The sequence below is a fragment of the Streptomyces sp. NEAU-W12 genome (assembly GCF_026242095.1).
GTDB lineage: Bacteria > Actinomycetota > Actinomycetes > Streptomycetales > Streptomycetaceae > Streptomyces.
Genome location: NZ_JAPJDM010000009.1, coordinates 91254 through 148924, shown reverse-complemented (window position 1 = coordinate 148924; position 57671 = coordinate 91254). Strand labels below are relative to the sequence as shown.

At 73.3% G+C, this 57671-nt stretch carries 45 protein-coding genes and 1 pseudogene; 22 read left to right on the top strand and 24 right to left on the bottom strand.

Annotation, left to right across the window (positions count from 1 at the left end; translation table 11 throughout):
- Entirely contained in the window at nt 1-843 is an 843-nt protein-coding gene (locus ORI94_RS13470; protein ID WP_266075060.1) for an SDR family oxidoreductase, read from the bottom strand.
- A 148-nt stretch (nt 844-991) separates the two neighbouring features.
- Here ORI94_RS13470 and ORI94_RS13465 point away from each other — a divergent pair, with 148 nt between their 5' ends.
- Complete coding sequence (locus ORI94_RS13465) at nt 992-1927, top strand: AraC family transcriptional regulator (RefSeq protein WP_266074855.1); 936 nt, start codon at nt 992-994, stop codon at nt 1925-1927.
- Nucleotides 1928-1937: 10 nt separating this feature from the next.
- A complete protein-coding gene (locus ORI94_RS13460; protein ID WP_266074853.1) occupies nt 1938-2645 on the top strand; it encodes a helix-turn-helix domain-containing protein in 708 nt (235 codons plus the stop codon).
- 239 nt (nt 2646-2884) lie between these two features.
- Here ORI94_RS13460 and ORI94_RS13455 read toward each other — a convergent pair whose 3' ends face one another.
- The 4 genes from ORI94_RS13455 to ORI94_RS13440 form a co-directional block, all read right to left on the bottom strand.
- Nucleotides 2885-4312, bottom strand: coding sequence for a ricin-type beta-trefoil lectin domain protein (locus tag ORI94_RS13455; RefSeq protein ID WP_266074851.1), 1428 nt, complete (start codon nt 4310-4312; stop codon nt 2885-2887).
- A gap of 331 nt (nt 4313-4643) precedes the next feature.
- Complete coding sequence (locus ORI94_RS13450) at nt 4644-5039, bottom strand: VOC family protein (RefSeq protein WP_266074849.1); 396 nt, start codon at nt 5037-5039, stop codon at nt 4644-4646.
- 64 nt (nt 5040-5103) lie between these two features.
- A complete protein-coding gene (locus ORI94_RS13445) occupies nt 5104-6156 on the bottom strand; it encodes a LacI family DNA-binding transcriptional regulator (protein ID WP_266074846.1) in 1053 nt (350 codons plus the stop codon).
- Nucleotides 6157-6381: 225 nt separating this feature from the next.
- On the bottom strand, nt 6382-6675 hold the full coding sequence (locus ORI94_RS13440; protein ID WP_266074844.1) for a hypothetical protein: 294 nt from the start codon (nt 6673-6675) through the stop codon (nt 6382-6384).
- 187 nt (nt 6676-6862) lie between these two features.
- Here ORI94_RS13440 and ORI94_RS13435 point away from each other — a divergent pair, with 187 nt between their 5' ends.
- On the top strand, nt 6863-7870 hold the full coding sequence (locus ORI94_RS13435) for a homoserine dehydrogenase (protein ID WP_266074842.1): 1008 nt from the start codon (nt 6863-6865) through the stop codon (nt 7868-7870).
- Between the two features lie 328 nt (nt 7871-8198).
- On the opposite strand, the gene ORI94_RS13430 is transcribed toward ORI94_RS13435, so the two are convergent.
- From ORI94_RS13430 to ORI94_RS13410, 6 genes and pseudogenes are all read right to left on the bottom strand, one after another.
- Nucleotides 8199-8912 (bottom strand): S1 family peptidase, encoded by a 714-nt coding sequence (locus ORI94_RS13430; RefSeq protein ID WP_266074840.1) that lies wholly within the window; start codon nt 8910-8912, stop codon nt 8199-8201.
- 76 nt (nt 8913-8988) lie between these two features.
- Nucleotides 8989-9078: pseudogene (locus tag ORI94_RS35325) on the bottom strand (phosphohydrolase); the annotation flags it as partial.
- 21 nt (nt 9079-9099) lie between these two features.
- Nucleotides 9100-11994, bottom strand: coding sequence for an ABC transporter substrate-binding protein (locus ORI94_RS13425; protein WP_266074838.1), 2895 nt, complete (start codon nt 11992-11994; stop codon nt 9100-9102).
- A gap of 258 nt (nt 11995-12252) precedes the next feature.
- Entirely contained in the window at nt 12253-13179 is a 927-nt protein-coding gene (mmuM, locus tag ORI94_RS13420; protein WP_266074836.1) for a homocysteine S-methyltransferase, read from the bottom strand.
- 136 nt (nt 13180-13315) lie between these two features.
- Nucleotides 13316-14461, bottom strand: a complete 1146-nt coding sequence (locus tag ORI94_RS13415) for an RNA polymerase sigma factor (RefSeq protein ID WP_266075058.1) — start codon at nt 14459-14461, stop codon at nt 13316-13318.
- A 31-nt stretch (nt 14462-14492) separates the two neighbouring features.
- Entirely contained in the window at nt 14493-14900 is a 408-nt protein-coding gene (locus tag ORI94_RS13410) for a YciI family protein (protein WP_266074834.1), read from the bottom strand.
- Nucleotides 14901-15173: 273 nt separating this feature from the next.
- On the opposite strand from ORI94_RS13410, the gene ORI94_RS13405 reads away from it, so the two are divergent.
- The 5 genes from ORI94_RS13405 to ORI94_RS13385 all read left to right on the top strand — a co-directional run bounded on the left by ORI94_RS13405 (nt 15174) and on the right by ORI94_RS13385 (nt 21956).
- Complete coding sequence (locus ORI94_RS13405; protein WP_266074832.1) at nt 15174-16328, top strand: glycoside hydrolase family 43 protein; 1155 nt, start codon at nt 15174-15176, stop codon at nt 16326-16328.
- A gap of 1 nt (nt 16329) precedes the next feature.
- A complete protein-coding gene (locus ORI94_RS13400; RefSeq protein ID WP_266074830.1) occupies nt 16330-17730 on the top strand; it encodes an RICIN domain-containing protein in 1401 nt (466 codons plus the stop codon).
- On the top strand, nt 17727-18812 hold the full coding sequence (locus tag ORI94_RS13395) for a rhamnogalacturonan acetylesterase (RefSeq protein WP_266074828.1): 1086 nt from the start codon (nt 17727-17729) through the stop codon (nt 18810-18812). The genes ORI94_RS13400 and ORI94_RS13395 overlap by 4 nt, the downstream gene beginning before the upstream one ends.
- Nucleotides 18813-19722: 910 nt before the next feature.
- The gene (locus ORI94_RS13390; protein ID WP_266074825.1) at nt 19723-21444 is read left to right on the top strand and encodes a PHP domain-containing protein; all 1722 of its coding nucleotides are present in this window, start codon (nt 19723-19725) and stop codon (nt 21442-21444) included.
- Complete coding sequence (locus tag ORI94_RS13385) at nt 21426-21956, top strand: hypothetical protein (RefSeq protein WP_266074823.1); 531 nt, start codon at nt 21426-21428, stop codon at nt 21954-21956. Before ORI94_RS13390 ends, ORI94_RS13385 begins: the two co-directional genes overlap by 19 nt.
- A gap of 306 nt (nt 21957-22262) precedes the next feature.
- On the opposite strand, the gene ORI94_RS13380 is transcribed toward ORI94_RS13385, so the two are convergent.
- From ORI94_RS13380 to ORI94_RS13355, 6 genes are all read right to left on the bottom strand, one after another.
- A complete protein-coding gene (locus tag ORI94_RS13380; RefSeq protein WP_266074821.1) occupies nt 22263-25166 on the bottom strand; it encodes a glycoside hydrolase family 2 TIM barrel-domain containing protein in 2904 nt (967 codons plus the stop codon).
- Between the two features lie 12 nt (nt 25167-25178).
- A complete protein-coding gene (locus ORI94_RS13375; protein WP_266074819.1) occupies nt 25179-26069 on the bottom strand; it encodes a carbohydrate ABC transporter permease in 891 nt (296 codons plus the stop codon).
- Entirely contained in the window at nt 26066-27028 is a 963-nt protein-coding gene (locus ORI94_RS13370) for a carbohydrate ABC transporter permease (RefSeq protein WP_266074818.1), read from the bottom strand. Before ORI94_RS13370 ends, ORI94_RS13375 begins: the two co-directional genes overlap by 4 nt.
- 23 nt (nt 27029-27051) lie before the next feature.
- The gene (locus ORI94_RS13365) at nt 27052-28317 is read right to left on the bottom strand and encodes an ABC transporter substrate-binding protein (protein WP_266074816.1); all 1266 of its coding nucleotides are present in this window, start codon (nt 28315-28317) and stop codon (nt 27052-27054) included.
- 344 nt (nt 28318-28661) lie between these two features.
- Nucleotides 28662-29930: an ROK family transcriptional regulator gene (locus tag ORI94_RS13360; RefSeq protein ID WP_266074814.1), complete on the bottom strand. Its 1269-nt coding sequence runs from the start codon at nt 29928-29930 to the stop codon at nt 28662-28664.
- 154 nt (nt 29931-30084) lie between these two features.
- Complete coding sequence (locus ORI94_RS13355; RefSeq protein WP_266074812.1) at nt 30085-31341, bottom strand: FAD-binding protein; 1257 nt, start codon at nt 31339-31341, stop codon at nt 30085-30087.
- A 297-nt stretch (nt 31342-31638) separates the two neighbouring features.
- Between ORI94_RS13355 and ORI94_RS13350 the strand changes: the two genes are divergently transcribed.
- The 5 genes from ORI94_RS13350 (at nt 31639) to ORI94_RS13330 (ending at nt 38291) form a co-directional block, all read left to right on the top strand.
- Nucleotides 31639-32964: a radical SAM protein gene (locus tag ORI94_RS13350; protein WP_266074809.1), complete on the top strand. Its 1326-nt coding sequence runs from the start codon at nt 31639-31641 to the stop codon at nt 32962-32964.
- Between the two features lie 271 nt (nt 32965-33235).
- Nucleotides 33236-34753: a cellulose-binding domain-containing protein gene (locus tag ORI94_RS13345; RefSeq protein ID WP_266074807.1), complete on the top strand. Its 1518-nt coding sequence runs from the start codon at nt 33236-33238 to the stop codon at nt 34751-34753.
- A 320-nt stretch (nt 34754-35073) separates the two neighbouring features.
- Nucleotides 35074-36189, top strand: coding sequence for a ribosome small subunit-dependent GTPase A (rsgA, locus tag ORI94_RS13340; RefSeq protein ID WP_416237820.1), 1116 nt, complete (start codon nt 35074-35076; stop codon nt 36187-36189).
- Between the two features lie 81 nt (nt 36190-36270).
- Nucleotides 36271-37728: a bifunctional transcriptional activator/DNA repair enzyme AdaA gene (locus tag ORI94_RS13335; protein WP_266074803.1), complete on the top strand. Its 1458-nt coding sequence runs from the start codon at nt 36271-36273 to the stop codon at nt 37726-37728.
- Between the two features lie 20 nt (nt 37729-37748).
- Nucleotides 37749-38291, top strand: a complete 543-nt coding sequence (locus ORI94_RS13330; RefSeq protein ID WP_416237819.1) for a methylated-DNA--[protein]-cysteine S-methyltransferase — start codon at nt 37749-37751, stop codon at nt 38289-38291.
- A gap of 35 nt (nt 38292-38326) precedes the next feature.
- On the opposite strand, the gene ORI94_RS13325 is transcribed toward ORI94_RS13330, so the two are convergent.
- Nucleotides 38327-38815, bottom strand: coding sequence for a DUF456 domain-containing protein (locus ORI94_RS13325; RefSeq protein WP_266074801.1), 489 nt, complete (start codon nt 38813-38815; stop codon nt 38327-38329).
- Nucleotides 38816-39017: 202 nt separating this feature from the next.
- On the opposite strand from ORI94_RS13325, the gene ORI94_RS13320 reads away from it, so the two are divergent.
- A complete protein-coding gene (locus tag ORI94_RS13320) occupies nt 39018-40376 on the top strand; it encodes a protein phosphatase 2C domain-containing protein (RefSeq protein ID WP_266074799.1) in 1359 nt (452 codons plus the stop codon).
- 76 nt (nt 40377-40452) lie between these two features.
- A complete protein-coding gene (locus ORI94_RS13315; RefSeq protein ID WP_266074797.1) occupies nt 40453-42195 on the top strand; it encodes a pyruvate dehydrogenase in 1743 nt (580 codons plus the stop codon).
- 6 nt (nt 42196-42201) lie between these two features.
- Here the strand turns inward: ORI94_RS13315 and ORI94_RS13310 are convergent, their stop codons facing one another.
- Complete coding sequence (locus tag ORI94_RS13310) at nt 42202-43722, bottom strand: helix-turn-helix domain-containing protein (protein WP_416237816.1); 1521 nt, start codon at nt 43720-43722, stop codon at nt 42202-42204.
- A gap of 234 nt (nt 43723-43956) precedes the next feature.
- On the opposite strand from ORI94_RS13310, the gene ORI94_RS13305 reads away from it, so the two are divergent.
- Both ORI94_RS13305 and ORI94_RS13300 read left to right on the top strand, forming a co-directional pair.
- Nucleotides 43957-44610 carry a hypothetical protein gene (locus tag ORI94_RS13305; RefSeq protein ID WP_266074795.1) on the top strand — a complete coding sequence of 218 codons (654 nt, stop codon included), beginning with the start codon at nt 43957-43959 and terminating at the stop codon, nt 44608-44610.
- Between the two features lie 293 nt (nt 44611-44903).
- Entirely contained in the window at nt 44904-45389 is a 486-nt protein-coding gene (locus tag ORI94_RS13300) for an ATP-binding protein (protein ID WP_416237815.1), read from the top strand.
- A gap of 95 nt (nt 45390-45484) precedes the next feature.
- Here ORI94_RS13300 and ORI94_RS13295 read toward each other — a convergent pair whose 3' ends face one another.
- Both ORI94_RS13295 and ORI94_RS13290 read right to left on the bottom strand, forming a co-directional pair.
- Nucleotides 45485-46528 (bottom strand): DUF2637 domain-containing protein, encoded by a 1044-nt coding sequence (locus ORI94_RS13295; protein ID WP_266074791.1) that lies wholly within the window; start codon nt 46526-46528, stop codon nt 45485-45487.
- A 315-nt stretch (nt 46529-46843) separates the two neighbouring features.
- A complete protein-coding gene (locus ORI94_RS13290; RefSeq protein WP_266074789.1) occupies nt 46844-47746 on the bottom strand; it encodes a (2Fe-2S)-binding protein in 903 nt (300 codons plus the stop codon).
- A gap of 179 nt (nt 47747-47925) precedes the next feature.
- On the opposite strand from ORI94_RS13290, the gene ORI94_RS13285 reads away from it, so the two are divergent.
- Entirely contained in the window at nt 47926-48783 is an 858-nt protein-coding gene (locus tag ORI94_RS13285) for a GntR family transcriptional regulator (RefSeq protein ID WP_266074785.1), read from the top strand.
- Between the two features lie 316 nt (nt 48784-49099).
- Here the strand turns inward: ORI94_RS13285 and ORI94_RS13280 are convergent, their stop codons facing one another.
- Together ORI94_RS13280 and ORI94_RS13275 are read right to left on the bottom strand one after the other, a co-directional pair.
- Nucleotides 49100-49867 (bottom strand): hypothetical protein, encoded by a 768-nt coding sequence (locus ORI94_RS13280; RefSeq protein WP_266074783.1) that lies wholly within the window; start codon nt 49865-49867, stop codon nt 49100-49102.
- A gap of 229 nt (nt 49868-50096) precedes the next feature.
- The gene (locus ORI94_RS13275) at nt 50097-51866 is read right to left on the bottom strand and encodes a PucR family transcriptional regulator (RefSeq protein ID WP_266074781.1); all 1770 of its coding nucleotides are present in this window, start codon (nt 51864-51866) and stop codon (nt 50097-50099) included.
- 405 nt (nt 51867-52271) lie between these two features.
- Here ORI94_RS13275 and ORI94_RS13270 point away from each other — a divergent pair, with 405 nt between their 5' ends.
- From ORI94_RS13270 to ORI94_RS13260, 3 genes are read left to right on the top strand one after another with little or no spacing between them, the layout of a single operon-like run.
- Nucleotides 52272-53162 (top strand): FAD binding domain-containing protein, encoded by an 891-nt coding sequence (locus tag ORI94_RS13270; protein WP_266074779.1) that lies wholly within the window; start codon nt 52272-52274, stop codon nt 53160-53162.
- Nucleotides 53162-53692, top strand: coding sequence for a (2Fe-2S)-binding protein (locus tag ORI94_RS13265; protein ID WP_266074777.1), 531 nt, complete (start codon nt 53162-53164; stop codon nt 53690-53692). The genes ORI94_RS13270 and ORI94_RS13265 overlap by 1 nt, the downstream gene beginning before the upstream one ends.
- A 2-nt stretch (nt 53693-53694) precedes the next feature.
- A complete protein-coding gene (locus tag ORI94_RS13260) occupies nt 53695-56079 on the top strand; it encodes a xanthine dehydrogenase family protein molybdopterin-binding subunit (RefSeq protein ID WP_266074775.1) in 2385 nt (794 codons plus the stop codon).
- Nucleotides 56080-56324: 245 nt separating this feature from the next.
- Here the strand turns inward: ORI94_RS13260 and ORI94_RS13255 are convergent, their stop codons facing one another.
- Nucleotides 56325-56765: an SRPBCC family protein gene (locus ORI94_RS13255; RefSeq protein WP_266074773.1), complete on the bottom strand. Its 441-nt coding sequence runs from the start codon at nt 56763-56765 to the stop codon at nt 56325-56327.
- Between the two features lie 466 nt (nt 56766-57231).
- On the opposite strand from ORI94_RS13255, the gene ORI94_RS13250 reads away from it, so the two are divergent.
- Nucleotides 57232-57474 (top strand): hypothetical protein, encoded by a 243-nt coding sequence (locus tag ORI94_RS13250; RefSeq protein WP_266074771.1) that lies wholly within the window; start codon nt 57232-57234, stop codon nt 57472-57474.
- The last annotated feature ends 197 nt before the right edge of the window (nt 57475-57671 follow it).

Here is a 57671-nt window from a genome sequence, read left to right as displayed (position 1 = left end):
TCACACCGCCCGCCAGGTCCCCGCGGCCGCCTCCTCCCGTACGAAGTCCGAGAAGTCCCGCGGCTCCCGGCCGCCCAGCACCTGTCGCACCACCTCGTCCTCCACCTGCGCGTTGCGGCCGTCGAGGAGGGTGCCGAACACCTCGGTGAGGAACCCGGCCTCCTCGGGCGCCACCCCGAACCCGGTGAGCGCCTCGCCGTAGTCCCGCGCGGACACCGCGCGGTACGTCAGTCCCCGTCCCGTCGCCCGCGCGATCTCCGCGACCGCCTCCCCGAACGTCAGCAGCCTCGGCCCCGTCACGGTGAGGCTCCGCCCGGTGTACCGCTCCCCGCCGGTCAGCGCGGCGACCACGACCTCCGCGATGTCCCGCGCGTCCACGAACGGCTCCGGCACCCCACCGGCCGGGAACACCAGTTCCCCGGTCCGGCGCAGCTCCTCCACCAGCGGCCCCTCGCTGAAGTTCTGCGCGAACCAAGCCGCCCGTACGACGGTCCAGTCCGCGCCCGACGCCCGCAGCGCCTCCTCCGTGGGCAGCGCCTGGTCCTCGCCCCGCGCGGACAGCAGCACCAGCCGCCGCACGCCCAGCCCGAGCGCCTGCTCGGCGAGCGCGCCGACCGCCTCGGCGGTCCCCGGTGCGCCCACGTCCGAGGGGTGCACCAGGTAGGCCGCGTCGGCGCCCCGCAGGGTGTCCGCCCAGGTCGTACGGTCCTCCCAGTCGAATCCGGTGGCCCGGGACGCCGCCCGCACCACGAGCCCCGCCGCCTCGGCCGCCCGCGCCACCCGGCTTCCGGTACGCCCCCGTGCCCCGGTGACGACGACGGTCGGGTTCCCCGCGCCCTCCATGTCCCCCGTGCCCCCCGTCTTCGTCGTGCTCGTCGTGCTCTTCGCGTCTGCCGTTCGCTGTGTCATGCGAACGAGTCAACTGCCCCCAGCCCGCCCACACCATCGCCGAACGGCTCGTTCCCATAAGCCCACGTCTACGCTGAAGCCCATGGACGCTCTCACCGGCCTGCTGGAAGGCCCCCGCGCCCGTGGTGCGTTCATGATCCGAGCCTGTTTCGACCCGCCCTGGTCGGTCCGGATCGAGGACCGCGCCCCGCTGACCGTCATGCTCCTCGTCCGCGGGGAGGCCTGGCTGGTGCCGGACCGCGGCGACCGGCGGCTGCTGCGTCCCGGCGACCTCGCCATCGCGCGCGGCCCCGACCCGTACACCTGCGCCGACGACCCCGGCACCCCGCCGCAGGCGCTGATCCTGCCGGGAGGGGAGTGCCACTACCCCGACGGACGACCCCTGAACGGTGTCATGGACCTCGGCGTCCGCACCTGGGGCGACCGGCCCGACGGCGCCGCGGTCATGCTCATCGGCACCTACCGGGTGCAGGGCGAGATCGGCGGCCGCCTGCTCGACGCGCTCCCGCCCCTGGTCTTCCTCACGGCCGACGACTGGGACTGCCCGCTCACCCCGATCCTCGCGGCGGAGATCGTGCGGGACGAACCCGGCCAGGAGGTCGTCCTCGACCGCCTGCTCGACCTGCTGGTCATCGCCGCGCTGCGGACCTGGTTCGCCCGCCCCGAGGCGGCACCGCCCGCCTGGTACGGGGCGCTGGGCGATCCCGTCGTCGGCCCGGTGCTGCGCCTCCTCCAGGACGACCCCGCCCACCCCTGGACGGTCGCCGGGCTCGCCGCGAAGGCCGGCGTCTCGCGCGCCGCGCTGGCCCGCCGCTTCGCGGAACGGGTCGGCGAGCCCCCGATGACGTACCTCACCGGCTGGCGCCTCGCCCTCGCCGCGGACCGCCTCCGCGACACCGACGACACCCTCGGCGCGATCGCCCGCCACGTCGGCTACGGCAGTGCCTTCGCCCTGTCGACGGCCTTCAAACGGGCGTACGGCGTCAGCCCGCAGGAGTGGCGGACGCGGGCCGCGTAGCCTGGGCGACGTGTACAGGGAACGGGCGTCACGGCTGCCGGACGCGGTCGTGTGGACCAACACCCCGGCCGGCGCGGGAGCGGGCCGGGTGCTCCCCGACGGCTGCATGGACCTGCTCTGGCACGACGGCCGCCTGCTGGTCGCGGGCCCCGACACCCACGCCCACCTGATCGAGACCGGCACGTCGGGCCCCTGGGCGGGCGTCCGCTTCCACCCCGGCACCCTCCCCGCCCTGTTGGGAGTGCCCGCGCACGAAGTGCGGGATCAGCGACCCGACCTGGCGGACCTGTGGCCGACAGCGGAGGCACGCCGAGCGACCACCCTGGTGAACGCGGCGGCCGACCCGGCGCGCGGCCTGGAGGACCTGGCCCTGAGGCGGGCGGCCGAGGCCGCCACCCTGCCCGACCCGGTGCTTCGACAGGTCGTGGCCGCCCTGGACGCGGGCCGTCCGGTCGCCGAAACCGCCGACGAACTCGGCCTGAGCGCACGCCAGCTGCACCGCCGCTCCCTGACGGCCTTCGGCTACGGCCCCAAAACACTGGCCCGCATCCTCCGCCTGACCCGAGCCCTCGCCCTGGCCCGCCGGGGCACCCCGTACGCGGAGACGGCCACCCGCACCGGCTACGCCGACCAGGCCCACCTCTGCCGCGACGTACGGGACTTGACGGGCCTGCCGCTGAGCAGACTCCTGGCGGCTCACGACGGGGGAGTGGTGTGAAAGCGGATCCCGGTCGTGGAGGGTCACGCCCTGTGGGGCGTGGTCATCCGACGAAGGGGCAGCGGGCCCGGCGTGAACCGCTCCGGGACCGGCGGAGGCTCTGACGCGTCACGTACGAGGACGGGCCCCGGGCGCCCGCGCGCGAGACGCAGGAGCGCCCGGGACCTGTCATACGCCCATGCCGTGGACGGCCGGGGCGTGGAGGCCCTCCGGGGCCGGAGCCGGGAACGGGGGCGGGGTCAGCCGCGCCGCCAGGTCTGGTTGGCGGTGCCGGTACAGGGCCACAGCTTGACCGGCGTGCCGTTGGCCTCCTTGCCCCACCACACGTCGGCGCACTTGTTTCCGGCCTTGAGCGACACCAGGTCCTCGGTGCCGTTGATCTTGAACTTCTGCCCGTCCGACCCGTCGCACCGCTGCAGCAGTATCGCCGTGCCCTCCTGCACCGACCCGCCGTCCAGCCCCATGCACAGGTCCTCGCCGATGCGCAGGGTGCGGTCGTCGTCGTGGAAGGACCAGACCTGGGTGCCCTGCGAGGCTCCGCAGGGCTGGATGACCAGCTGCGCCCCGGCTCCCCGGGAACTCGCGGTGAGGCACTTGCCGGTGTCGCCGTTGACGATCCGGGCGGTGGCGACGGAGACCGTCCGGTCCGTCTTCGTCTCGGTCCGCCGGGCCGGCTCCGCCGCCGCGTCCTCCGCCTTCCCCTCCCTCTTCTCCTTCGGCGAGGCGGCCTGCGGGCCTGCGCCGTCGGCGGGGTCGGAGTCGTCCGGGGGCGCCATGCCGTCGTCCTTCGCCTGCTTCCCGTCCTCCGCTTCCGTCCTGTGCTCCGCCGCCTTCCCGTGTTTCCCCTCGTCGCCGTCGCCGCCCTTCGACGAGCCGGCCGAAGCCTCGTCCTTCGGGGGCTCCGCGGCATAGACGTGCGGCGGTGGCTGTACCTCCTCCCCGTCGTGCAGCGCCTGGGAACCGGCAGCCACGGTGGCGTGGTCCTCGGGCTCTTCGTCCCAGTCGTTGCCGGCCATGACCAGCAGCGGTACGGCCATCAGGATCACCCCGGCGATTCCGGCGGCGGCCAGCACGGGGGCCTTCGGCCTCCCCGGCGCACCGTCACTGTCGCCCTCACCGTCGCCGCTTCCCCGCCGGGCTCCGCCGGACCGGCGGACGCCGCCGAGTACGGCAGCCAGTCCGGACTGGATGCCTCCGGCGGCGCCCGGTGACGCGGTGGGGACCTGCGTGGCGATGTCCGCCCCTGTCTCCGGCCGCTCCCGGCGCACCTCTCCCGGGTCTGCGGCCGTCTCCCGTTCCTCCGGCCCGTTCGCGGCGGCCTTCCGCTCCTCCGGCTCGGTCGTGGCCGCCTTCTGTTCCTCCGGCTCGTTCGCGGCCGGGACAGCCCCGGACTCGGCCGTGGCCGTGGCCGTGGCCGTGGCAGTGGCAGTGGCAGTGGAGGATGTCTCCGCCTTGCCCCGGCCGGTCTCGTCGGCTCTTCCGGCGTCTTCGGCCGTGACGGCGGTGACTGCGGTGGCGGCCGTGCTGCGGCGCGGAGCGGGCAGCACGGCCCGCTCCGCGTCGGCGCCCACCAAGGGCAGCACCACCGCACGGCGGACCGATGGCCCGCCGTCGGTGCCGGCCGGGCGGGCGGACGCGCCGCCGCCTGACCTGTTCTGGCGTGACATCGTTCGTTCTCCTCGGGTCTCACGGTTGTCTGCCGCGTAGCAGCCGCACGCTCGCGGTGCCCCGCAACCGGTGGGGCGGTGCGCCGCCATACTGCCTGACCGGTATGAACGGAACTCCGGAGAACGGACCTTGACCCGTCCGAGCACGAGCAGCTGACCATGTGCCGAGAGCCAAGGGTGGGTTCACCAGTAAGGATCTCGATGCACCGACCGGGGCGGACCGGGCCACGATGCGGCTGCGCTCACGCCCGGAGGCAACGGAGAAGGGGCTTGCCCGGCCGCCCGGCCCGTGCCACCCGGCAAGCCCGCACGTCTGAACGGAACGGCCGGCTCAGAAGACCAGTGGTGCGAACAGATCCACCCCGTTCCCGTCAGGGTCGAGGACGGTGGCGTACCGCTGTCCCCACACCGCGTCCCAGGGCTTGAGTGCGCTCCGGCAGCCGCTCGCCACCAGCTCCTCGTACAGGGAGTCCACTTCGGCGGGACTGTCGCACCGCAGGGCGAGCGATGCCCGCCCTGCGCCCGAGGGCGGCTCCCACCCGGCGTGGAACGACCGGACGACCTCCTCGGTGTCCATCAGCAACCGCAGCCCGCCCGGCAGTTCCGCCTCGGCGTGCCCCTGCTCCTCGGACCCCTCGGGAAACGCGAACCCGAGCCGCCGATAGAAGGCGACCGACGCGCCCATGTCGGAGACGACCAGCCCGACGGCATCAAATCGTGCACTCATGGGTTCACCGTAGAGGCGCCCCGGCTCCCCGGTCTTGAAGGAATCGGACGGGCCCGCGCGTGGGTCAGCCGCGCGGTGGTGCCGTGCTCGCGCGTTCCACCAGGCGGGTGGAGAGTTCGGTGCGGGTGCTTTCCGGGTGGTGACCGTCCATGATGCGGAGCAGCAGGTGCAGGGCCGTCGCCGCCATCTCGGACAGGGGCTGCCGGACGGTCGTCAGCGCGGGGGCGAGCCAGCGGGCCTCGGGGAGGTCGTCGAAGCCGATCACACTCATGTCGTCCGGCACGCGCAGGCCCCGTTCGGTCAGGGCCTCGTACGCGCCGAGCGCCATCCGGTCCGAGCAGACGAAGACGGCCGTGGGCGGCTCGGGCAGGTCGAGGAGTTCATGGGTACGGCAGCGGGCGGTGGCCTCGTCGAACCCGGCGTGGCGCACGTACTCCGTGCGCTGCCGAATCCCCGCCGCGGCGAGGGCCGAGCGGTAGCCGGCGACGCGGGCGCCGCTGGACAGGGTGTGCCGGTGACCCGCGACGACGGCGACGCGCTCGTGTCCGAGGGACAGTAAATGCTCGGTCGCCGTGACCCCGCCCTGCCAGTTCGCCGCGCCCACCGACACGATGCCGGGCGGGGGTTCGAGCACCGGGTCGATCATGACGAACGGGATGCGCTGCTGCTCCAGCCAGGCGTACTGGGACATGCCCAGCTCGGCCAGGTTGAACAGGACCCCCGACGATCCGCGGGCCACCAGCTTGTCCAGCCAGCCGCGCTCCGGGCGGCCGGAGTGGCCGCGGGCCGTCGCGGCCGACACCACGATCTCCAGCCCCGCGTCGTGCGCCGCCTCCTCCGCGCCGTGCAGGACCGCGCCGGTTCCCGAACTCCCCAGCGAGTCCACCACGAGGTCCACCATGCGCGGTGCCCTCGCCCCGTCGAACCGGGGTCTGCGCACATAGCCGAGCCGGTCCAGCGCCTCCGTGACCCGGCGCCGGGTCTCCGGGGCCACGTCCTCACGCCCGTTGACGACCTTGGACGCGGTCGGTACCGACACCCCCGCCTCGCGGGCCACGACCGCCAGCGTCGGTCCGGCCGCCATGCTCGCCCGTCCCGCACCTCCCGTACGGACCATCGGGACCCCACCTCTCCGGCCCCGCCGAGGGCCACCGCATAGAAAGCGCTTCCTACTGTAGATCCGGTGCAACCCGGCGGGAAGAACCCGCACACGGCCGACAGGCGCGGGTGTGAAGCGCTCTCCTGCGTCCCCGAGTCCGCCTGGCCCTTCGCCGCATCAGAACTTCGTCCACGGTGATCCGGCCCGGTCTCTCCGCAGGGCCGTGGCGGGGGCCGCAATGGCTCAGAATCCGGCCATCGACCTGTCGAGCACTCTTCCCACCGCGCCGTGGAGACTGCGTCGCGCGGTGTGTCCGGCTCTGCGGCGGAGGGCGAATCCCGAGAGGAGGGAGAGGACGAAGAGTCCGGCAGGCACCACGGTCACGGCCGGGTGGTGGAAGAAGTGGACGAAGCCTGCGATGCCCGTCCAGACCAGGAGCGGCAGGAGGGAGCCGAGGAGAACGATCCGGAACGTGAGCGGCGCCGCCCCGGCGGGCAGTACCTTTCCGTGCCAGACCTCGATGTGGTTTCTGGTCACGCAGTGTTCAGGACGCATGAAACCATCAGATCATCGCCAGGCGGTGGTGGAGACATACGGGATTGCCACGGCCACGGCCGTCCGGTTCGGTTCCGTCTTCGCGCGACCTCGGTTCTTTTCCGGTGATCTCACGAGGGAATGCGAAGCTTGGTCTCCCGTACGGGGCGTCGAAGAGGAGCGGGAAACCATGCGTGAGGTGAGCCGGGCCGATGTGGTGCTCTCCGGATACGGTCCGGTCGGCCAGGCCTTCGTCGAGCACCTGGTGCGGCAGGGAGAGGGGCTGGCCCGCCGGCACGGCGTACGGGTGGGCGTGGGTGCCGTCCGGGCGAGCTCCGCACAGTGCCGGCTCCGCGAGGGGGAGCCCGTGCCGCCCCGCTCGGAGTGGAGTCCGCCGGCCCCGCTGGAGGAGACGCTCGACCAAACCGCTGCCCGCGTGTTCGTCCAGGCGATCCCGTCCTCGCCCCACCTCCGGCGGCACGCCGCGGAGGAGGCCCTCGTCGCCCTGCGCAGAGGGGTTCATGTGGTCACGGCCACCAAGAGCCACCTGCTCAGCCACTGGCGGGACCTCGACGAAGCGGCCCGCGCGGCCGGCAGCATGATCAGGATCTCCGGGGCGACGGGAGCCGCTCTGCCGGCGGGGGACCTGGCCAGGACCTCGTTGCGCGGTCTGGGCTGCACGACGATTCGGGCCTGCCCGAACGGCACCGCCACGTTCGTCCTCGACCGCCTCGCCGAGGGCGACTCGCTGGGTGAGGCGGTCCGCGAGGCCCAGCGCCGGGGGACCGCGGAGGCGGACCCGTCGTCCGACCTGTCCGGCGAGGACGCCGCCACCAAGGTGCGGCTGCTGTCAGCGCTGGCCTGGGGGTGGGACCCGGCGTCCGTACAGGTGCGGGCGGAGCCGGTGGGCGAGGGAACTTCCCGGGCGGCGCTGGACGCGGTCTCCCGAGCGCGCCGCCTGCGGGCCGTGGCGAGCGCCTCCCTGGACGAGCCCCACCTCGTCCGTGTCCGACTGGAGGAGACGGAGCCCGGCGACCCCCTGTACGCGCTGGTCGGGCCGGAGAAGGCCGTGGTGTTCGGCTGCCCCGATGCCGGCGACGTCATCGTGAGCGGGGGACGCTCGAGCCCTCTGGGCGCCGCGCTGGCCCTGGTGAAGGACACCATCGAGGTCACGGCCCCCCGCACCGGGTTCCTCTGACATGTGGCACGCGGGGACCTGCTCTCCGGGACGGCGGGAACGGGGAAGGGGGGCGGGGGCCGGGGCGGTCAGCCCTTGACGGTCCTGGTCCCGACCCCCGGGATCCCCCTGTCCCACCAGTGTCCGTAGCGCCGGCAGAGGGCGCGACCACGGTCGGCGAGCAGCACGGACGACTTCTCCGCCTCCTCGGTCGGACCGTGCCGCGCGGCCTTGGTGAGTGGACGGAAGACGGTCGGTGCCGGCCCGCCGTCGGCCGCGCACGACACCCCGGCGACCCGGCTCTGCCCGCCGGGGGCTTCGCGTGCGCGGTCGGTCCGGCTCGGCCGCCTCAGTAGACGCTCAGGCCGTACGCCGACAGCCATTCGGTCACCGGCTGGTAGTAGGTGGCGCCTCCCGAGCTGCAGTTGCCGCTGCCGGCGACGATGATGCCGACAGCCGTGCCGCCCGAGAAAGCCGGACCGCCGGTGTCGCCGGGCTCGGAGCAGATGGTGGACCGGAACAGTCCGTACACGGTTCCCCCGCCGTAGTTGACGGTGACGTTCACGGCCTGGACGGTCCCGCAGCGGTATCCGGTGGTCCGCCCGACGTGGCAGATCGACTGCCCGACGACGGGATGCGCCGCGTGGGTGATGTCGCGGGTACCGGCGCCGGCACCCAGCGAGACCTCGCCCGGGTAGGCGACCGCCGTGTTGGTGTACCGGATGCTCGCGTAGTCGTTGCCCGGGAAACTCACTCCTGCGGTGACGCCGACGGCGACGGTCAGGGCGGCGTCGGCGTACCAGGTGCGGGCGCCCTGGGCGCACCGGCCCGAAACGAGCGCGTACAGCGTGGAGCCGGAGCGGGCGTTGAAGCCCACGGTGCAGCGGGCGCCGGTGCTGTAGAGGGTGTCGCCCCCGCGCACCGAGACGGCCGCCTGCCGCCCCGCCCGCTCCCCGGCATGGGCGGCCGATCCGGCGGCGGCGGACCAGCCGAGGAGCAGTACCAGTACGACGACGGCCCGGACGACGGTTCGCAGGGGTCTCTCGGAACGCGTGGGACTCACGGCGGCCTCCTTTGGCATGTGCCTGCCATTGTGTGCCTCCCGGACCCGGACGGTCAGGCCGAAAGCCGCCAACCCTGTGGACGAGCGCGAACGCCTCGGCGGTGGGCGCGTGCTTCTCGTGCAGCGCGCGGATCTCCTCGGGGGCCTGGAATCCTCGTCCCGGAATCCTGAGCGGTTACCGTTTCGTTCACTTGATCGAGCACTCCTTCACGTCGAGCGGCTTGATGTCGCCGGCCGTTCTGCTGCACAGGACCTCCGCCTCCGAGACACCGGCCGGGGTCCTGCGGACCCGCTTGACGAGGATGCTGTGGCCGTGCCGTGCGCCGTACAGGGGTGCGGTGGTGAAGTCGATCGTCCCGGTGGCCATCCTGTCGAGCTTGACGCTCCTGAGGTTGACCCAGGTCGCCGCGAGGCTCTGGGGCACGTCCTCACGGCTGGCCGCCCAGTACAGCGCACGCGCGGCGTCGTGGGAGAGGGCCATCTGACCGCTGGCGAAGTCGGGGGTGGCGTACGGGAGCCGGTCCTGCTCGATCCAGGGGAGGTGGCGGGCGGCGTCCTCGTAGAAGGCGGTGGCGGGCGCGGCGTCCTCCAGCCCGGTCAGGGCCGCGTGGTACAGCGTGATCCGCGGGGCCACGCCGTCGCTGCCGCCCGTGCCGGAGAACCTGGCCTTGCTCAGGTCGTCGCCCGTGAGGATCGAGATCTCCTTGTTCGCGCAGCCCGGCTGGGTGCTCAGCTGGGTCATCAGCGGTCCGACGTCCTCGACCCGTCCGGCGAAGTAGATCACCGAGGGGACGTTCTCCCCCTGGCATATGCGTTCCGCGTGCAGCCGCAGCTCGGGGTCGCCGTTCACCACCCGGTACTCCTGGGTGGGCAGCATCCGGAAGCGTTCCCGCTTCAGCATCTCCTCGCCGTAGGCGGCCTGTTCGCTGGTGTAACGGTCCTGCGAGCCCTTGAGGTCGCGGGCCAGCACCAGGGCGTACGTGGCCCTGCCGGGGGTGCGCAGCTGCCGGGCGACGTGACCGAGGGCCTCTGCCTGGTGCTCGTCGGGAGCCGCGAGACTGAACCAGTTGGAGAACTCCTCCGGAAGGTAGCTCGCCGAGTTGGTGCCGGAGACGATGGGCACTTCCGCCTTGTGGAGCCGGTCCGTGACCCCGGGGCTGCTTTGCAGGTCACGGCCGAAGCCGACGACGCCGACGAAGGTCGGGTCGCGTTCGGCGTACGCGGCGATCGCCTCGGCCGTCTCACTCTGGTGTCCCATGTCCGCGCCGCCGTTGGCGAGCAGGACCCGCATCTTCACCGTGTGGTTCTCGTTGACGACACGCTGGGCGAGGTACACGCCGGTCAGCTCCTCGACGCCCTTGACCGGTGAGGGGTTCAGCTTGGAGGAGCTCAGTGGTCCCGCGTACACCACCGTGACGTACGTGCCGGAGTGGCTGCGCAGCACCCTGGCGTTCTCGTCATGGATCCGGTTCTCCAGGTCGCGCAGTCTTCCGCCCTGCTCGTCGGCCTCCTCGTCGCCCGTGTCCCGGAGGTACGCGCCGAACCGGACGTCCCCGGTGGCCAGCCCGATGCACTCCGTGCCGTCGCCGGGCGCGGAATGCCGTTCGGTGTCGCGGTTGGCGGTCAGCAGGTCCGCCGAGCAGTACGTCCGGTGCAGTTCGTAGGAGTGGACACCGCCCGCCGTGCAGGCGAGGACGACGGCGAGGGCGAGGCTGTACGCCGACCACACCACGCGGACCAGCGGCAGGCGGTGGCGGGCCCTGACGCAGCGCCGGTCCGTCTCCCGCACCTGCACCAGCTCCTCGCGGGGCAGAGGAATCCTGAGCACCCAGGGCAGGGCGTTCGTCCTGCTCGGAGACTGGTCGGCCCTGAGGTTGCCGGCCCATTCGTCGTACCAGTTCCGCAGCCGCTGCTGGAGCCGGGAGGGCTGGTACCGGGACGGCTGCGGGGGTGCCTGCGGGCTTCCGTCCGCGCCGCGGTCGAGCAACGGCGCGTCGTCCGCCGCCACGCCCGCCACGATCAGCAGCGGGTCGAGTTCGCTGCGCCGGCTGCGGACGTCGCTGACCGCCCTGATCAGTTCGATGCCGCCGTTCTCCAGTGCCGTCCGGCGCAGGAACAGCACCGGCGGACGTGTCCGCTTGAACCCCCGCAGGTCCCAGCTGCCGCGCCGGTGGTTGTTCCGCAGGTCCTCGAGGAGCGCCAGCACGTACAGCTGGAGGGGGAACTGGCCGCCCTCCCGCAGGGCCTCGGCCACGTCGTAGGCGCGGGCCGCGATGGCCCTCCAGGAGCGGACGGGCCGCAGCAGCCGCACACTGGTCGACTGGTGGCGGGCGGCGGACTGGAGGAACGTCGTGGTCAGGAACCACCGGCTCTCCCTGCGTAACCACAGGAAGAGAGGGGCGCGGCCGGGGACGTGGTTCAGGACGGCGAGCAGGACCATCAGCCCGATGCCCGCCAGGACCGCGATGTACCACTCGGGGCGGGTGAGCAGCGCGGTGAAGGCGCCCAGGACGCCCATGGGGAGGAACTGCTGCACGTCGGTGAGCAGTATCTGCCGGCGCGGGGGTTTGCGGGGGCGCCAGTGCTGCCGGGCCAGGAGGCGCAGCAGCTGGGTCCGGGCCTGCTCCCGCTGGGTGTTCCCCTCCGGAGTACCGGTGGGGGAGGTCGGCCAGTGCGGGCTCATCTCCGGATCGTCGGTGACCTCCTGGAGGGCACGCACGAGGCCGAGGCGGGGGAAGGAGTAGGGCCGGTAGGCGGCGGACCGGTCGCCCCACTTCCCGGAGTCGCCGAGATCGCGCAGGAGGTGCGTGGCCCGCTTCATGGCCCGCCTCGTGGCGTCGTCCCCGTGCCCGTCCCCGTGCCCGTCCCCGTCCGGTTGCGGCTCGGTCGAGGCGACCGCCAGACGCGTGCCGTGCTGCTGCTGTCCCTCGCGCAGTTCGTCGATGAGGTCGGTGACCCGGCCGTCGTCGGCGGGATCCTCGGCATGCAGCACGATCACCGGCATCGGCGGGTCGCCCGCCCGGAAGTCCTGGATCAGGGACTCCAGTTGGCGTTGGACGTCGATTCCCGCCTCGGTCGACATGCCCAGGTGTCCGCCCGGACAGTCCTGAGGGAAGTTCTGATCACGGCCGTGCACGGACACCCCCCGGTGGTCGTACGACACATGTGTCGCAAGCGCCCGGTGAGGATAACGCTTGCCCCTGACAACCGCTCCCGGTAGGACGACGATCAGTCGGCCGCGGCGGAGACGGAGACGAGGCGCGGGGCGGGCGAAGGACAGCGGGCGGCAGCGGGCGGGGCGGGGGAGCGGGGCCCGGGAAGGCCGTCCGGTGCGCGTTCGCTAGGCCGGCCGCCGTAGCGTCGCGGCGATCGCCGAGACCGTCTTCGGGCCCACCCGGCAGCACCCTCCGATCAGCCGGGCCCCGGACTCCCGCCACCCCGTGACCTGCTCGGCGGTGAACGTGGCGTGCCCCCTCCACGCGCGCGCCCCGGCGTCCCAGGTCTCGCCGCTGTTGGGGTAGACCACGACCGGTTTGCCGGTGACGCGGGCCGCGAGGGCGACCGCGTGGTCGGCGTCCTCGGGGGTGCAGCAGTTCACGCCGACCGCGACGACCTCGTCCACGTCGGCGGCGAGCGCGAAGGCGTCCTCCAGGGGCTGGCCCGCGCGGGTGCGGTCGCCCGTCGCCGAGTACGACAGCCAGGCCGGGACGCCGAGGCCGGGCAGGACGCGGAGGAGGGCCTCGGCCTCGTCGGTGTCCGGGATCGTCTCCAGGGCGAGGACGTCGGGCTCCGCGGCGGCCAGGGCCTCCATGCGCGGGCGGTGGAAGCGCTCCAGCCCGGCCACACTCAGCCCGTACCGGCCCCGGTACTCGGAGCCGTCGGCGAGCATCGCGCCGTACGGGCCGACGGAGGCCGCCACCCACAGGGGGCGGGAGACCCGCGCCCGCCGGGCCGCCTCGCGGGCCGACCCGACGCTCAGGGCCAGGAGGGCGGTGGCCCGGCCGTGGTCGATGCCGCGTCGCGCGAAACCCTCGAACGTGGCCTGGTAGCTGGCGGTGATCGCCACGTCCGCGCCCGCCTCGAAGTAGGCGAGGTGCGCCTCGGTGATCGCCCCGGCGTCCTCGGCGAGCAGGCGCGCCGACCACAGCTCGTCGCTCAGGTCGTGCCCGGCCGCCGCCAGCTGGTTGGACATGCCGCCGTCGAGAACGGCTGTGCCGACGGCGAGAAGGCCGGCCAGGGCGGGGGCGGGGGCGGGGGTGGTGTGCATACCGTCGACGGTAGCCGAACCGTGAGGGGCGAGCCGGGCACGGGCGGGCGTCCCGGGCGGCTCCCCGGCAGGGGACCGCGTCGCAGCCGACCGCGTCGCACGCCGGGCGGGATTCCGAGAACCCGGGCACGGCCCCTCAGTGCTCCCGGCGGGCGTTGAGCCGGGCGGCCCGGCGGGTCAGGTGGTCGCGCTCGGCGAGGTCGGACGCCTTCCGGGCCGCCTCGGCGTACAGACGTGCCGCCGTCACCGGGTCGCCGTCGCGCTCGTGGAGGTACGCCGCCACCGCGGTGTGGCGGGGCAGCGAGCCGTCCAGTGCGGCGAGCGCCGCCAGGCCGGCGCGCGGCCCGTCGGCCTCGCCGACGGCCACCGCGCGGTTGAGCCGGACGACCGGGCTGTCGGTCAGGCGCGTGAGCTCGTCGTACCACTCGACGATCTGCACCCAGTCGGTCTCCCCTGCGGTGGGCGCGTCGGCGTGGAGTGCCGCGACGGCGGCCTGGGCCTGGAACTCGCCCAGTCGGTCGCGGGCGAGGGCCGCCTGCAGGATCCCGACCCCCTCGGCGATCGTCGCGGTGTCCCACCGGCCGCGGTCCTGCTCGGCGAGCGGCACCAGGCTGCCGTCGGGCGCGGTCCGGGCGGCGCGCCGCGCGTGGTGGAGCAGCATGAGGGCGAGCAGCCCCGCCACCTCGGGGTGGTCGATCGCGGCCGCGAGCTGCCGGGTGAGCCGGATGGCCTCGGCGGCGAGGTCGACGTCGCCGGAGTAGCCCTCGTTGAAGACCAGGTAGAGGACGCGCAGCACGGTGGCGACGTCGCCGGGCCGCTCGAACCGCGCGCCGGAGACGGTGCGCTTGGCCCGGCTGATCCTCTGCGCCATGGTCGCCTCGGGCACCAGGTAGGCCTGGGCGATCTGGCGGGTGGTGAGCCCGCCGACGGCGCGCAGCGTGAGCGCGACCGCGGACGACGGCGTCAGCGACGGGTGGGCGCACAGGAAGTAGAGCCGGAGCGTGTCGTCCACCGCGGGCGCGGGCCCGGGGGCCGGTTCCTCGCCGACGCGGTCCTCACGCCGGCGGCGGGCGGTGTCCGCCCGGGTCGTGTCGAGGAACCGGCGCCAGGCCACGGTGACCAGCCAGCCCTTGGCGTCCCGCGGAGGGTCGGCCGGCCAGACCCGGACCGCCTCGACCAGCGCGTCCTGGACGGCGTCCTCGGCCGCCGCGAAGTCGGCTCCGCGGCGGACGAGGATCGCGAGCACGCCCGGTGTGAGGCTCCGGAGGAGGAGATCGTTCACCTCGGAGGTCATCGCCTCGCCGTTTCCGTCGTCATTCCGTGATGGTGGGCGGCGCGGCCAGGAACGGGCGCACCTCGAGCCACTCGTGGATCGGCTTCCCGCCCGCCCCGGGGGCGGCCGACAGTTCCCCGGCCAGCTCGACGGCGCGCTCGTGGCTGTCGACGTCGATCACCATCCAGCCGGCGATGAGGTCCTTGGTCTCGGCGAACGGGCCGTCGGTGACCGGCGGGCGGCCCTCGCCGTCGTACCGGACGAACGTCCCCTCGGGGGAGAGTGCCTGACCGTCGACGAACTCGCCGGTTCCCTCGAGCCGGGCGGCGAAGTCGTTCATGTACTGGATGTGGGCGGAGATCTCCTCAGGCGTCCACTGGTCCATGGGCACGTCGTTGACCGCGGCCGGGGCGCCGCGGTAGTGCTTCAGCAGCAGGTACTTGGTCATGGTGCTTCTCCTCGGAGCCGTGCGACCCATTCTGGTCGCGTTCACTGCGGGGACGGAGCCGGCCACGGGTTCTCGACATCGGCACCCGGAAATCTTTCGTTCCCGCGGACGCACCGCTTCGGCTCGTCCGAACCGTTGACCCACACATGACAAGCGCTTACCTTTTCGACGTCCGATGTTCGTCATGTCAGATGACTTTCGGTATGCCGAACAGAAGGAACGAGCCGAACAGCCCGTGCACGGACCACCTCCCCTCCCCGAGAGGCAGACCGCATGAGCCGCGCCGACGACCTGCCCCACCCCCACCCCCACCCCCACCTCCCCGAGCCGTCACCCGCTCCGTCGCCCACGCCCGCCCGCAGGCTGCTGCTGAAGAGTGCCCTCGCGGCAGGCGCCCTGGCCGCCACCACCCCCGCGGTGGCCCACGCCGCCCCCTCGGCCCCCGCCGGCCGGCCGGTGGCGGCGGCCCCCTACGCCAACCCCCTCGTGCGCCACCGTGCCGACCCGCACATCACCCGTCACACCGACGGCTTCTACTACTTCACCGCCACCGCCCCCGAGTACGACCGGATCATCCTGCGCCGCTCCCGCACGCTGGCCGGGCTCGGGAACGCCGCCGAGTCCGTGATCTGGCGGGCGCACCCCACCGGTGACATGGGCGCCCACATCTGGGCGCCGGAGATGCACCGCGTCGCCGGCAAGTGGTACGTCTACTTCGCCGCCGCGCCCGCCGAGGACGTGTGGGCCATCCGCATCTGGGTACTGGAGAACGCCCACCCCAACCCCTTCCGGGGCACCTGGGTCGAGAGAGGGCGGATCAGGACCGCGTGGGAGACCTTCTCCCTGGACGCCACCACCTTCACCCACCGAGGCACCCGCTACCTCTCCTGGGCCCAGCACGAGCCCGGCATGGACAACAACACCGCGATCTGGCTCTCCGAGATGTCCGACCCGTGGACCCTGACGGGACCCCAGGTACGGCTGTCCACACCGGAGTACGCCTGGGAACGCATCGGCTACAAGGTCAACGAGGGACCGTACGTGATCCAGCGCAACGGCCGGGTCTTCATGACGTACTCCGCCAGCGCCACCGACGCCAACTACTGCATGGGCCTGCTCACCGCCCCCGACGACAGCGACCTCATGGACACCGCGAGCTGGTCCAAGTCGCCCGTCCCCGTCTTCACCAGCAACGACACGACCCGGCAGTACGGTCCCGGGCACAGCTGCTTCACCGTCGCCGAGGACGGCCGCACCGACGTCCTCGTCTACCACGCCCGCCAGTACAAGGAGATCGACGGAGACCCGCTCGACGACCCGAACCGCCACACCCGCGTCCAGGTCCTCGGCTGGAAGCCGGACGGCACCCCGGACTTCGGTGTCCCCGTCGCCGACGGGACCGCGGCGGCCAGGGGCACGGGGGTGTGACATGAGACGCCTGTACGCGGTGGTGCTCACCTTCTGCCTCGCCCTCGCCGGGCCCGCGCAGGCCGCACCGCAGACGATCGGCAACGGCGTCCAGTTCACCGACACCACCGGAAACCCCGTGCACGCCCACGGCGGCGGGATCATCAAGGTCGGCGCGTACTACTACTGGTTCGGCGAGCACCGGGGCGACGACAACACCTTCCGGTACGTCGACGCCTACCGCTCCACCGACCTGAAGAACTGGGAGTTCCGCAACCACGTCCTCACCGAGGCCAGTGACCCGGAGCTGGCCACCGCGAACATCGAACGGCCCAAGGTCATGTACAACGCGGCCACCGGGAAGTTCGTGATGTGGATGCACAAGGAGAACGGCTCCGACTACAGCGAGGCCCGCGCCGCCGTCGCCGTCTCCGACACCGTGGACGGCGACTACGAGTGGCGGGGCAGCTTCCGCCCGCTGGGGCAGCACATGTCCCGCGACCTCACCGTCTTCACCGACACCGACGGCACCGGTTACCTGGTCTCGGCCGCCCGCGAGAACTACGACCTGCACGTCTACCGGCTCACCGCCGACCACACCGGCATCGCGGGCCTGGTCGCCAACCCGTGGCCCGGCGGCCACCGCGAGGCGCCCGCCCTGTTCGAGCGGGGCGGCGTGTACTTCATGCTGACGTCCGGCGCCACCGGCTGGAACCCCAACCAGCAGCAGTACGCCACCGCCACCAGCATCACCGGCCCCTGGTCGGCGATGCGCGACGTGGGGGACGCGACCGCCTACGGGTCGCAGACCGCGTTCGTCCTGCCGGTACAGGGGTCCTCGGGCACGTCCTACCTGTATCTCGGGGACCGCTGGGGCAACTCCTTCGGCGGCAGGGTCAACGACTCCCGGTACGTGTGGCTGCCGCTGACCTTCCCGTCCTCCACCTCGATGTCCCTGTCCTGGTCGCCCGAGATCACCGTCGACACCGCCGCCGGGACGGTCGGCGCCACCTCCGCCACCTACCACACGCTCACCGCCCGGCACAGCGGGAAGTGCGCCGACATCACGAGCCGGTCGCTGTGGCAGGGCGCCCAGCTCAAGCAGTACGACTGCAACGGCGGCGGCAACCAGCGGTTCTGGTTCAAGCCGGTCGGCAACGGCTACCACCGACTCGTCGTGCGCAACAGCTCGTTGTGCCTCCAGGAGAACGCGAGCACCGTCACGCAGGAGAACTGCTCCGCCTCCGCCGCGGCCACCGCCCAGCAGTGGTCGGTGGCCGCCACCGGCTCCCACGTGACCCTCACGTCCCGTGCGACCGGCGAATGCCTCGACGTGTCCGGCGGTGCGACCGCCAACTCGGCCGCCCTCATCACGTACACCTGCAACGGAGGGAGCAACCAGCAGTGGACGCGCGGAACATGAGGACGCGCCGGAGACGGACGGCCCAAACCGTCGTCGCGGGAGCCGCGGCGGCCGCGACGGTCGTCGGCGGGCTCGGGCTGTCGTCCGCCCCGGCCGCCGCCCGGACGCGGGACCACCGGCCGGCCCTCGGCATGGAGAACTGCACCGCCACCGCCTGCCACTTCGACCTCCCGCCCGGCACCTACGACGTACACGTCCGTCTCGGCGGAGAGAGCGCCTCCCGTACCGCCATCGGCGGCGAGACCCGGCGCACGCTGCTCGCGGAGACCGCCGCAGGGGCCGGGCAGCGGGTCGGCCGCAGTTTCACCGTCGACGTCCGCACGCCCGAGGGAGAGCCCACCGGGCCCGACGGCAGCCCCGGGCTCGACCTCACCATCGGCGGCGCCGCCCCCGCGCTCGCGGACATCCGGGTCACCCCGGCCGCCGGCCGGCACACCCGGCAGATCCTCCTGGTCGGCGACTCCACCGTCTGCGACCAGCCCGGCGACCCGTACTCCGGCTGGGGCCAGCACCTTCCGCAGTACCTGCGCAAGGGCGTCTCCGTCGCCAACCACGCGGACTCCGGCGAGAGTACGGTCAGTTACCTGGGGAACCCGCGGCTGTGGGACACCGTCCGGTCGTCGGTCCGGCCCGGTGACCTCGTCCTCATCCAGCTCGCCCACAACGACAAGACCACCGACGAGGCGACCTACCGGGCCAACCTCGAGACCATGGTGGCGGGCGTGCGGGCCGAGGGCGGCGAACCGGTCCTCGTGACGCCCGTCGTACGGCGCTGGTTCAACGCCGACGGAACCCTGGACAACGACACCGCCCTGCTGGTCAACGGGCTCGGCGTCGACCACCCGGCGGTCGTCCGCGCCGTCGCCTCGGCGGCCGGCGTCCCGCTGATCGACCTCACCGCCAGGACCAGGGCGCTGGTGGAATCCCTCGGCCCGGAGGGCTCCAAGGCGCTCTACCTCTACGACGAGAAACGCGACAACACCCACACCTCCCCTCACGGAGCCACACGGTTCGCGGCCCTGGTCCGCGACGCACTCGTCCTCGGGCGTCTGGTGCCCGAAGGCCGGGTCAGGAGGGGATGAAGCCCCTGCGGCACCCCGACCGGAACCGGGGTGCCGCAGGCCCGCCTCGCGCCTGCCCCCGCCCGGCGCAGGCGGCCGCGCCGTCCGGCAGCTCCCGCCAGGACTCCTCCGGGCCGTCCTGCCGGGCCCCTCCAGCGAGCCCCGGCACAGCAGGGCGCGCACCACCCAGGACGCGGTGAAGTGCCGCACGTTCAGCACCTCGTGGCGCGCCGGGTCGTCGGGGCGGGGACGGCGTACCTCCTCGCGGCCGTTCTCCAGGTCCCGGCAGACGTGGTGGGGTGCGTCGGGGCAGGACAGCAGCCGGCGCACGCCGTCCTCACGGACGGCCCGCACCGCCGGGCTCTCGCCCAGGACGCGTGCCGCACGGTCGAGCGCGAGCACCGCCTGGGCGGTGTGCACGGGGGGCGGGGGGCCGTACGGCGGGTCGAGCCGGTACCCCCGGCAGCGCAGGTGCTCCCGGTGCGGATCGCTCACCGCCCCGTCGACGAGAGCCTCCCGCAGGACCGGCAGGGCCTCGCAGCCGGGCGCGGCGCGCAGCAGCCCGCGCAGCACCGTCGTCCTCACGTGGGTCGACCCGCGGCCCGCGCGGTCGGCGTCACGGGTGAAGGACGCCGTGCAGAGGCCCCCCTCGCGCGCCAGACGCCCGTCCCGGGACGCCCCCGCGCGGGCGAGCGCGCCCGGGCGGGCACCTCCGGCGCGGAGCGACACGCCCGTGGTGCGCGACCTGCGGTGTTCGCGCCGCGACCCAGAGCCACGGGACGGGCGGGTGCGGTGAGCCGCCGCACGGGGGGCATGCGGCGCTCACCCCCACGTCGTACGACGTTCACACGGGGCCTCGATCCTCCACACGCGGCGTGGTCACGCCGCGGAAGACAGCCGCCCCCACCGGTGGCATCCAGGAGGCACTCTTATGGGACACGGGCACACGCACGGCCACGGTCACGGGCCGCACCATCACCACCACGAGGCGACGGCGCCGCTGCCCGCCGCCTTCGACACCTCCGTGCCCGACGAGGCCCTCTCCCCGGAGCAGAAGTCGCGCCGTACCCTCCTGCGCCGGGCCGGGCTGCTCGGTGCCGGGCTCGCGGCCGGCAGCGTGCTGTCCACGGGCACCGCGGCCGCCGCCCCCGCCCAGTCCGGTGGAAGCAGCCGCGGCAGCGGGCGGGGCAAGGGCAAGGGGTTCCTGTGGCTGGCCGGTGACCACCACATCCACACCCAGTACAGCAGCGACGGCAAGTACCGCGTCGTCGACCAGGTCCGCCAGGGCGCCAAGCACGGCATGGACTGGCTGGTCATCACCGACCACGGCAACACCACGCACGCCAAGATCGGCGTCGAGAAGGTCAACCCCGACATCAAGGAGGCCCGCGCCACCCACAAGGACACGCTGGTCTTCCAGGGCCTGGAATGGAACATCCCGGCCGCCGAGCACGGCACCGTCTTCGTCCACCCGGGCCGCAACGAGGTCGCCGTCCTCAAGCAGTTCGAGAACGACTACGACGGCAGCGTCAACGGCACGTCCAGCTCCACCCCCGCCAACGAGGCCCTTGCCATCGCGGGCCTGGAGTTCCTCGCCGACCAGGTGAAGCGGCGCAAGGTCCAGGACGCCCTGATGCTCGCCAACCACCCGGCGCGCAAGGGCATCGACTCCCCGCACGAGATCCGTGCCTGGCGCGACGCCACGTCGGCGGAGCACCGGATCGCCGTCGGCTTCGAAGGCGCTCCCGGCCACCAGGCGGCCGGTCTGCCCAAGCCCCTCGGCATGGGCCGCGCCCGCGGCATCTACGACGGCAGCCCCGGCGCCAACTCCTTCGCCGGCTACCCGCTGGAGAGCTACCGCACCTGGGGCGGCTTCGACTGGATGACCGCCACCGTCGGCGGCCTGTGGGACAGCCTCCTCGCCGAGGGCCGCCCCTGGTGGATCACCGCCAACTCCGACTCCCACCAGGTCTACGCCGACACCGGCGCCCGCGGCACGGGCGGCGACTTCCACACCGACGGCCGCTACCCGGACCCCGTCTACGGCGGGCAGATCGACGTCACCCAGGGCGACTACTGGCCCGGCCAGTACAGCCGCACCCACGTCGGCGCCGACGGCTTCACCTACGCCGCCGTCATGGACGGCATCCGCGCCGGCCGCATCTGGGTCGACCACGGCCAGCTCGTCAGCGGCCTCGACGTCCGGGTCTCCGGCGGGAGCCGCTGGGCCACCCTCGGCGGCGCGCTGCACGTGCGCAAGGGCACCAGGGTCACCCTGACGGCCGACATCGCACTCGCCGGCGGCACCAACTGGGCGGGCTTCATACCGAAGCTGGCCCGCGTGGACGTCATCCAGGGCGACGTCACCGGACCCGTCGCCGACAAGGACACCTTCACCGCGCCCACCGCGAAGGTCACCCGCTCGTACGACATCGGCAAGACGGCCGGCACGGTCCGGGTCACGTACGACCTCGGCCGCGTGGACCGTCCGCTGTACGTCCGGCTGCGCGGCTCCGACGGCAACCGCACCGCCGTCGGAGCGATGGGCGCCGCGGTCGACCCGGCCGGTCCCGCCATCGACGTCGTCGGTGACGCCGACCCGTGGCGCGACCTGTGGTTCTACACCAACCCCGTGTGGGTCCTGCCCTCGTGACGCCGTACACCGTCACCGTCGACGCGGGCACCGGGGACCTGCGCGGCGCCGACCACCTGCTCCAGCGGCTGGCAGCCGAACTGGACCTGCCGGAGGGCACGTTCGGGTGTACGCACCTGGTGCGCGACGACCGCCCGCGGGTCGTCGTCTCCCTGACCCTGCCGTCGGAACCGCACCTGCGCGCCACGTGGGCGCGGCTCACCGAGGCCGGACACGGCGACCTGTCGGCGGGTCCGCCCGACGGAGTCGGCCGTGCCGTCCTCTACCCGGGGGCCTCGGCGCTCACCGGCACGATGACGGTCGCCGAACTGCTCGCGGGCTCCGCCATCGACCGCGTGACGGTCCTCGGGGCACCGGGTGAACCCGACCCCGGGACACGGATGGTGACGCGGGACCACGTCCGGCCGCAGTGGCAGGGAGGCGCACTCGTCCTCGCCGCCGTGCCCGCCGCCGGCGGCACCCTCGTCCCCTTCGAGTACCCGGACCCCACGCCCTGCTGCGCGGACCACTGACCGGTCCGCCCCGGTCCGCCTGCCCCGGCCCGCACGCCCACGCCCCCGTGGCGGTCCCGCACCGCCGGGCCGCCACGGGGGCGTGCGGGCCGGTACCCGGGCAGGAGGGACGCCCGAGCGCCGGCCGTACCCGTCGGCGTCCACTGCTTCGGGCACCCGGCGGCCCCGGACGGCGTGCACCACGACACCCCCGCCCCGCGCTCCCGGTCGTGGACGGTCCCACCGGCGGGCCCCGTCCCGCCTTCCCGGCCGGCTGCCCGCCGGACGCAGGCGTTCCCGCGCCCGGCGGGAGGCGGTCCGCCCGGCTCAGCCGGAACCCGGCCGCGCGGAGAAGACGAACGAGAACTCCGCGGGCTCGGCCCTCAGCACGTACCGCGGGAGCGGGCCCGGACCACAGGACTGCGAGCCGATGCCGTGCTGGGCGTGGTCGAGGTTCACCCACACCGTGCCACCGGGGACGAGGTCGGTGAGATGCCGGGCCGCGTCCAGCTGTTCGGTGGTCCAGGGCCTGGCCGTGAACCAGAACCCGGGCTCGCCCTCGATCCGCAGGCCGCCCAGCTCCACCCAGCGCACGTCGGCCCGCGCGCCGTTCTCCTGCGGGCGGACGTAGGGCGTCTGCAGGTCCTCGACGCTCGCGTCCCACCGCAGGTCCCTGGACGCGGCCCTGGTGTCCGGATACGCCTCGCCCCCGCCGCCGAACCAGGAGACGGCGTCCTCCGGTGAGCCCTCCAGCCCGAAGCGGATGCCGAGCCTGGGCAGCGGCACCCGCCAGTCGCCCTCCGGCACGACCGAGACGGCCAGCCGCACGTGCCTGCCGTCGGACGTCCAGCGGTACGCCGCCCGCAGACCCGTCTCCCGTCCGGCCGGCGCCACCCGGGTTCGTACGACCAGGGCGTCGCCGTCCGTCCCGACGGCGACCGTCCGGTGCCGCATGCGGTGCAGGCCCAGCTCACGCCAGAGCGGGCCGTACCGGGTGTCCGGCTGCCAGGGCGCGCCGTCGTCGTTGTCGGTCGTCGCCCGCCACACGTCCAGGCGCAGACCGCTCACCGGGACACCGGCGATCGTGCGCACCGCACCGGTACGGGCGTCGAAGGACGCCGGGCCCAGCGTGATCCCGGCCTCCCCGACGGCGGGCCGCGCACCGGTCGCGGCGGCCGCGGGGGCGCGTGGGGCCACCGTCCGCTGTCCCCACGCCACCTCGTGGCCCCGGTCCGCCCAGGCGGTGTCGTCGGCGAGCAGCGCGCGTACCGTCCACTGGACCTCCTCGCCCTTTCCGTCCGGCGCCCCGGGCAGCTCGACCTCCGCCGACCGGCCGGGGGCCAGCGCGGGCACGGTGAGGCGGCACGCCCCGGCCGGCCGGCCGTCGATCAGGTAGGAGCTCTCGAACTCCAGATGGGACAGGCCGGCGAAGTCGTACCGGTTGGTCACCCGCACGGTGCCGTCCGCCTCACCTGCCTCGATGCGGACGGGCTCGATCACCTTCTTGTACTCGATCAGCCCCGGCGAGGGCGTACGGTCCGGGAACAGCAGCCCGTCGCACACGAAGTTGCCGTCGTGCAGCTCCTCGCCGAAGTCGCCGCCGTACGCGTAACCGAGCCCGGGGTGCCGGACGCCGTGGTCGATCCACTCCCAGACGAAGCCGCCCTGGAGCCGGTCGTACCGCTCGAACAGGGACTGGTAGTCGGCGAGTCCGCCGGGACCGTTGCCCATGGCGTGCGCGTACTCGCAGAGGATCAGCGGGAGTTGGCGGCGCCGGCGGGATCCGCCGTCGAGCCCGCGGGCGATCCGCTCGACCTCGGCGTGCGGCGGGTACATCCGTGAGTAGACGTCCGTGTCACGGCAGTCGATGTCGCCCTCGTAGTGCACCGGACGGGCGGGGTCCCGGGAGCGGATCCAGTCGGCCATCGCGGTCAGACCGCGGCCGGTGCCCGCCTCGTTGCCGAGCGACCACATCACGACCGACGGGTGGTTCTTGTCCCGCTCGACCATGCGGGCGGCGCGGTCGAGCAGGGCGGGGGTCCAGCGTTCGTCGTCGGTGGGGTTGTCGCGCCAGCCCTGCTCGACGAAGCCGTGGGTCTCCAGGTCGCACTCGTCGACGACCCACAGGCCGTACTCGTCGCACAGGTCGAGGAAGGCGGGGTGCGGCGGGTAGTGGGAGGTGCGGACGGCGTTGATGTTGTGCCGCTTCATCAGCAGCACGTCCTCGCGCATGGTGTCCACGTCGAGGGCGCGGCCCCGCTCGGGATGCCACTCGTGCCGGTTGACGCCCTTGAAGAGGACGGCCCTGCCGTTGACCTTGAGCAGGCCGTCCTCCAGGGCGACGGTGCGGAACCCCACGCGCAGCGGGACGCGTTCACCGGACGTGGCGAGCACCCCCTCGTAGAGCCGGGGGATCTCCGCCGACCAGGGATCCACCGGAAGCGTCACACTCTCCCCGGTCGCGATGTCGACGCCCAGCTCCGGCACGGTCACCCGCCCGCCGGCACCGGAGTCGGTGTCGACGTCGACGCGCAGGGTGCCCTCGCCGGTGACGTGGTCGTAGGAGGCGTGCACGAAGAAGTCGCCGACGCAGCCCGCCGGCCGGTGCAGCAGCGTCACGTCACGGAAGATGCCGGGCAGCCACCACTGGTCCTGGTCCTCCAGATACGAACCGGCCGACCACTGGTGGACGCGGACCGCGAGCACGTTCCCGGCGGGCTTCAGCAACGCCCCGACCGCGAACTCGTGCGGCAGCCGCGAGCCCTTGAACTCCCCGATGTCCGTACCGTTCAGCCACACCCGGGCACAGGACTCGACCCCGTCGAAGCGCAGCACGGCCTCGTCCCCCTCGGCCCGGGCGGGCCAGCCCTTCGGCAGGTCGAAGACGCGCAGATGGTCGCCGGTCGGGTTCTCCGTGGGGACGTACGGCGGATCGACGGGGAACGGGTAGAGGTGGTTCGTGTAGGCGGGGGCCCCGAAGGCGCCGTCGCCCTGGAGGACCCAGTGGCCGGGGACGGTCACCTCCGCCCAGTCGCCGGCGTCGTAGCCGGGCGCGCCGAACGCGTCGTCCTCGGCGTCGGCGATCGCCGACAGGCGCAGCCGCCACCTGCCGTTCAGGGAAAGGGACGCCGCGTCCGAGGACGCGTACCGGGCACGCGGGGGAAGGGTCCCGCGGCCGGGGGAGACGTCCTCCACGTAGTCGGTCGCCGTGGTGCGCGTGTGCAAAGACATGGGTCTCCTGGGTCAGCCCTTGATGCCGGTCTGCGCGATGCCCTGGACGAGCCAGCGCTGGAGGAACAGGAAGACGCAGACCAGGGGCAGGATGGAAATGGCCGTGGCCATGAAGATCAGATGGAAGTTGACGGTCTGGTTGGTCATGTAGGAGGAGAGGGCGACCTGGACGGTCCAGGCGCTCGGGTCCTGGCCGATGACGAGCGGCCACAGGAAGGAGTTCCAGCCGCTGATGAAGGTGATCGTCGCGAGGGCGGCGAAGAAGTTCAGCGAGTTCGGGACGACGACACGCCAGTACGCGCCCCAGTGGCCGAGTCCGTCCACCCGCGCCGCCTCCTCCAGCTCTCTCGGGAACCCCAGGAAGTACTGCCGGAAGAGGAAGCACGTGAAACCGCTGAAGAGGCCCGGAATGATCAGACCCCGGTAGCTGTCCACCCAGCCGAGGGACGACACGAGCACGAAGCTGGGCACGAAGGTGACCGCCGTCGGCACCATCAGGGTCCCCAGGACGGCGTAGAAGACCTTGGTGGCGTGCCGGTACGGGATGCGGGCCAGCCCGTACCCGGCGAGCGAACAGAACAGCAGGGTGCCGACCGTGTGCAGTGTTCCGACGACCGCCGAGTTCCACAGCGACCGGGCGAAGTCGACCGTCGGGTCCTCGAACGGTTCGGTGATGTTGCCCCACTGGATGTCCGACGGGAAGAACGCCCACTCCTCGCCGGTGATCTCGGGATCGGTGGACAGGGCGCCTCGGACGATCAGGTAGAAGGGGACCAGGAAGAGGAGCGCGGCGAGGCCGGTCGCGGCGTACAGGCCCGCGGACCCGAGCACCCCGGCGCGCGGGCCGCCCCGGCGCGGCCGCTTCGGCGCGGGGCCCGCCGTCTTCGGCGTACCGGAGGTCATCTGGCGTCCTCTCCCCGGCCGAAGCCCATGAACCGGCCCTGCAACAGCGTCACCAGGCAGATCAGCAGCGTGAGGATCAGCGCGCCCGCGCTGCCCGCACCGTAGTCCTGGTTGTCGCCCAGGGCCTTGTAGTACAGCTCGACCAGCGGCGGGCGCCCCCACGTGGTCTTGTTCAGCAGGTTGAAGAACTCGTCGAAGGCCTGGTAGGCGGCCACGAGCAGCAGGAGGACCACGGCCGTCGAGGTCGCGCGCAACTGCGGCAGCGTGATGTACCGGAACGTCTGCCAGCCGGGCCCGGCGCCGTCGATGGCGGCCGCCTCGTACAGCTCGCGCGGGATGTTCTGCAGCGCGGCCAGGAACAGGATCATGTAGAAGCCCGCCTGGAGCCACAGCCGCACGGTCACGATGACCAGCCAGTACCAGGGCGGGTTCGGGTCCGCCAGCCACGCGGTGTCGTCCACCCCGAACACGCCGAGCACGGTGTTCGCCAGGCCGAAGCGGACCCCGTTGAAGAGGGACATCTTCCAGACGAGCGAGGCGGCGACGTAACTCACCGCCGTCGGCAGGAAGAAGACCGAGCGGAAGAAGGCCCGCATGAACCGCAGCCGGTTCACCGCGAGCGCGAGCGCCAGCGACAGCGCCCAGGTGGTCGGGACGATGAGCGCCGCGAACACGGTGAAGGTGACGAGGGAACCCGTGAACCGGTCGTCCGTGAGCATGACCCGGTAGTTGTCGAAGCCGGTGAACTCGCTGGGCGTGACGGTGAACCGGGCCTCGAAGAAGGACAGCCACGCGCTCCACAGGATCGGCACGTAGACGAAGATCAGCAGGCCGGTCAGGAAGGGCCCGGTGAACAGCCAGAAGTTGAAGGTGCTGCTGGTCCGCAGCGGCCGCCGCGGCCGGGGGGAGCCCTTGGCCGGGGCGGGGCGGGCGGCACCGCGCGCGGTGGTGGTCGGCATCTCGTCGCTGCCCGTCCGCCGGTCTATCCGAACAGCTTCTGCAGCTCGCGGTCGACCGCCCGGTCGGCCTTGTCGAGCGAACTCTCCGGGTCACCGCCCTTGCGGACGCAGTCGGCGAGGACGTCCTCCAGAGCGGTGATCATGGCCTGGGTCCAGCCGATGTTGTCGAAGTGCCCGAACTCGTTGAACAGCCTGACGCCCTCGGCCGGCAGGCCGGTCTTGAGCTTGTCGGCGGACCGGGCGATCGAGGTGCGCGGCGGGATGTGGAAGCCGTAGGAGAGCGCCCAGTCCTCCTGGTACTCCTCCTGGTCGATCCACAGCCACTTCACGTACTCCTTGGCCGCCTCGACGTTCTTTCCCTTCGCGTTGACGAACATCGACCAACCGCCGTTGGTGACCGCCGGTTCGCCCGCGTCGGTGACCTTCGGGAAGGGGAAGATCCCGAGATCGTCGCCGAGTGCCTCCTGCATCTGCGGCATCGCCCACATGCCGCACCACTGGATGGCGGTGAGCCCCTGGTTGAGCGCGGAGGGGTCCCAGAAGTCGGTCGGCGCGTCGAGCAGCAGATCGCCGCTGGTGAAGAGCTTGCGCAGGGTGCGGAAGCCTCCGACCACCGCGTCCGTGTGGTAGGCGATCTCGTTCCTCTCGTCGAGGGTGTCGGCGCCGGCCGCCCAGATCATCGGGTTGACGATCGGGTGCAGGGTGTTGCCCAGATAGATGCCCTTGACCTTGTCCGTGGTCAACTCGGCCGCTGTCGCCAGGAGATCGTCGAGTGTGGTGGGGACGGCGACGCCCGCCTTCTCGAACATCGACTTGCGGTAGAAGAAGAACTGCGGGTCGTCGATCATCCGGACCCCGTAGATCCTCCCGTCGACGGTGTGCGACTGGATGTCGGCCGGGTTGAAGTCGTCCTTCACCGGCTCGACCAGGTCGGTCAGGTCCGCCACCTGGCCGCTCCTGACGAGCTGGATCTGCGGATGGAACTCGAAGACGTCCGGAGCCCTGTCGGTGAGCAGGGAGGCGAACAGCTTGCTCTCGAAGTTGGAGCCCGTGATCCACTGCGTGGTCACGTCGGCCTCCCCGTAGGCCTTGGCGTAGCGCCTGATGGCCTGTTCGGTGCCGGCCTCGCCGTAGGCGTGGAAGTACTGGACCAGGCGCTTGCCCGACCCCGGCCCGCCGTCCCGGCCGGTGTTGCCCCCGCACGCGGCGAGCCCGCCGACGGCGGCCAGCCCCATGGCCGCCCGCAGTACGGAACGGCGGTCCCAGTGGTGAGTACTCAATGCCGACATGTCGACGTCCTTGTCTCGAGTACGGCTCGAAGGGCAGGTGGGTGGAGCAGGCGCCCCGGGCGGGTGCGCGGAAGTACGGGCGGTGCCGGCGGTACGGGGCGGTGCACGCGGAGCAGGGGGAGCTGCGGTGAACGGCGAACGGCGGACGGCTTCCGGCGGTGGTGCGGCGGACGGCGCGGAAAGGCCTTGCGGTGCCGGACGCTAACCTTCGGCCAAGGCTTCGGCAAGGGGTTGGACAAAGTCCGTACGAAGCATTGTGCGCCGTTCGGGATGACGGACGGGCCGGTGAACGGACCGACGGAGCCGGGGGCTTGGGACCCGGGACGCGGGCGGTGCGGGGGACGTCACGGCGTGCCGGCACGGGAGCCGCGGGCTCGCGTGGGCGTGCCGGCACGTGTGCCGGTTCCCCTCCGCGCCGCCTGCAACGCGCCCTCCAGCGCGAACGTCGCCGCGCCCAGGCAGACCGGATCGGTGGGAATCGGGGAGAGCACGATGCGGGTGGCGGCCAGCGGGCGGCGCAGCGCGTGGCGGGTGACGGCCTCGCGCACCGCGTCGAGCAGCGGCTCACCGAACGCGGCCGCGACCCAGCTGCTGAGCACGACCACCTCCGGGTTGAACAGGTTGATCAGGTCGGCGATCCCGGCACCGAGGTAACGGGCGGTGTCCTCGAGGACCTCGACCGCCACCGGGTCGCCCGAGGCCACCCCCCGTGCCAGGGCGTCGACGGTGGCCGTCTGGTCGTCGGGGCGCAGCAGCGGACTGCGCGGGCTCACCTCCCGCAGGTTCAGCATGATCCCCGGCGCCCCGGTGTACGTCTCGACGCAGCCGTGATTGCCGCAGTGGCAGGGGCGCCCGCCCAGGACGAGCGTGGTGTGCCCCCACTCACCGGCACTGTTGCTGACCCCGCGGTGCACTCCGCCGCCCAGCACGAGCCCGGCGCCCACCCCGGTCCCGAGGTTGACCACCACCGCGTCACCGCGCCCGCGCGCCGCCCCGAACCACAGCTCGGCCACCGCGCAGGCACGCAACGGGTTGTCCAGGTACAGCGGGTGGGGGATCCGCTCGGCGAGCAGGTCGAGCAGCGGCACGTCGTGCCAGTCCCAGTTCGGCGCGTACTCGGAGACACCCGTGGCGCGGTCCACCTGGCCCGGCACACTCACCCCGGCCCCCAGCACCCGCGCGGCATCGACCCCGGCCCCTTCCACCACCGAGCCGACCGCCGACGCCACACGGCCCACGACCCGCTCGGGCAGGTTCTCACCGGGGCTCATCTCCTCGCCGGCACGGGCCAGCACGTTCAGCGCGAGGTCGAACAGCTCGACCCGGACGTACGTCTCGGCGAGGTCGACCCCGATCAGGACGCCGCCCGCCGCGTCGACGGCCACCAGACCGCGCGGACGTCCGCCGGCCGAGTCCTCGAAACCGACCTCGACGATCATGCCGAGGTCGAGCAGCTCGCCGACGAGGGTGGCGACCGTGGCGAGACTGAGCCCGGTGGCGGCCGCCAGCTCCTGCCGCGAGGTGGGGGACTCGGCGATGATCTGACGCAGCACCTCGTACCGGTTGGCGGTACGGATGTCCCGCGAGGTGCGCTTCACCAAGGGTGCCCCCATCCCTGCCGTGCCCTCCCTGCCGGCCGGGCGGCGCCGCCACCGGCGCGCGGCAAGGCTATGGCCGGTGCCGGCGTTCGACAAGGGGTTCGGAAAGGGGCTGTACGAAGTCGGGCGAGGCGAGGCGAGGCGGGGGCGGGGCGGGGCCGGGGCACGGTCAGCCGCCCAGGACGTCCCGCACGAACGCGTTGCTGAACTTGCCCGCCGGGTCCAGTGACCTGGCCAGGGTCCGGAAGTCGCCGAGCCGCGGATAGAGGGCGGGCAGCTCCGACGCCGGGGTGGTGAACACCTTCCCCCAGTGCGGCCGCGCCTCGAAGGGGGCCAGTGCCTCCTCCAGCCGCCGGACCACGGGCAGCACCGCGGGCGTGTCCGCGACCCAGGTGAAGTGGGCGGCCACGGTGTCCCGGCCGTAGGAAGGGCTGAGCCACTGGCCGTCGGCGGCCACGGTCCGCACTTCGCAGGTCTGCAGCACGGGGGAGACCGTCTCCCGGATGCCGTCGATCGCATGCAGCATGTCGACGGCGAACCGGCGCGGCAGCAGATACTCCGACTGCAGCTCCTCGCCGCTGCTCGGGGTGAACTCCGCGCGGAAGTGGGGCAGCCGCTCGTGCCAGGGCCCCGGCACGCCGAACTGGTCCGTGCAGTTGACCGCCGGCATGCCCGGCACGGGGTGCAGCTTCTTGGTCGCGGGCGGCGCCCAGGGGAAGTCCGGCAGCGGTTGGTCCGTACGCCGCTTCACCCACACCTGCCGGAACCCCGGCGCCCTCCAGTCGGTGAACAGGCTCACGCTGTACGCGGCCGACATCACCGTCTCGAAGAGGTGGGAATCCAGCCCGGTCATCGGCAGCCCGGTGAACAGGTGCTGCTCGACGTCGAACGCCGGCTCCAGGTCCAGGGTGAGCGCCGTGACGACACCCAGCGCCCCGAGCGAGGTGACCGCACCGCCGAACCGGGCCTCGTCCCCGCGGCCGATCCGTACCGTCGAACCGTCCGCCGTGACCAGCTCCACCTCGCGCACCACCGAGGAGAGCGGACCGTTGCCGACCCCGGAACCGTGTGTGCCGGTGGCGACCGAACCGGCCACCGAGATGTGCGGGAGCGACGCCATGTTCGGCAGCGCGAGCCCTCGCTCGTGCACGCGGCGGGCCAGCTCCGAGTACCGCACGCCGCCCCCCACCCGTACCGTCCGGGCCGCCGTGTCCACCTCGACCTGCGCGGGCAGGCCCTCGAGCGAGAGCAGGACGCCGGCCCCGCCCGGCTCGGCGATCCCGTTGAAGGAGTGGCCGCTGCCCAGCGCCCGCACCCGGCTGCTCCCGGCGACCAGCGCGCGCAGCGCGTCCAGGGTGTGCGGGCGGTGCAGCTCCTTGGCGGCGTAGGTGATGTTGCCCGCCCAGTTGGTCACGGTCCCGGTCATCGGTCGTCCTTCCCCGAGGTGCGGGACCGAAAAGGTCCCCGCCGGAATTTATCGCGAGCCCCGGGGCATGCGCCGCCCGGCCCGCTCCACCGCCTCCCGCGGGGGGCGCGCACGGGGCGCCGCACGGCACCGAAGCCCGCCGGGCGCCCCGGAGGACGCACTGTCCTCGCAGGTCCCGGGGAGTGCCCCGCGTCACGTCGGGGGCCCCGGCACCACGGACCGAGGGGCAGGGGCATACCGTGAGGAGTCGTACGTCCGAGCCGGGAGTCGTACGTCCGCATCGGAAGGAGACACGGGATGGGCAGCGGCAGCCGTACCGCGCTGGTCGAGGATCTGATGGAGCGGTTCCCGCACGTGCCGCGCGAGGCCGTCTTCAAGGAGGACCTGCTCCGGGGCGGGGTCGCCTTCGACCCGTCCGCCCTCAGCGACAACGAGGGCGGGGAGGTCAAACCGAAGTCGTACTTCATCTTCTCCTTCGACCACGGCACGCTGCCCGAGCTGGGCGAGGCCGCGCTCCGGCGCCCGCCCGAGGAGATCATCCTCACCGGCGGCCCCTACGACCTGCGCCGTACCGTCGTCTCCGTGAGGGTGAACCCGGCCTCCCCCTACCGGGTCGCCGCGGACGAGGACGGGGTCCTCGGTCTCTACCTCGACGGCAAGCGCATCTCGGACGTCGGCGTGCCGCCGATGCCCGAGTACTACCGGCACACCCTCTCCAACGGGAAGTCCGTCATGGAGGTCGCCCCCACGATCCAGTGGGGGTACCTGATCTACCTGACCGTCTTCCGGGTCTGCCAGTACTTCGGCGCCAAGGAGGAGTGCCAGTACTGCGACATCAACCACAACTGGCGCCAGCACAAGGCGGCCGGCCGCCCCTACACCGGGGTCAAGGACGTCGAGGAGGTCCTCGAGGCGCTGGAGATCATCGACCGGTACGACACGGCGAAGGCGTCCACCGCCTACACGCTGACCGGCGGCGCGATCACCAGGACGGTCGCCGGCCGTGACGAGGCCGACTTCTACGGCCACTACGCCAAGGCCATCGAGGAGCGCTTCCCCGGCCGCTGGATCGGCAAGGTCGTCGCCCAGGCGCTGCCCAGGGACGACGTGCAGCGCTTCAAGGACTACGGCGTGCAGATCTACCACCCCAACTACGAGGTGTGGGACCGCCGTCTGTTCGAGCTGTACTGCCCCGGCAAGGAGCGCTACGTCGGCCGCGACGAGTGGCACAAGCGCATCCTGGACTCCGCGGACGTCTTCGGCGCGCGCAACGTGATCCCGAACTTCGTGGCAGGCGTGGAGATGGCCGAGCCCTTCGGCTTCACCACGGTCGACGAGGCCATCGCCTCCACCACCGAGGGCCTGCGCTTCTTCATGTCGCACGGCATCACGCCCCGCTTCACCACCTGGTGCCCCGAGCCGACGACCCCGCTCGGCAAGGCCAACCCGCAGGGCGCGCCGCTGGAGTACCACATCCGGCTGCTCGAGGCCTACCGCGCCACGATGGACGACTTCGGCCTGTCCTCGCCCCCCGGCTACGGTGAGCCCGGACCGGGGCGCGCGGTGTTCTCCGTCAGCTCCTTCATGGACAGTCTCCCGGCGCAGGAGCCCGTCGAGGCGTGAGACGTGCGAGGGCCGGGAGCGCCTGAGCAGAAGAACCAAAAGAACGGGACAGCAGGGGAGGCCGGAACGCAGACGTTCCGGCCTCCCCTGCGTATGCTCCGGCGAGAGGCGTGCGCGGGGGGCGCGTACGCCTCTCGCCGTGCCGCCCGAAGCGGAGAGCGAGCTTGTCAGTTGTGTCGAGATCGTGAAAAGCTCGTCCACCTCCCCGAGGGTTCCCCCAACTGCGCTTTCAGAATGCCGAGTTGACCTCGTTCGTGGATGCAGGAGACTCATGCCCGACCTGCCGGCCCCTCAGGACGCCACCGAGGCAGCACTGTTCTCCGAGTGCTGGGACGCGGTGCTCTCGTACGCCGATCTCTGCACGGCCGGTTCCACCGCCGCCGCGCAACTCGCGCGCGAGGCGTTCGCACAAGGCATACGGGCGGTGCGCGAGGCGGAGGCGAGTACGGTGCGCGGCACCGGCCGCCGCTCCTCCAGGCTGCCCCGAATACCCCTGCTGCTGGCCGCCGTCCGCACCACTGCCGCGGACTGGGAGGACGTCGGACAGGGGCACCGGCTCGATCCCGACCTGCGGTTGTGGCTCCACTCGGACAAGGCCGCCCGCTACACCGGCCCGCCGCTGAGCCGCCCGATCGCCCTGCGCGGACTGCGCGATCTGCAGCAGGCCGACGCCGAGCTCCTCTGGCTGGCCGAGGCGGAGTCCCTGCCCCTGCCCCTGGTGGCCCGCCGGCTCGGCCTCGACCCCGCCACCGCCGCGGACGAACTCACCCAGGTCCGCCGCCTGTTCCGGGACCGCTGCCACCGCAACCACCTCGACTCCCCGATGGACGCGGAGTGCCGCAGCTACGCCCGGCTGCTGGACGCCGTCACCCGCTCGCCCGCAGCCGACACCCCCGACGACCTGTCCCGGCACCTCGCCGTCTGCGTGCGGTGCGCCGAGGCCGCGTCCTGCCTGCGACTGCACGGCGGCGGACTGCCCGTCGCGCTCACCGGCGGGGTCATCGGCTGGGGTGGCCTCGCCTACCTGGAACGCCGCCGCCGCGCGGCCGAGGCGCGCCTCGGCCCCGGCCGCCCCGACGGACCCGGCGCGGACGGAGCCCCGGCCGGCGGATCGGACCGGGCGCGCGTCGTCCGCAACCGGCTGATGGTCGCCGCCGTCCTGGTGTCGGGAGTCGCGCTCGCCGTCTCCCTGACGCAGTTCGGCGGCGCGGAGAAAGACAGCGCCGCCCGCACCGACACCGACCGCCGGGCGGTGGCCGACCCGGATCCGTACCCGCCCGCGGGCCCCGGTGCCGCCCCACCCGCCTCGGCCCCCGGCGCCGCGTCCACCGACGCTCACGAACCTTCCGCCGACGGACGGGCCCCGGACCGGCCGGCCACCGACCCCGACACCGGCCCCCGCCCCGACCCCGAACCGCAGGGCAGCACCTCCTCCACGGCCTCCCCGCCCCGGACCACCGAGCCCGCCAAGCCGGCCGTCTGCCACGCCGCGTACGACCTGGGCAACCAGTGGCCCGACGGCTTCCAGGCCACCCTGACCGTCACCACGGCGGAGCCCCTCGAATCCTGGCGCGTCGCCTTCACCTTCCGGGACGGCCAGCGCGTGACCCAGATGTGGGACGCCGAAGCGAGCCAGCAGGGCTCCCGCGTCACCGCCACCTCCGCCGACTACAACAAGAGGGTCCCCGCCGGCGGAGAACTGGCCTTCGGCTTCCTCGCCTCCTGGACCGGCGAGAACTCCCCGCCCACCGACGTCACCCTCAACGGCCTCTCCTGCGCGAGCGGGTGACGGGGCCCGGCGGCGCCCGTACCGGGGGCGGGACGCGGTGGGTGGGGCGGGTGCGGAAAAGGAGTGGCCGTCCGGCTGATCGGCGCCCTACCCTGGGCGTGGAAGTGAGCAGGGCCGTTGGCTGCTGCCGGCGTTGGTACGTGTGGGGAAAGGGAGGTGTGACCGATGGCTGTTTCCGTGAGGGGTGCTGCCCGCATCCGGACGTCCGTTCATCCCACCTCCGTGGCCCTCGGCTGACACCTCTTCCTCTGCCGCGCCTGTGAAGCGCGGTGCCGGGGCCGCCCTTCGAAGGGTTTCCCTTGAACCTCTCCTCTTCTCCGCTGAACCCCTCCTCTTCTCCGTCCGCTTCCCCGCATCCTCTCGCCGCCTTCGGCTGGGACGAGGCCTGGGAGGACGCGTTCTCCCCGTACGGCGCGCAGGGGCTGCTGCCCGGCCGTGTGGTGCGGGTCGACCGCGGGCAGTGCGACGTCGTCACCGGTGACGGGACCGTGCGGGCCGACACCGCGTTCGTCACCCCGCGCGACCCCCTGCGGGTCGTGTGCACCGGGGACTGGGCCGCCGTCGACCCGGACGGGGGCACGCCGAGGTATGTGCGTGCCTGCCTCCCGCGGCGCACCGCCTTCGTGCGGTCCACCTCGTCCAAGCGGTCCGAGGGGCAGGTCCTCGCCGCCAACGTGGACCACGCCGTCATCGCCGTCTCGCTCGCCGTCGAGCTCGACCTGGCCCGGATCGAGCGGTTCCTCGCACTCGCCTGGGAGTCCGGGGCCCGGCCGGTGGTCGTGCTCACCAAGGCCGACCTCGTGCCGGACGCGGTGGCGCTGGCGCACCTGGTCCAGGACGTGGAGACCAGCGCGCCCGGCGTGCCGGTACTCGCCGTCAGCGCGCAGGACGGGGAAGGGCTCGACGTTCTCGCCGCCGTCGCCGCCGGTGGTACCTCCGTCCTGATCGGCCAGTCCGGCGCCGGCAAGTCCACCCTCGCCAACGCCCTCCTCGGCGAGGACGTGATGGACGTACGGGCCGCCCGTGACGTCGACGGCAAGGGCCGGCACACCACCACCACCCGCAACCTGCTCGCCCTGCCCGGCGGGGGCGTCCTCATCGACACCCCGGGCCTGCGGGGCGTCGGCCTCTGGGACGCCGGCAGCGGTGTCGGCCAGGTGTTCTCCGAGATCGAGGAGCTCGCCGAGGACTGCCGCTTCCACGACTGCGCCCACGGGAGCGAGCCGGGCTGCGCCGTGATCGAGGCCGTCGAGACCGGTGCCCTCCCGGAACGCCGCCTCGGGAGCTACCGCAAACTGCTCCGCGAGAACCAGCGCATCGTCGCCAAGACCGACGCACGCCTCCGCGCCGAGATCCGCAAGGACTGGAAGCGGAAGGGGGCGATCGGCAGGGCCGCCCTGGAGGCGAAGAGGGGCGGCGACAGCCGCCGGCGGTAACACCGGTCACGGGTCGCCCGTCCGAACTCCGGCAGCGGCCGTCCGTCGAGTACCGGGCGGCCGCCCACCCTCCCGTCCTTCATGTCCGATTTCCGCCAGCCGGGGACCGCCGGCCGGTGGAGACTGGACGGTGTGACGGACGAGGACAGCAGGTACGAGGCGGTGCGCAGCCGGGACGGACGGTTCGACGGGGCGTTCTTCTTCGCCGTCGCGACCACCGGGATCTACTGCCGTCCCAGCTGCCCCGCGGTCACGCCCAAGCGACGCAACGTGCGGTTCTTCCCGACCGCCGCCGCCGCGCAGGGCGCCGGGTTCCGGGCCTGCCGGCGGTGCCGTCCGGACGCCGTTCCCGGTTCCGCCGAGTGGAACGTACGCGCCGACGTCGTGGGCCGGGCCGTGCGACTGATCGCCGACGGCGTCGTCGACCGTGAAGGCGTCGCCGGACTGGCCGCACGGCTCGGCTACAGCGCCCGCCAGGTGCAGCGCCAGCTCACCGGCGAACTCGGCGCGGGACCCGTCGCACTCGCCCGGGCGCAGCGGGCGCACACCGCGCGCGTGCTCCTCCAGACCACCATGCTCCCGGTCACCGGGATCGCCTTCGCCGCCGGGTTCGCCAGCGTGCGGCAGTTCAACGAGACCGTCCGGGCCGTGTACGCCGCCACTCCCAGTGAACTGCGGGCCGCCGCGCCACGGAGCGGCCGGACCGGCCACCGCACCGCCACTCCCGCCGGCGGTGTCCCCCTGCGCCTCGCCCACCGCGGCCCCTACCAGCCCGGACCCGTCTTCGACCTGCTGGAACGCGAGGCCGTCCCGGGCGTCGAGGACGTCGCCGGCACCCCGGGCACCCGCACCTACCGGCGCACCCTCCGGCTTCCGTACGGCACCGGCACCACCACCGTCGACGAACACCCCGGCGCCGCCCGCACCGGCTCCGGCGCCCGCCCCGGCGGCTGGCTCGACGCCCGCATCCACCTCACCGACCTCCGCGACCTGACCACCGCCGTACAGCGGCTGCGCCGCCTGTTCGACCTGGACGCGGATCCCTACGCCGTCGACGAACGGCTCGGCGCCGACACGCGGCTCGCCCCGCTGGTCGCCGCCCGGCCGGGACTGCGCTCGCCGGGCACCACCGACCCCACCGAACTCGCCGTACGGGCCCTGGTGGGGCGCGGCGAGGCCACACGGCTGGTCCAGCGGTACGGCAAGACGCTCGACGCCCCCTGCGGCACCCTCACGCACCTCTTCCCCGAGCCGTCCGTCCTCGCCGACGCCGAACCCGGGGGCACCCTGGGCGCGCTCACCGCCGCCCTCGCCGACGGCGCCGTACGGCTCGACCCCGGCGCCGACCGGGAGGAGGCCGCGGACGCCCTGACCGGCGTTCCGGGCCTGGACGTCCGTACCATCGCCGAGATCCGCACCCGCGCGCTCGGCGACCCGGACGTGGCCCTGCCCGGCCTCGACCTGCCCGACAGCTGGCGCCCCTGGCGCTCATACGCCCTGAACCACCTGCGCGCGGCAGGGGAGTTGGAGTACTCATGACCACGACCACGACCACGAGTATGAACACGAGCACGAGCACGAGCACGACCGCGGACGGCATGGTCGGCACAGGCACGGACACGTACTGGACCAGTGTCGACAGCCCTCTCGGGAAACTGCTTCTCACCGCCGGCCCGGACGGGGCGCTGACCTCGCTCTCCGTGCCCGGGCAGAAGGGCGGGCGCAGTGTGCGGGAGGCCTGGCGGCAGGACCCGGGCCCGTTCCGGGCGGCCGAGGAGCAGCTCGCCGCGTACTTCGCCGGTGAGCTCGAGGACTTCCGGCTGCCGCTGCACACCGCCGGCACCCCCTTCCGGGAGAAGGTCTGGGCCGCGCTCGGTGACATCCCCTACGGGGCGACCGTGTCGTACGGCGAGATCGCCGCGCGGATCGGCGCCCCCAGGGCCGCCGTACGGGCCGTCGGCGGGGCGATCGGCGCGAACCCGCTGTTGATCGTGCGCCCCTGCCACCGGGTGATCGGCGCCGACGGGAGGCTGACCGGATACGCGGGCGGCCTGGACCGCAAGATCCACCTGCTCACCCACGAGGGAGCACTGCGGCCGTAGCCGCGGACCGGTGGAGCGGCAGGCCGGCCCGCCGGTCATCGCCAGACGACCGTGACGAGCCATGCCGCCGTGATCAGCAGGCAGGTGAACAGTTCGGTCAGCACGCTCCAGCCGCCCGAGCGCATCGCCGTACGCGTCGCCGTCGCCGTCGCCGCTTCGCCGTGGCGGCCCAGGCGGGCCCGCTCGCAGGCGTAGATCCCGGCCACGAAACCCGGGACCGTGCCCAGGACGGGCACCAGGACGAAGCCCAGGAACGCCCCCGTGCCCGCGTAGGCCAGCACCCGCCCGTCGATGCCGCCGGCCCGGAGCCGGCGGGGCGGCAGGGTCCAGCGGGCCACCTGGGACAGGAGCAGGGCGACCGTCGCGCCGACCAGTAGCCACCACGTCACGGGCCGCGGGTCCTTCAGCGTCCACCACAGGATCGCGGCCCACACCAGCCACGACCCCGGCACCCCGGGCAGCAGTACTCCGCACAGGCCGAACAGGATCACCAGTCCGGTCAGCAGGAGATCCCACGCTCCCATCTGTCCAGGGTGCCGGAGGACGGCCGGAGACGCAGACCAGGTGCGGGACTTCCACCGGCCCCTCACATCGAACAAGCGTGCCCCATGTGCCCCATGTTTCCCATGTGCCCCGAGTGGCCGCGGTGCCGTATGCCGTGCGGTGCCGGGAACGGATCTCCCCTGCTCCGTTTTCATCGGGCCCGCGGGGTGGACAATGCAAGGTATGAGCGAGCAGGGGGGCAGGACCACCGGCCACGAGGACGACTGGTGGGGGCAGTTGTACGACGGCGCCACCGCTGACACGGGCTCCGCGCCCGATTCCCCGGACGACCGCTTCGACTCCGCGGCCGGCACGGTGAACGAGGGGGCGGACGGCCCGGTGGGCGAGCCGGCGCACAAAGGGCCCTCCACGGGGAACCCGCCCGGCACACAGCCGTCCGGTGGCCGGACGCCCCACCCGTCGCAAGGGGCGCCGCCGGCCTGGCCCCCACCGGGCCGTACCACTTCGGCGACCGGCTTTCCCGCCCCACCCGATGCCGTCCCCACCTCCACCGGTGCCTCCCCCGGCCCCCGGGCCCCGCGCCTCGTCCCGCCCGTGGAACCGCCGCCCTCGACGCGCGGCCACGTGGGCTCCCGGCCGCCCACCTACGACGCCGAGCCCACCGCGCTGCCCGCCGCCGACCCCCACGCGCTGGACGACCTGGTCCCGGACACCGTGCTCGACGGCGCCCGGTACGGTTCCTGCACCCTGCGGGCCGCCTCCGTACGCGGTGACTCCGCGCGGTACCGGGGCGAACCGCGGCGGGACGCCCTGCTGACCGCCCGGTTCGGCAGCGAGGACCGGGCCCTGGTGCTGGTGGCGGTCGCCACCGGCGTACGGGGCGCCCCCGGAGCGCATCGTGCGGCCGCCGAGGCCTGCCGGTGGATCGGCAAGGCGGTGGGCCTCAGCCACGCCCGCCTGGCCGAGGACATCAGGGCGGGCCGACGCGGTGACCTCAAGTCGGGGCTGCACCGCCTCACCGACCGCACCCTCGGCAGGCTCCGCGCGGGCGCCGCCGAGCAGGGCCTCGAACCCGAGGCGTACGCGGCCACCCTGCGTTGCCTGCTGCTGCCCGCCGACCCCGGCTGCCGGACCCGCGTCTTCTTCGGGGTCGGCGACGGCGGACTGTTCCGGCTGCGGGGCGGGGCGTGGCAGGACATCGAACCGGAGGCCGCCGAGGCCAGGGGCGGGGCCGTGCTCGGCTTCGGCTCGCCGCCCTCCGAGACCCCGGAGGGCGACCGGCTCACCATGGACCTCGGCATACCGACGCCCCCGAGCCCGTACGAGCCCGCCCCCGCCCCCGGCCCTGCGCGCGAGCCCTTCCGTTTCCGTACGTCCGTCGCCCACGAGGGTGACACCCTCCTGCTGTGCAGTCCGGGCCTCGCCGACCCGCTGCGCGGCGAGGAGGAACTCCGCGCCCACCTCGCCGCGCGGTGGTCCCGCCCCGGACCACCGGGCCTCGCCGCGTTCCTCGCCGACACCCAGGTACGGGTCAAGGGATACGCGGACGACCGTACGGCCGCCGCCGTCTGGGAGGCGTGAACCCGCCGGGTGTGACTCCGTGGAACCCGGACGAGGATCCAGGGATTCACGGACACCGAAGGGGCACCTGGGGACCATGGCCAAACAGAACGTCGCGGAACAGTTCGTCGACATCCTGACCCGCGCGGGAGTCAAGCGCCTCTACGGCGTCGTCGGCGACAGCCTCAACCCCGTCGTCGACGCCGTGCGCCGCAACTCCGCCATCGACTGGGTCCACGTCCGGCACGAGGAGACCGCCGCCTTCGCCGCCAGTGCGGAGGCGCAGATCACCGGCAGTCTCGCCGCCTGCGCCGGCTCCTGCGGGCCCGGCAACCTCCACCTCATCAACGGGCTGTACGACGCCCACCGGTCCATGGCCCCGGTCCTCGCCCTCGCCTCGCACATCCCCTCCAGCGAGATCGGCCTCGGCTACTTCCAGGAGACCCATCCCGACCAGTTGTTCCGCGAGTGCAGCCACTACAGCGAGATGATCTCCAACCCCCAGCAGATGCCCCGGCTGCTCCAGACCGCGATCCAGAACGCGGTCGGCCGCTCCGGCGTCAGCGTCGTCACCCTCCCCGGTGACATCGCCGACCGGCCGGCTCCCGACCAGGCCCCCGAGACCGCCCTGGTCACCTCCCGCCCCTCGGTCCGTCCCGGCGACGCCGAGATCGACCGCCTGATCGACATGATCGACTCCGCCGGAAAGGTCACCCTCTTCTGCGGCAGCGGCACCCAGGGCGCGCACGCCGAGGTCATGGAACTCGCCCAGAAGATCAAGTCCCCGGTCGGGCACGCCCTGCGCGGCAAGGAATGGATCCAGTACGACAACCCGTACGACGTCGGCATGAGCGGGCTGCTCGGATACGGCGCCGCCTACGAGGCCACCCACGAGTGCGACCTGCTGATCCTGCTCGGCACCGACTTCCCGTACAACGCCTTCCTCCCCGACGACGTGAAGATCGTCCAGGTCGACGTGCGGCCCGAGCACCTCGGCCGGCGCTCGAAGCTGGACCTCGCGGTGTGGGGCGACGTGCGGGAGACGCTGCGCTGTCTGACCCCGAGGATCAAGGCCAAGGACGACCGCAGGTTCCTCGACCGGATGCTGAGGAAGCACGCGGACGCGCTGGAGGGGGTGGTGAAGGCGTACACGCGCAAGGTGGAGAAGCACGTGCCGATCCACCCCGAGTACGCGGCCTCCCTCCTGGACGAAATCGCCGACGACGACGCGGTGTTCACCGTGGACACCGGGATGTGCAACGTCTGGGCGGCCCGCTACCTCTCGCCCAACGGCCGCCGCCGGGTCATCGGTTCGTTCTCGCACGGTTCGATGGCGAACGCGCTGCCGATGGCGATCGGGGCGCAGTTCGTGGACCAGGGCCGGCAGGTCGTGTCGATGTCCGGCGACGGCGGATTCACCATGCTCATGGGGGACTTCCTCACCCTCGTCCAGTACGACCTGCCGGTGAAGGTCGTCGTCTTCAACAACTCCTCCCTGAGCATGGTCGAGTTGGAGATGCTGGTCGCCGGGCTGCCCTCGCACGGCACCACCACAAAGAACCCGGACTTCGCCGCCGTCGCCCGCGCGTGCGGCGCGTACGGGGTGCGGGTGGAGAAGCCGAAGGACCTCGCCGGGGCACTCAGGTCCGCGTTCGAGCACGAGGGCCCGGCCCTCGTCGACGTCGTCACCGACCCCAACGCGCTGTCCATCCCGCCGAAGATCAAGGCCGAGATGGTGACCGGCTTCGCGCTGTCCGCGTCGAAGACCGTGCTGGACGGCGGGGTCGGCCGGATGCTCCAGATGGCGCGCTCCAACCTGCGCAACGTGCCGCGCCCGTAAGGGCGTTCAGCCCGTGCGGGGCGCCCAGCGGCGGTTGGAGGTGTCGTACGCGTAGCGGGGCAGCCCCTCGATGCCGCTGGTGCGGAAGGGACGGCCGCCGTCGTCGATCCGGACGGTGCCGGAGCGGCCGCCCGAGGACCAGTCCAGCTCCAGGTACCAGCGGCAGTCGCAGTCCGCGGTCCTGGCGGTCACCTCCAGCACCTCCGGGTCCTTCGCGGAGACCCGGTAGGGCATGCGGACCGCCGGGATCGGTGTACCGGCGTCGTTCCCCGCGACCGCGCGGGCGATCGGCCGGTCCTTGTCCAGGTCCACCGCGAAGTACCGCGGGGTGAGGGCGCCGCCGCAGCCCTGGTCCATGGCGTACGCGTTGCCCGGGGCGGGGTCGGCGCGGCCGGTCACCCGGACCCGCAGGGCCGTGAGGACGACCGCCGTGTCCGACGTCCCCTGTACGGACAGTTTCACGATCGTCTCGCCCCCGTGCACCGCCGCCTGCGTAGCCGCCCAGGTACCGGCATCCTGCGGGACCGGGGGCGGGGGCACCTGGGCGGGCGGCTTGGCGACGACGTAGTCGTGACCGCAGCCGTGCGCCCAGGCCTGGGAATCCGCGGTCCAGGCGAGAGGCGCGCCGGCGGGTGCGGAGGAGTCCCCGGACGAGCCGCTGGAGGAGCCGCCCGGGGAGCCGTCGGAGCCGCCCCCCGCGGGACTCCCGGAGGTGCCGCCGGGAGCGGCCGGGCCGGAGGGCCCACGCCCGGTTCCGGAGCCGTCCGGTGAGCGCTCCGGGCGTCGGGACGAGGCGGACGCCGAGGCGGGCGGCGACGAGACACGCAGACCCGGTGCCGTGGGGTCCACGAAGGAGGTCGGAACGGAGTCGGCGGTGGCCCGGGAGGTGTCGTCGGGGGAGGGGCGGTGGCCGTCCGGCAGCGCGGCCAGCGTGCCCACGGTGACGAGCGAGGCGCACGCGACGGCCAGAACACCCGCGACGCGCTGGCGCCGGTGCCAGGGGCGCGGCCGGGGGAGGGGACGGTCGGCCGGGGGGTGAGGACCGATGACGACATCCGCGTCCAGGGGCGGTCGATCGGTGCCGGGGACGATCCCGGAAGCGGTGTCCGTATCCATGGCGGTGTCCTCGCGGGCCCCGGCCCCGGCCCCGGCCCCGTCGCCCCTGGTCGTCTCTGCGGGACGGGTGTTCGTGGACCCGGTGACCGGAGCCGCGGTGGCAGGTGGAGTGTCCACGACCGCCGCTGCCGGCGCCTCTCCCGCTCGCGGTCGTTGCCGTATCGCGACGGCCAGGAGCCAGCGGCGGTGGAGGTCCAGGCGTTCCGCCCCCGAGGCCCCGCACAGGGCGGCGAAGCGTTCCACCGGAGCGAAGTCGAGGGGGACCGCCTCGCCCGCGCAGTAGCGGTGCAGCGTCGAGGTGTTCATGTCCAGGCGGCGGGCCAGCGAGCCGTAACTGCGGCCCGTACGTTCCTTCAGCTCCCGCAGCCGTGCCGCGAACTCGGCCACGTCGTCCTGTGTCGACACCTTCACCCCGCGCGCACTCGTTGGGCCGGACGGGCCCGGGACGGCATCCCAGGCACTTCATATACCTGCACGTCAGACGGGCTGGGATGGTTCCATGCCCCGGGAAGGACCGCCGGCGCTTGCGCCTGCCTCCCGGGACGGCAGATGCTCTTGGTGTCGCCCCGGCGGCCACCGGACGGACCGTCCAGGCCGTCGGGGCAGCACCCGCATCCCACCACACACTCCTCACGGGGGACACCCATGCCCATGCGCACCCGGGCCGCCGCACTCTCCGTCATCACCCTCCTCGCACTCGCCGCCGTCACGTCGCTCACCGGGCCGGCCGGAGCGGCGCCGGCCGCGGACGTGGCGCCGGAGGCACAGCAGGCGAAGGCCGTCACACCCAAGTTCCTCGTGGCGTCCCAGCTTCCGCCGCACCCGTCGTCCGAGTGGACGGCCGGGCCCGTCACCGACGGCTTCCCGATCGAGCTCGCCCACTGTCTGGGGGAGGACGGCGTTCCGGCCTACGACTACCGGCACCGGGTCTTCCACACCGAACTGGACACGGGCGCCGTGCAGGCCACGGTCGTGACGGGCTCGGCCGCCCAGGGCAAGGCACTGGCCGCCCTGATCAACAAGAGGATCCGTTCCTGCGCGGACCGCATCGAGCAGTCGGACCCCGGGATCGAGGCCGAGGGCCGGTACTACGGCTCGCTGCCGGTCGAGGAGGGCGCACAGGTCCACGGGCTGCACACCCGTGCCTCCTGGGGCGCCACCGACATCCACCTGCTGTCGGTGGGACGCGACGGCAGGACGGTCACCATCGTGGGCTGGGGGCAGATGGGCGACTTCGGCAACGCCCCGGTGGCCGCCTTCAAGAAGACGACGACCAAGGCCGTCAACAAGCTGTACTGACACTGACCTCCGGAAGGGAACTGTCCGGAAGCGAACCGTCCGGAGGGGAACTGTCCGGAAGAACGTGGTCCGCAACGGACCGCACGACCACCGCGAACCCGGGGTCGTCCTCTCGCCACGGGGGTCGGGAGGACGGCCCCGCACACGTGTGTGGCCGTTGAAGTTCGGCCAATATCCGGCTTTGACGACGCCTTACGACCGCCGCATGACTGCCGCGTGGGTGACAGGGCATGGATTCCCCCGGACATGTTCGAGCCGCAGGGGGAATCGACACCGGAACGTGGGCGGGGGCCATGAGAAGGCAGGCACAAGGGGGTCGTCCGGGCGTGGCCGGGACCGGCTCGGTGACGACCGTGGACGGGACGGCCGACGGGGACGCGGCGCAGACACCGAGGGCGGCCCGGCTGCAACGTCGGCTGGGGCGCGCGGACCTGCGGGCGGTGCCCGAGTCCCGCCACGACCTACGACACATGCTCAGGCACTGGGGAAGGCCAGGACAGTCGGAGACGGCGGAGCTCCTCACCACCGAGCTCGTCACCAACGCGCTGATCCACACCGACCGGGCGGCGGTCCTGACGGCCACCGTCGGACCCCGCGGATTACGGGTCGAGGTACGGGACTTCGTGGACCACGAACCCCGGCCGCGGGTACCGGCCGCCGACGACGGTACGCACGGCCGTGGACTGATCCTGGTCGAGTCCCTCGCCGACGCGTGGGGGATCAGGGCGCACGGGGTGGGCAAGGCGGTCTGGTTCGAACTCGAAACGGACGCCGCCTGACACCGGCGCCGGCACCGAAGCACTCGACGGGACGGGGTACGGCCCGCGCGGGCCGTACCCCGTCCCGTCGAGTGCCCCGCCCCGTCCCGCCCGCGTCAGCCGAACTGCTGCTCCAGGTCCTTGAGCTTGCGCTCGAGGGAGTCCAGGCGCGGCAGTGCCTGGGTGTCGTCCTCCGCGGTGAGGTCGACGGTCATCGGGTCGGAACGCCCGCGTACCGGCTGCAGGGACGGGCGTGAGCGCACGGGCAGGACGGCCTCCGGCGCCGCTATGGCAGGCTCCTTGGTCGCCATGTCGTCCGCCCGCTCCACGGTCGGGGCCTCCATGGAGTGGCCACCGCCGCCCACGAGAGCGCGGTGGCCCCGGCTGATGGCCTTCAGCCGCGCCCGCTCCACCCGCTCCTGGTCGCGTCGGCGCCGGCGTGTCTCGTCCTTCTGGCGCTGGTCCTCGCGGACCTCCTCGACCGCCTCGTCGAGGCTGCGCACGCCCTCCAGCAGCATCAGCGACCAGGCACGGTACGTCTCCCGGGGAGCCCGCAGCCAGCGGACGATCCGGATCTGCGGCAACGGACGCGGCACCAGGCCCTGTTCGCGCAGGGCGGCCCGACGGGTCTGCTTCAGCGCGCGGTCGAACAGCACGGCCGCCGACAGGGACATGCCCGCGAAGAAGTGCGGAGCGCCCGCGTGCCCCACGCCCCGGGGAGCGTGCACCCAGTTGAACCAGGCCGCGGCGAACGCGAAGGTCCACACGAGTATGCGGGAGCCGAGCGCCGCGTCACCGTGGCTGGCCTCGCGCACGGCGAGCACCGAGCAGAACATCGCCGCGCCGTCCAGACCGAAGGGCACGAGGTACTGCCAGCCGCCGGACAGGCCGAGGTTCTGCTCGCCGAAGCCGACCAGGCCGTGGAAGGAGAGCGCGGCCGCCACCGCGGCACAGCAGAACAGCAGGAGGTAGGAGACGGTGCCGTACAGAGCCTCCTTGCGCCTGCGGCGCTCCTCGCTGCGCTCCCAGGAGTCGTCCGCGCTCGTGTCCTTGACCGAGGAGCGCTTGCCGCGCGCGAGCACCGCCACCGCCGCCAGCATGCCCAGGAGCAGCACGGCGCCCGGAAGCAGCCAGTTCAGCGATATGTCGGTCAGTCTCATCTAGGGGTCCCTTGCATTGGGATAGGGCGTAACGCCCGCCATAGTGGCCCAATCCCGCCGTCCCTCTGGGGATTTCGGGGCAAGTGGTCGCCATTGGGGTGCGAGGGGATGCCCAGGGCGGCGTTCTGTTGGAACTGACGCGCGAGGGGCGGGAGTTGGGTTCGAATGAGACTACCCGTACGGGTGGTTCCGCGGGTACACCTCGCAACGGGCGAGGGAATCGTGAAGGCCCTGTGACCTTCGCGGTGGTGCGCAGTCGGCGGATCCAGTGGGCGGACGGGGGAGATGGCGAGTGACGCGCCGAGCGGCGCGACGTCAACTCGCCTTCGCCACCGGCAGGGTGGTGACCTCGGTGGGCATGCTGATGACCTTGCCGGGGGCCGCCTTCTCGCTCACCCTTCCGGTGCCGCAGGTGCGCGGGCAGGTGGCGCAGACGTCGTCGGGGCGCAGGGTGTAGAACATGCAGCAGCTGATCCGGTCCCGGGTGTGCGTGGCCTCGCCGCCGGGCCCCGTGACCGGGCGGAAACCCGCCGAGCCGACGTACGGCTTGGTGGCGCCCGGCAGCAGCAGTTCCAGCTCCCGCAGGGCCCGCTCCTCCTCGCCGAGCAGCTGCCCGATGTACCGCAGGCTCTCCACGACCTCGTCGGTCGCCATGCCCCACAGGGCGCGGCCGCGACGGCGCATCCTCGGGCCGAAGCCCGTGAGGACGGGTTCGAGGTGTTCGGCGACGGCGGCGCGCACCTCGGCGCGCAGGGCCTCCTCGTCCACAACCACGCGGGCGCCGGGCAGCGCGGCCGCCGGGTCGTCCGGAAGGCAGGCGAACGTGTGGGGGCGTACGGCCATGCGGCCCACGGCGAGTCCGGCGGCGGCACGGTCGAAGGAGACGTGGGTCACGGGGTAACGGGGCACGCGGCGGTGCAGGAACCACGGCACGGTGATCAGCAGGCAGGCGGGCCAGGCGTAGCGGTGCAGGCCGAAGCTGGCGACCACGTCGGGGCGGGCCTGCTGTCCGTAGTCCCGCAGTACCTGGCTGTCGTCCCAGGCCAGGAAGGCGTCCAGCGCGGAGCCGCCGTCCCCCTCGGCGAGCGCGTCGGCGGACACCCAGGCGCCCTCCCGGGGCACTTCCTCGTCGGCGGCGAGCTCCGTGACGGCGAATGCCGGGAAGGCCTCCGCCAGGCGGGCGTACGCGTCCGCGACGGCCGAACCGGTCGCTGCCATGGGACCACCCCTTCACGTGTCGCCGAACCGGCCCGACGCCGGGCCGATAAAGGTAAGGCTCACCTTACCCAAGATCTTCGAGATGTGAAGCGGGGGGCCCGTGCCCGTATGGTGCTTGACGGGCGAATGACAAACCGCCGTAATGGCCCCACGTACCGAGACGTCCCGAGGAGGACCCCGTGAGGCAGGGCACGAAGGGCTTCGCAGGGGCGGGTGACACCGGGACCGGGCGGGACGGCACGGGCGCGGGCGGGGGCGCGCGTACCGGCACGGACGCGGACCGGGACGGGGGACCGACCCGGTCCGGCGTACGGAGCGGGGGAGCCGACGCCGCACCCGGCCGGAACGACGCCGTACGCGGTGAGCACACCCACGGCGAACCGCCCGCCGTCCTTCCCCGGCCCCGCACACCCCTCCAGCGGTCCTCCGTGCGCGGGCAGGTCCTCGCCGCGCTGCGCACCGCGCTGGTGACGGGCGACCTGCGGCCCGGCGCGGTGTACTCCGCGCCGGTGCTGGCCGAGCGGTTCGGGGTCTCCGCGACACCCGTCCGGGAGGCCATGCAGCAGCTCACCCTCGAGGGCGCGGTCGAGGTCGTGCCCAACCGGGGCTTCAGGGTCGTCGAACGGGGCGACCGGGAGCTCGCCGAACTGGCCGAGGTCCGGGCGCTGATCGAGGTCCCGGTGATGCTGCGGCTGGCCGCTGCGGTGCCCGCCGAACGCTGGGCCGGACTGCGCCCCCTCGCCGAGGCCACCATCCGAGCCGCCTCCTCCGGCTGCCGGGCCGCGTACGCCGAGTCCGACCGCGCCTTCCACCGCGCGGTGCTCGCCCTCGCGGGCAACGAACAACTGGTCCGCATCGCCGAGGACCTCCACCGCCGCGCCCAGTGGCCCCTGGCCGGGAGCGCCCCCGGGGTGCGGGGCCGCGCGGAGCTGATCGCCGACGCGCACGAACACACGGCTCTGCTCGACGCGTTGATCGCCGGCGACCTGGACGTGGTCCGGTCGCTGGTGGGGGAGCACTTCAACGGGGCGGGCTGAGCGGTCGGTGCCGGTGGTGCCCCTCCCGCCTCCGCCGCTGCCCCGTCCCGTCCCTGGGGGGCCGCGCCCCCGGATTCCCTCGACGCGTTGATCGTCGGCGATCCGGACGTGGTCCGGCCGCTGGTGGGGGAGCACTTCAACAGGGCGGGCGGTGGCGCCCCTCCCGCTTCCGACGCCGCCCCGTCCCGCCCTGTCTCCGCCGCCCTTTCCCCTCCCGCCTCCGCCCCGTCCCTGGGGGCCGCGCCCCCAGACCCCCCTTCAGTTCCGAACGGGCCTCGTCCTCAAACGCCGGACGGGCCGGGTGCGGCCGAGTTCGTCATGCCGTTGCCGCGCCCGGGCTCTGCGGTGCCAGCTGGCGGGACAGCCAGGTGGGGACGCCGCCGAGCAGGCGCAGCAGCCGGCGGGCCTCCTCGCGCAGACGGGACGCCTCCGGTTCGGTCTCCGTGTCGGCGAGGGAGACCAGGGCCGGGGCCGTGCCGACCAGATAGCCCAACTCCTCGCGGATCCGCAGCGATTCGGCGAAGCCGTGCCTCGCCTCCGCCAACTCGCCCTCCCGCAGCGCGAGTCCGGCGAGGTGACGCCAGGTGCCGGAGAGCAGCAGCGGGTCGGCGTGCGCGGTGGCGCCCGCGTGGGCGCGGCGGTACGCGGCACGCGCCGACTGCGCGGAGCGGGCCAGGTTCTCGGCGATCAGCCCGCGCCGGAAGTCCAGCAGTGCCCGTGCCGGGGCCCCCGGAGGGATCAGCGCCGCCGCGCGCCCGAGCGCGGCCCGCGCCTCGTCGGCCCGGTCGCGCACCGCGAGCAGGGTGACGGCGTAGGCCAGGTACCCGCGTTCACAGGCCGCGGCACCCCGTTCGTCGTCGGTGTCGGCCAGCGCCTCGGCCGTCCGCAGCGCGTCCTCGGCCTCGCCCCAGCCCGCCTCCGTGTACAGGCACCGCTCCACCAGGAGCGACGACCGCTGCAGCGCCGCGGCCGGGGTGTCCGGGGTGAGCAGGGCGGCGGCGTCGGCCCAGCAGGCGCGTGAGCGCAACCGCCATACCGCGGTCTGGAGGGGATCGTCACCAGCGGTCGTTCCGTTACCAGACATGGCGGTGTGCGCCACGTTGCCCTCCCCGAGCACGCCATCGAGCTGTTGAGTGGTGGCCGCATCTCAGCACGAACAACGGGGCCGGGCCAAGAGGGTGGGTGAAGGATTTCACAAAGTCGTGGATCAACGGACCCGAACGGTGGACAGTCCGACGGCACCCGCGGCTCCCCACCGGCGCACGCCCTCACCACGCGCCACCCCCGCCGCGCGAACTCCGGCCGGCCGGCCGTCAGCTCATGCGCAGGGCCAGGAAGAAGTCCAGCTTGTCCTCCAGGCGGGACAGGTCACGGCCCGTCAGCTGCTCGATGCGCCCCACCCGGTACCGCAGCGTGTTGACGTGCAGGTGCAGCCGGGCGGCGCAGCGGGTCCAGGAACCGTCGCAGTCCAAGAAGGCCTCCAGCGTGGGGATCAGCTCGGCGCGGTGGCGCCGGTCGTAGTCCCGCAGCGGGTCCAGGAGGCGCGCGGTGAAGGCCCGCCGTACGTCGTCGGGGACGAACGGGAGCAGCAGGACGTGCGAGGCCAGCTCGTGGTGGCCGGCCGCGCAGACCCGGCCCGGCCGCGCCGCGGCCACGCGCCGCGCGTGCCGTGCCTCCTCCAGGGCCCCGCGCAGCCCCTCCGCCGAGTGCACGGCCGCGCTGACCCCGAGGGTGAGCCGCCCGTCGCCGTCCAGGCCTGCCGTCAGCGGCTCCCGTACGGCCTCCAGCAGCACGTCGGCGAGAAGTCCCCGCCCCTCGGCACCCTCGTGCTCGCCGGCCACCGCGGGCAGCGGGACGAGTGCGACCGCCTCGTCCCCGGTGTGCGCCACCGCGATCCGGTCGGAGTGCTCGGGCCCCGTCGACGCGGGGTCGACCAGGATCTCCTCGAGCAGCGCCTGCGCCGCCGCCCCGCCCCCGGACCCACCGCCGTCCCGGTCGACCCGCGCGACGACCACCTGCCAGTGCGGCGCGGCCCCGAGACCGGGCACCAGCACCGGCGCCGCCACCCGCAGCCGGGCCGCGACCTCGGCCGGGGCCGCGCCCGCCTGCACCAGTTCCAGCACCTCCTGCGCGAGCCGGCGCCGTACCGTGCGCGCCGCGTTCCGGTGGTCCCGCTCGACCGCGATCAGCTGGGTGACCCCGTACAGCAGGTCCAGCCGCTCCTCGGCCCAGTCCCCGGCGTCCGCCTCGACCACCAGCAGCCAGTCCGACAGCACCGTCTCCCCGCCGTCACTGCCGTCCCGCACCTTTGGGGAGGCCGGTGTGCCCGGCCCGCTCTGCCCGGCGTGCCCGGGGTGTGCGGGCTGCGGGGCCTGCGGGGCGGCCGTCACCGGCCGGTCCGTGAATCCGCCGCCGCGCACCGGGAAGAGGCTGTACGTCGTCCGGTCGTCCAGGGCCACCCGGTGCGGGCCGAGGCGGTCGCCGCGGGCGGCCGCCAGCTGCTCCGACGCGAGCCGCACGCACACGTCCTCGGGCAGCCGCGGTCCCGCCTTCGAACCCGCGATCAGCCGCCCGGTCGGCGAGAGCACCCACGCCCGCAGGTCCAGGTCGGTGCCGAGCAGGTCGAGCACGACGTCCGGGCCGCCGCCCGCCGGGCCCGACGTCATCAGCCGCCGGTGCCGGTCCACCACGGCCGCGAGGTCCCCGGCCCGCTCGCCGGACACCTGCCGTACGACATGCTCGGTGACCGTCGCGAAGGCCACCGACTCGTGCACCGCGAACAGCGGCAGCCGGTGCCGCGCACAGGCCACGACCAAATCCTCCGGGACGGTGCCCAGCTCCGCCTCGCCGGCTGCCAGGGCGACGACCCCCGCCTGCACCAGACGCCGCACGAACGGTTCGGAGTCGGCGGCGTCCCGGCGCCAGGCCAGACCGGAGAGCACGAGTTCCCCGCCGGAGAGGTAGCGGCTGGGGTCCCGCAGGTCGGTGGTCATCACCCCGTGCACGGTGCGGTCCAGCTCGTCCTCGCCGCCGAGCAGCGCGAGCCCCAGCGCGTCGGTCTCCAGCAGTGCGCGCAGCCGCATTCTCGTCGCCGCCGTTCCCTGTCTCGATGTGTACCGATGTCTACGATGGGCCTGTGGGCCCCGCTCAAAGGCCGTGGAAGGTCCGCGGAGGGCCTTTCCCGCAGCGCCCGGGTGAGTGGCCGGTCCGGCACGGTCGGCTGTCCCCCGGACTGTGTACTCCGTCTCCTCCGGGTCCGGTGTTTCCGGAGGAAAACAAGGAGAGTACTGAGGTCTTCTTTTCATATGAATCTACAAGATGTCCCCGCTGGCCAGGCCACTCCTTCATGTCTTCCGTGACTGACCCGGGTGGAGCAGTGGGCGGTGTACTGAGCCCGCTCCGCGTGAATCCCCTCTGCACGAGCCGGGTCCGCCGCACACGGACTGGCTCGATCCGTACGAGCCACGAGACGAAGAAGAGAGCCGGTCATGGACTTCCTTCGCCCCGCCAGCTGGGAGGAGGCGCTCGCCGCGAAGGCCGAGCACCCCACCGCCGTGCCGATCGCGGGTGGCACCGACGTGATGGTCGAGATCAACTTCGACCACCGCAGGCCCGAGTACCTCATGGACCTCAACCGCATCGGCGACCTCACCGAGTGGGAGGTCGGGGAGGACACCGTACGGCTCGGCGCCTCCGTCCCGTACACGAGGATCATGGAACACCTGCGGGCCGAACTGCCGGGCCTCGCCCTCGCCGCCCACACCGTCGCCTCCCCGCAGATCCGCAATCGCGGCGGGGTCGGCGGCAACCTCGGCACCGCCTCCCCGGCCGGTGACGCCCACCCGGCACTGCTCGCCGCCGGCGCCGAGGTCGAGGTCGCATCGGTGCGCGGGTCCCGCCGCATCCCGATCGACGCCTTCTACACCGGCGTGAAGCGCAACGCGCTGGCGCCCGACGAGCTGATCCGCGCCGTCCACATCAGGAAGGCCGACGGACCGCAGCAGTTCTCGAAGGTCGGCACCCGCAACGCGATGGTCATCGCCGTGTGCGCGTTCGGCCTGGCCCTGCACCCCGGCACCCGCACGGTCCGCACCGGCATCGGCTCGGCGGCGCCCACCCCCGTGCGGGCCGCCGCCGCCGAGGACTTCCTGAAGGCGGCGCTCGACGAGGGCGGCCTCTGGGACAACGGGAGGGCCGTCCCGCCGTCGGTGGCCGAGCAGTTCGCCGGCCTCTGCTCCGCCGCCTGCAACCCGATCGACGACGTCCGCGGCACCGCGGGCTACCGCCGGCACGCGGTCGGCGTCATGGCCCGCCGCACGCTGACCTGGACCTGGGAGTCGTACCGCGGCACCCGCCGTCTCACCGAGGGAGCCGCGTGATGCGTGTCCACTTCACGGTCAACGGACGGCCCCAGGAGGCCGACGACGTGTGGGAGGGCGAGTCCCTGCTGTACGTGCTGCGCGAGCGGCTCGGCCTGCCCGGGTCCAAGAACGCCTGCGAACAGGGCGAGTGCGGCTCCTGCACGGTGCGCCTCGACGGCGTCCCGGTGTGCTCCTGTCTCGTCGCCGCCGGCCAGGCCGAGGGGCGCGAGATCGTCACGGTCGAAGGGCTGGCCGACCTCGCCCGGCAGCGCTCCCGCGGCGCGCGGGACGGTGCCGGCGGCGGTGCCGACGAGGGTACGGAACTCGCCCCGATCCAGCAGGCGTTCATCGACGCCGGTGCCGTCCAGTGCGGCTTCTGCACCCCGGGCCTGCTGGTCGCCGCCGACGAGATGCTGGAGCGCAACCCCAGCCCCGGCGACGCCGACATCCGTGAGGCGCTCTCGGGCAACCTGTGCCGCTGCACGGGCTACGAGAAGATCCTGGACGCGGTCCGCCTCGCGGCCGCCCGACGGTCCGAGGGGGTCTGAGCATGCCGACGAACGGTGTTCCCACCAAGATCACGCAGGGCTCCGCGACCAAGGGCGGCATCGGCGAGTCCACCCTCCGCCCCGACGGCACCCTCAAGGTCACCGGCGAGTTCGCGTACTCCTCCGACCTGTGGCACGAGGACATGCTCTGGGGCCAGATCCTGCGCTCCACGGTCGCGCACGCCGAGATCGTGTCCATCGACACGAGCGAGGCGCTCGCCACCCCGGGCGTTCACGCCGTGATGACGTACGACGACCTGCCGACCGACGTGAGGAACTACGGCCTGGAGATCCAGGACACCCCGGTCCTCGCGCACGGCAAGGTCCGCCACCACGGCGAGCCCGTCGCGATCGTCGCCGCCGACCACCCGGAGACCGCCCGCCGCGCCGCCGCCAGGATCAAGGTCGACTACCGCGGACTTCCCGTCGTCACCGACGAGGCCTCCGCCACCGCCCCCGACGCGCCCCTCCTCCACGAGCACCGCGACGACCACCACAGCCACCACGTCGCCCACCCCAACATCGTCCACCGCCAGCCCATCGTGCGCGGCGACGTGGCACGGGCCCGCGGGCGCGCCGACGTCGTCGTCGAGGGCGAGTACACCTTCGGCATGCAGGACCAGGCCTTCCTCGGCCCCGAGTCCGGACTCGCCGTCCCCGAGGAGGACGGCGGCGTCCACCTCTACATCGCCACCCAGTGGCTCCACTCCGACCGGCGCCAGATGGCGCCCGTCCTCGGCCTGCCCGAGGACAAGGTGCGGATGACCCTGGCCGGTGTCGGTGGCGCGTTCGGCGGCCGCGAGGACCTGTCCATGCAGATCCACGCGTGCCTGCTCGCCCTGCGCACCGGCAAGCCCGTCAAGATCGTCTACAACCGTTTCGAGTCCTTCTTCGGACACGTCCACCGCCACCCGGCCAAGCTCTTCTACGAGCACGGCGCCACCCGCGACGGCAAGCTGACCCACGTCACGTGCCGCATCGTCCTCGACGGCGGCGCGTACGCCTCCGCCTCCCCGGCCGTGGTCGGCAACGCCGCCTCCCTCGGCATCGGGCCGTACGTCGTGGACGACGTCGAGATCGAAGCCCTCGCCCTCTACACCAACAACCCGCCCTGCGGCGCGATGCGCGGCTTCGGCGCGGTCCAGGCGTGCTTCGCCTACGAGGCGCAGATGGACAAGCTGGCCGGGCGACTGGGCCTGGACCCGGTGGAGTTCAGGCGGCTCAACGCCATGGAGCAGGGCACCGTCATGCCCACCGGGCAGGTCGTCGACTCCCCGGCGCCGGTCGCCGAACTCCTGCGCCGCGTCAAGGCGATGCCGATGCCGCCCGAGCGGCAGTGGGAGAGCAGCGAGGGCGCCGACGTGCGCCAGCTGCCCGGCGGCCTGTCCAACACGACCCACGGCGAAGGCGTCGTACGCGGCGTCGGCTACGCGGTCGGCATCAAGAACGTCGGTTTCTCCGAGGGCTTCGACGACCACTCCACCGCACGCGTGCGGATGGAGGTGGTCGGCGGCCGGCCCGTGGCCACCGTGCACACCGCGATGGCGGAGGTCGGCCAGGGCGGAGTCACCGTCCACGCCCAGATCGCCCGGACCGAGCTGGGCGTCGGCCAGGTGACCATCCGCCCCGCCGACACCCGGGTGGGCTCGGCCGGTTCGACCTCCGCATCCCGGCAGACGTACGTCACCGGGGGAGCGGTCAGGAACGCCTGCGCACTCGTCCGGGAGCAGGTCCTGGAGCTCGGCCGGCGCAGGTTCGGCCCGCACCACCCGGCGTGGGCGACGGCCGAACTGCTGCTGGAGGGCGGCAAGGTCGTCACCGACGGGGGCGAGGTACTGGCCGATCTCGTGGACGTCCTCGGGGACGAGGCCGTCGAGGTGGAGGAGGAGTGGCGGCCCCGGCCGACCGAACCCTTCGACCTGCGCACCGGCCAGGGCAACGGCCATGTCCAGTACACCTTCGCCGCACACCGCGCCGTCGTCGAGGTCGACACCGAACTCGGTCTCGTCAAGGTGATCGAACTGGCCTGCGCCCAGGACGTCGGCAAGGCGCTCAACCCGCTGTCCGTCATCGGCCAGATCCAGGGCGGCACCACCCAGGGCCTGGGCGTGGCGGTCATGGAGGAGATCGTCGTCGACCCGAGGACGGCGAAGGTGCGCAACCCCTCCTTCACCGACTACCTCATCCCCACCATCCTCGACACGCCGGTCATCCCCGTCGACGTGCTCGAACTCGCCGACGACCACGCGCCGTACGGGCTGCGCGGCGTCGGCGAGGCCCCCACCCTCTCCTCCACCCCGGCGGTCCTCGCGGCCGTCCGGGACGCGACCGGGCTCGAGCTGAACCGCACACCGGTCCGCCCGGAGCACCTCGTCCGAACCGTGTGACGCGCCCACCGGCGCGGGGCGGCCGCCCGGGACGGGCCGTCCCCGGCCGCCCCCGAGGCCCGCAGGCCCGCAGGCCCTTGCCGAGGAGACCGACAGATGCTGGACATCGCCGATGAACTGCACCGGTGGGCCGGGCAGGGCCGTGACTTCGCGGTCGCCACGCTTCCGCGTCCGTCGCCGGGACCGGTCCGGCGGTGTGACGGACGGAGAGGCGTCGCCGCCCGCCGGGGCGGCACCGGCCGCCGTCACGGCTGCTGCAGCAGGGTGTTCACCGCCCGGCCGAACACCCGGCGGGAGACGGCCCGCAGGGCCGGGTCGCAGAAGCCGGGCAGGAAGCGGACGCGCAGGTCCTCCCGCCACAGCACCCGGGTGCGGCCCCCCGGTCCCGGACGGACCTCGATCTCCGCCCAGCCCCTGACCACACGGCCCCGCTTCTCCAGCCGGCACAGGCCGGCAGAACCGTCGGCCGGGGGCCGCCAGACGGTCACCTCCATCCGGTCGTCGAAGCCGACCGGGCCGAGGCCCGAGCGGGCGACGAAGACCGTGCCCTCACCGGTGGGCGGGGGAGTGGTCACGGTGACCCGGGTGAACGGAACCGCCGCCCCGTGGCGGGACCACTTCGTGAGCCGACGCCAGGCCTCGTCGAGCGGGAGGGGCGCCGTGCGCTGGAGATGGAAGGTGGCCACAGGGGGATCCTAGGCAATCAGGGCGGGTCGGCGGGCCGACAGGGAGCGCATCACCCGTCTGGCCCAGTCGGCCCGTGGGCTCGCCGGGGGGGCCGGCGCGGGCGCGGGCCGGGTGCGGGGGCGCAACGGCAGCACCCGTCGCCTCTGGTGCTCCGTGCGCTCGGCCACCTCGCGCGTCCCCGCCAGGACGTCTCCGAGCTCGCGCACGAGGCCCTCGTGGACCGGGAGGCGCACGGGGCCCGACCGGCGCTCGGGGGCGTGTCCGGAACCGTGCGCGGATCCCTCGGGTCCATCGGTGCGATCGGTGCCGACGGGAGGGGAGGTCACGGAGAAGCCCTTCGTCGCGGGGGTGTTCCGGGTCCTGGCCTACGGCATGCAAAAAGGGCCGCTGCCCGGGCCCCGTAGGACTCAGCGCCCGATGCCCGTCGCGGTGTCACACGTCCCCGGGGCACGTCCTGAACCGGACGTGCCCCGGCGCGACCCGGACACCCCGGCGCGACCCGGACACCCCGGCGCGACCCGGACACCCCCGGCCCCGCCGCGGTTCCTGCCCGGGTTCGACGACCTGCGCCTCTCCCACGCCGGCCGCACCCGCGTGCTGCCCCACGGGCTGCGGGGCAGCACCTGGCGGGGAAACGTCCCCTGCCCCGCCCTCCTCGCCGACGGCATCCCGGCGGGGCGCGGCGGCTGGACGAACGCGCCCTGGTGACCGATCCGTTCGGCCCGCTCACCAGGGCCCGGCGGGACGGGATCACCGCCGAGGGAGGGGGGAACGGACGCCGCAGGTCATGCACCCGCACACGGCGTACTACAGCCGCTTGGGAGCCGTACGCCGATGACGGGGCGCCGGGGGGATGGAGAGGGGGCGTTGCGGGCTGCTCGTGGAAGCCCGCAACGCCCCCTGGC

What these genes read in the sequence shown, in the direction of transcription:
- ORI94_RS13470 (WP_266075060.1), bottom strand. Translation starts at nt 843, where the DNA reads ATGGAGGGCGCGGGGAACCCGACCGTCGTCGTCACCGGGGCACGGGGG.
- ORI94_RS13465 (WP_266074855.1), top strand. Translation starts at nt 992, where the DNA reads ATGGACGCTCTCACCGGCCTGCTGGAAGGCCCCCGCGCCCGTGGTGCG.
- ORI94_RS13455 (WP_266074851.1), bottom strand. Translation starts at nt 4,312, where the DNA reads ATGTCACGCCAGAACAGGTCAGGCGGCGGCGCGTCCGCCCGCCCGGCC.
- ORI94_RS13450 (WP_266074849.1), bottom strand. Translation starts at nt 5,039, where the DNA reads ATGAGTGCACGATTTGATGCCGTCGGGCTGGTCGTCTCCGACATGGGC.
- ORI94_RS13445 (WP_266074846.1), bottom strand. Translation starts at nt 6,156, where the DNA reads ATGGTCCGTACGGGAGGTGCGGGACGGGCGAGCATGGCGGCCGGACCG.
- ORI94_RS13435 (WP_266074842.1), top strand. Translation starts at nt 6,863, where the DNA reads ATGCGTGAGGTGAGCCGGGCCGATGTGGTGCTCTCCGGATACGGTCCG.
- ORI94_RS13425 (WP_266074838.1), bottom strand. Translation starts at nt 11,994, where the DNA reads ATGTCGACCGAGGCGGGAATCGACGTCCAACGCCAACTGGAGTCCCTG.
- mmuM (WP_266074836.1), bottom strand. Translation starts at nt 13,179, where the DNA reads ATGCACACCACCCCCGCCCCCGCCCCCGCCCTGGCCGGCCTTCTCGCC.
- ORI94_RS13410 (WP_266074834.1), bottom strand. Translation starts at nt 14,900, where the DNA reads ATGACCAAGTACCTGCTGCTGAAGCACTACCGCGGCGCCCCGGCCGCG.
- ORI94_RS13405 (WP_266074832.1), top strand. Translation starts at nt 15,174, where the DNA reads ATGAGCCGCGCCGACGACCTGCCCCACCCCCACCCCCACCCCCACCTC.
- ORI94_RS13400 (WP_266074830.1), top strand. Translation starts at nt 16,330, where the DNA reads ATGAGACGCCTGTACGCGGTGGTGCTCACCTTCTGCCTCGCCCTCGCC.
- ORI94_RS13395 (WP_266074828.1), top strand. Translation starts at nt 17,727, where the DNA reads ATGAGGACGCGCCGGAGACGGACGGCCCAAACCGTCGTCGCGGGAGCC.
- ORI94_RS13390 (WP_266074825.1), top strand. Translation starts at nt 19,723, where the DNA reads ATGGGACACGGGCACACGCACGGCCACGGTCACGGGCCGCACCATCAC.
- ORI94_RS13380 (WP_266074821.1), bottom strand. Translation starts at nt 25,166, where the DNA reads ATGTCTTTGCACACGCGCACCACGGCGACCGACTACGTGGAGGACGTC.
- ORI94_RS13375 (WP_266074819.1), bottom strand. Translation starts at nt 26,069, where the DNA reads ATGACCTCCGGTACGCCGAAGACGGCGGGCCCCGCGCCGAAGCGGCCG.
- ORI94_RS13370 (WP_266074818.1), bottom strand. Translation starts at nt 27,028, where the DNA reads ATGCCGACCACCACCGCGCGCGGTGCCGCCCGCCCCGCCCCGGCCAAG.
- ORI94_RS13365 (WP_266074816.1), bottom strand. Translation starts at nt 28,317, where the DNA reads ATGTCGGCATTGAGTACTCACCACTGGGACCGCCGTTCCGTACTGCGG.
- ORI94_RS13360 (WP_266074814.1), bottom strand. Translation starts at nt 29,930, where the DNA reads ATGGGGGCACCCTTGGTGAAGCGCACCTCGCGGGACATCCGTACCGCC.
- ORI94_RS13355 (WP_266074812.1), bottom strand. Translation starts at nt 31,341, where the DNA reads ATGACCGGGACCGTGACCAACTGGGCGGGCAACATCACCTACGCCGCC.
- ORI94_RS13350 (WP_266074809.1), top strand. Translation starts at nt 31,639, where the DNA reads ATGGGCAGCGGCAGCCGTACCGCGCTGGTCGAGGATCTGATGGAGCGG.
- ORI94_RS13345 (WP_266074807.1), top strand. Translation starts at nt 33,236, where the DNA reads ATGCCCGACCTGCCGGCCCCTCAGGACGCCACCGAGGCAGCACTGTTC.
- ORI94_RS13335 (WP_266074803.1), top strand. Translation starts at nt 36,271, where the DNA reads ATGTCCGATTTCCGCCAGCCGGGGACCGCCGGCCGGTGGAGACTGGAC.
- ORI94_RS13330 (WP_416237819.1), top strand. Translation starts at nt 37,749, where the DNA reads ATGAACACGAGCACGAGCACGAGCACGACCGCGGACGGCATGGTCGGC.
- ORI94_RS13325 (WP_266074801.1), bottom strand. Translation starts at nt 38,815, where the DNA reads ATGGGAGCGTGGGATCTCCTGCTGACCGGACTGGTGATCCTGTTCGGC.
- ORI94_RS13320 (WP_266074799.1), top strand. Translation starts at nt 39,018, where the DNA reads ATGAGCGAGCAGGGGGGCAGGACCACCGGCCACGAGGACGACTGGTGG.
- ORI94_RS13315 (WP_266074797.1), top strand. Translation starts at nt 40,453, where the DNA reads ATGGCCAAACAGAACGTCGCGGAACAGTTCGTCGACATCCTGACCCGC.
- ORI94_RS13305 (WP_266074795.1), top strand. Translation starts at nt 43,957, where the DNA reads ATGCCCATGCGCACCCGGGCCGCCGCACTCTCCGTCATCACCCTCCTC.
- ORI94_RS13300 (WP_416237815.1), top strand. Translation starts at nt 44,904, where the DNA reads ATGAGAAGGCAGGCACAAGGGGGTCGTCCGGGCGTGGCCGGGACCGGC.
- ORI94_RS13295 (WP_266074791.1), bottom strand. Translation starts at nt 46,528, where the DNA reads ATGAGACTGACCGACATATCGCTGAACTGGCTGCTTCCGGGCGCCGTG.
- ORI94_RS13290 (WP_266074789.1), bottom strand. Translation starts at nt 47,746, where the DNA reads ATGGCAGCGACCGGTTCGGCCGTCGCGGACGCGTACGCCCGCCTGGCG.
- ORI94_RS13280 (WP_266074783.1), bottom strand. Translation starts at nt 49,867, where the DNA reads ATGTCTGGTAACGGAACGACCGCTGGTGACGATCCCCTCCAGACCGCG.
- ORI94_RS13275 (WP_266074781.1), bottom strand. Translation starts at nt 51,866, where the DNA reads ATGCGGCTGCGCGCACTGCTGGAGACCGACGCGCTGGGGCTCGCGCTG.
- ORI94_RS13270 (WP_266074779.1), top strand. Translation starts at nt 52,272, where the DNA reads ATGGACTTCCTTCGCCCCGCCAGCTGGGAGGAGGCGCTCGCCGCGAAG.
- ORI94_RS13265 (WP_266074777.1), top strand. Translation starts at nt 53,162, where the DNA reads ATGCGTGTCCACTTCACGGTCAACGGACGGCCCCAGGAGGCCGACGAC.
- ORI94_RS13260 (WP_266074775.1), top strand. Translation starts at nt 53,695, where the DNA reads ATGCCGACGAACGGTGTTCCCACCAAGATCACGCAGGGCTCCGCGACC.